A 55,486-nucleotide genomic window follows, 5' to 3' on the forward strand; every position below is an offset into this window, starting at 1 on the left:
CCAGGAACGTCACGGCGAGGGTCGCGGTCCAGCTCCGGGCGGACCCGGGCGCCGCCGCCCAGGCCGCACCGGCGGCGGCCGCGGCCGCGGGCAGCACGACGAGGGGCACGGCGGGCGTGGAGCGGCGGGCTTTCTGCGTCCGGGGCTGGGTGGGGGGTGCAGACACTGACATTCCGCGGTCCCTCTGGTACTTGAGAGCGGGGGAAAGGGCCGATCGGCATGCGTCGGCCGCGGGTCGGAGCCGTTCCACCGGAGGGATGTCGATCACTCCGGCGGGCTTGCGGCTCATGCTAGTCACCGCCTCGTGAGCGCACGCCGGACTGGCCGGAGACCCCACCGAGGAGCGAACTTCTCCGGCATCGGGCCAATCGAACTCACCGATGTGATACGGGCGTTCTGGACGAGGCTGGTGGGCCTGCCGGGGTACGGGCGCCGCCGGTTTCGGCGTACGGCTGTCGACGGTCCCGTACCGCTTGCCTCAACGGGAGCCGCGCACCCTCCGTACGAGGTCGCCGGCCGCCTGCGGCCACTCGGGGTGGTCGAAGGCGAACCCGGCTTCGAGCAGACGGCCGGGGACGACGCGTCGGCTCTTGAGGAGCAGTTCGGTGTCCGAGCGCAGGACGAGCGCGCCGAGTCCGGCCATCCACCGTGTCGCGGGCAGGCCCACCGGCATGCCCCACTCCTCGCGCAGCGCGCGCATGAACGCCCGCTGGGGCAGCGGCGCCGGTGCGGCGAGATTGACCGCGCCGGCGATGTCGTCGCGTGCGGCGAGGAATTCGAGGGCGCGGACGAAGTCGTGGTCGTGGATCCAGGAGATGTACTGCGCGCCGCCCGCGACGGGTCCCCCCAGCCCCAGTCGCGCCAGCCGCAGCAGGATGTCGAGGACCCCGCCCCGGTCCGGGCTCATCACCATGGCGGAGCGCAGGGCCACCTTGCGGGTGTGCGGGGTGTCGGCCCGTTCCTGCTCGTGCTCCCAGGCCTTGGCGATGTCGACGCTGTAGGACCAGTAGTCGGGGATGCCTGCCTCGGCTCCGCCGATTACGCCGGTGGCCTCGTCGTTGGGCGCGTCGAAGCGGTGGGCGTAGACGGTGGCGGTGCTCATCTGGAGCCAGACCCGCGGCGGCTCGGCGGACGCCGCGATCGCCTGGCCCACGGCGCGTGCGGAGTGCACCCGGGAGTCCATCATGGCCCGCAGGTTGGCGGGCGTGTACCGGCAGCTCACGCTGCGTCCTGCCAGGTTGACGACCAGGTCGCTGCCGTCGATCTGCGCGGTCCACTCCCCCGGTGTCCGGCCGTCCCAGTGGACTTCGCCGTGCCGCGCCGGCCGCCGGGTGAGCACCACGACCTCATGTCCGGCGGCGGTCCAGGCCCGCTTCAGGACGGTACCCACCTGTCCGGTTCCACCAGGGATCACGATCTTCACCGGGCGCTCCCTTGCTCGTGGCCTCGTCGCCTCGTGGCCGTGTACGCATGACCCTACCTCAGTTTTGAACGCGTTCAAAACATGGGGACGGCGAGGCCCGGGTCCCCCGGGAGGCGCAGCCCGCGACACCGTCTGGCCGACTGGGGATGCGGCGGGGCGCGACAGCGGATCGGATGAGTGCCATGCGCAGACTCATAGCCGTGGCATCGAGCCACTCACGCCTGCTCACGTCGGGCGTCCTCCTCGCCGCCCAGTCACTCCTCCTGACCGTGGCCGCGGTCCCCGCGTCGGCCGACGACACCCGGACACCGGAGCGCGGCAGCGCCTCCATGGGCAGCGGCGTACTCGCCCACGAAGGAGTCCAGGGGCGGCCCGTCGACACCCGGGTCGCCCAGACCGAGGGTGTGGACGTCTCCAGCCATCAGGGCAACGTCGCGTGGCCGACGCTGTGGAACAGCGGGGTCAAGTGGGCCTACGTCAAGGCCACCGAGGGGACCTCCTACACCAACCCGTACTTCACCCAGCAGTACACCGGTTCGTACAACGCCGGCATGATCCGCGGCACGTACCACTTCGCGACCCCGGACACCGCCGGCGGCGCGGCCCAGGCCGACTACTTCGTCAACCACGGCGGCGGCTGGTCGAAGGACGGCAAGACACTGCCGGGCGTCCTCGACATCGAGTACAACCCGTACGGCGCCACCTGCTACGGCAGGACGGCCAGTCAGATGGTCAGCTGGATCCGCGACTTCCTGAACCGCTACAAGGAGCGCACCGGCCGCCACGCCGTGATCTACACCTCCACCAACTGGTGGATCCAGTGCACCGGCAACTACAGCGGTTTCGGCGCCAACAACCCGCTGTGGGTCGCCCGGTACGCCTCGACCGTGGGACCCCTGCCGGCCGGCTGGGGCTTCCACACGATGTGGCAGTACACCTCGACCGGACCGACCGTCGGGGACCACGACAAGTTCAACGGGGCGCTGGACCGCGTCAAGGCCCTGGCCAACGGCTGACGCCGGCGGCGCGGCGGCCTGCCGCTCCGTCAGCGCTCGGTGAGGGGGCCCAGGATGTCGGCGACCTGCTCGCGCACCACGTCCCGGGCCCCGGACGGCAGTGCGCCGACATCCGTACGCTCCAGCACACCGAGGACCTCCTCGGCGCCGCCGTCGCAGGGGGTGCTCTCACTGAGCACCTCGTAGCCGTCGCGGACGGCGACCCGCAGTCGGTGCCGCCCCTCGCCGTCGGTGTGCACGGCGGTGGCGACGACCAGGGGCGGCGGACCGCCGTCCTCGGCGGGCTCCTTGTAGTAGCCGCTGGTCACCGGGGTGTGCCAGCGCAGACCGAGCAGCAGGTGGCCCTTGGCCGGCACCTCGGACGGATCGGTCTCGTAGACCCCGTCGGGGCCCAGCACCGTGGCGCGGGCGTCCAGCACGAGGGCCGGGGGCAGCAGACAGCGCAGGCTGCTGCCGACGAGGTTGCCGCCGACCGTGGCCGTCCGGCGCACGGCTCCGGTCCCCACCGTGCGTGCCGCTCTTCTCAGTACGCCGGGTACGCGGTCGTCTATGCGCTGCAGTACGACGGCCGCGCCCAGCGCCTCGGGCTCCAGGGCGCCCGCCTCCGGCAGGTTGCGCAGCGACATGGCCAGTTCCGGGAATCCGTCGCGTTGCCACGTGGCCCATACGAGGGTGGCCCCGCCGATGGGCACCGCGCCCTCCGCCATGCACTCCTGCACTTCGGACACGGACGTGGGCAGACGCAACAGCATTATCGATCGACCTGCTTTCCCCGGGAGTCGGCGGTCGGACGACACCGCGTCTCCCGCCGCGTGATCACGGCCATTGGGCATTGTCCGTACCCCCGAGGGGGCGCGTACAGGGCTCACTCAGTCTTCGCGTGCGCCCCCTGCGCGCCGGAGCACCACCGAACACCCGGCCGGCACGGGCGATTCTAGTGCTCCCGGACCGGACGCTTGTAGTAGCGCCAGGGGAATGATCCGGAGCCGATCTGGGTCCAGCCCTGTTCCTCCATCCGGCGGTGCCGGGCGCCGACGGCGAAGGGGACCCTCCGGTGCTCCCAGGGGTGGTCGGACTTCTCCACGACATGGAAGAGCGGGCCGTATTCGACCGCGTGCCAGCCCTCGGCGCCGGCCGCGGCGAGCGCCTGCATCTCGTTGAACGCGGTCAGGGGGGTCAGTACCCGGCGTTCCGCGGTGTCGGAGACGGTCGGGCCGGGCCGCACCTTGTCGGCGAACCGCTGCTGCGCTGCCTGCCGGCTCACACCGAGGACACCGCCCACGGTGTCCCAGCTCTGCCCGGCGGCCCGCGCTCCCCGTACCGCCTCGCGCAGCAGCCTGTTCGCCTCCTCCGCGCCGACGCGGGTGGCCGCCACCAGTCGGAGATAGCCGTCGGGGTCGTGCTCCAGCGACTCGACGAGACCGTCCGGCGCGTCGAGCACGGCCGCCGCGACGGCTTCCCGGATGCGCACGGCCTCCTCCTCGGTGAGCAGTTCGTCGTCGCTCATCGCCGCCCTCCGTTCGAGAGGGTGGTGGTGGCCGGGAGACATGTGAATGTTGGCATGGCGTCAAGGTTTCCTTGACATCATGCGGCTTGTCAAGGGAACCTTGACAAGAACATCGGGGCATCGCAACGCCGGGGCGTCCGGGCGCCGATCACACCAGCGCGGCGAGGAACTCCAGCAACACCGCGTTGAAACGGTCGGGTTGTTCGACGCCCGGGAGATGGCCGGCCTTCTCCACGACCGCCAGGGTGGAGTGCGGGACGAGGCGGTGCAGGGACTCGGCCTCCGCCACGGGCGGGTAGAAGTCGTCCGCGCCGACGACGACCAGCACCGGTGCCGCCACGGCGGCGAGGACCTCCCGGCAGTCGGGGCGTTCGGCCCGTCCGCGCAGCGCCGCCGCGGCACCGCGGGGGTCGGTGGCGCACATCATCCCCAGGACACGGGTGGCCACGTCCGGCATCGCGGTGACGTTGTACGCGGCGAGCATCTTGTCGATGACCTCGTGCGCGTAGCCGTCCATGCCCTCGGCGAGGAGCCGGTCGGCCAGCCGGTTGCGGGACAGCCTGCCCTCGGCGGTCTCGGCGGGCGCGGAGGTGTCGGACAGGACGAGTGCCCGTACCCGCTCCGGGTGGCGCCGCTGGAACTCCATGGTGATCTGCCCGCCCATGGAGACGCCGCCGATCACCGCGCGCCCGATCTCCAGGTGGTCCAGGAGCGCGGCGAGGTCGTCGGCGAAGTCGGCGAGCAGGACCTTGCCCGCGCTCACGCCGCTGCGTCCGTAGCCACGCAGATCGGGGGTGACGACCCGGTGTCCGGCCGCCGTCAGCGCCGCCACCTGGGGCGCCCACAGGGTGCGGTTGAAGGGGTGACCGTGGATCAAAAGGACCGGGAGCCCGGCCGGGGCGCCGGTGTCGTCGTATGCGATCCTGGCGCCGCGCACGGTTGTCGAGTTCATTGCGGGCACGCTACGGGGCCCGCCGGGTACGGGACATGGGGCGCTCGGCGGGCGTCATCCGCCGAGCAGTGCCGCGGTCAGCTCCGCACGCAGTTGCCCGCCGTCCTTGCGGACCAGTGCGGGGACCTGGCTGTTCCAGTCGGCCGCGGCGGCGTCCAGGGCCTCGGCGAGGGCCCGCCGGGCGCGGCGCCCCGCGAGGGCCGTCGCGACGGGGAGGAGGGGGCGCACGAAGGAGCGGCCCCTGACCCGTGCCTTCACCGTCACCCGCCAGCTTCCGTCCGGGGCGGGGCGCGGTACGACCGTCACGGCGACGCGGGCCAGCGCGTGCGTCAGGGTTCCGCTCAGGGGCGGGCCGGAGGGCAGCCGGACGCGGCTCGTCGCCGACGGCCACCATCCGTCCAGGTCGAGGTCGATACGTCCGGTGCCGCCGAGGTACTTCGCCCACTTGTCGCCGCTGGAGCGCATGGTCACCGAGAGCCGCGCCTCTCGTGGCCGGGCGACGCTCGTGAGCCGGAGTACGAAGGCCAGTTCGGCGCGGTGGGCCGGGTCGTCGTCGACGGTGACGACCTCCAGCGCCGTCTCGCGGTGGCGGTCCCAGGCGAGGACGGTGAGGGTCTGGTCGGCGTCGGGCTCCCCGTCCTTCTCGTCCACGGGCCGGTACTTGGCACCCGGCCGCAGATGGGTCCCCTCGACCAGGACCAGGTCGGGCAGCACATGTCCGTCGGGCAGCCGCAGCCGCGCCCCGTCGGCCTCCGTGTCCTGCGCCAGGTCGTGCAGTACGGCGAGGCACGACTCGAACCAACGGCGGGGCACGGGGGCGAGGGTCACGGTGTGCTGGAAGCGGGCCATGGGGTCAAGGATGGCCGACCACGGGCCGTGCGGTCAGGGGTGGGGCCGGGCAGCGAAGGGACGGTGCCGGCTGCCGGGGTCGTCCCCGTCCCGGAGGCGCAACGCCGGGTCGGAGGTGAGCACCTCGCGATCCTGGGCGAGGACGCGGGTCGGGTGAAGGCGCCCAGCGACCTCCGCACGTCCACCGACACCCGCCGGGCCGCAGAGCCTCGTACGCCCCGTGCGAGGTCCCCCGCGACAGCCGTGTGCCGGTGAGCGGGGTCGCGCCGGCCTCCATGCCGCGGGTCGCCGGCAGCGGGGCGAACTCCCCCGTTCCGCGGCCGATGTCCGGCACCCGGCCGGAGCCCGCCGGGCCATGGCGTCCGACGCGGTCCACGCGGCGTGCTCAGCCCGACGCCGGGGCCAGTTGCGCCTCCTTCACCTCGTCGGTGTTCAGCCCGCGCACCTGCGGGGCGAGCAGGGCCGCCGCGGTGGCCAGGACGATCAGCGCGGCGCAGCCGGCCAGTGCCCGAGCGGGGCCCACGACCGTCGCCACCGGGCCGGCGACGAGGAGGCCGAGCGGCGCGAACGCCAGGGAGCCGAACCAGTCGTAGGAGCTGACGCGGGAGAGGGCCTGTTCGGGGATCCGGCGCTGGATCGTCGTGGCCCACAGGACGCCGAAGACGTTGCTCGCGACGCCCGCGCCGAACATGGCCGCCGCGATCAGCCACACCGGCGCCCGCGCACTGAGCAGGGCGATCGGCAGGGCGGCGGGGAACGTGCACAGCACCGCCACCAGAATGGGACGGCGCACCCGGACGCGGACGGCGAGTCCGGCGCCCGCGATGGCGCCGAAGGCCTGCGCACCCACGATCACCGACCAGGTCCGCGCCCCGCCCAGGTGCTCCTCGGCCATCAGCGGGCCGAGGACACCGACGTTGGCGTTGTTCGCGGCGACGACCAGCGTGTACTGGGCGACCACGACCCACAGCCACTGCCGGGAGGCGAACTCCTGCCAGCCCTCCCGCAGATCGGCCCAGCCGGACGCCTTCTTCCGGGGCCGCGCCACCACCCGCAGCCGCAGGGTCAGGGCCGCGCTGAGGCCGAAGGAGGCCGCGTTCAGGGCGAGTGCCCAGCCGGCTCCGACGAGGGCCACGGTGATCCCGGACAGGGCCAGGCCCAGCAGCAGGGCGCTGTTGGTGCTCATCCGCAGCAGGCCGTTGGCCCGTTGCAGCCGCCCGGCCGGTACGACCAGCGGGACGACGCCGTCCATCGCCGGGGCGAACAGGGCCGTTGCGGTCCCCGCCAGCGCCGCGAGCACACACATCACGACCAGCGGCGCGTGACCGGTGAGCACCATGGCGGCCAGGCCCGCGTAGGCCCCGCCGCCCAGTACGTCGGCCACGACCATCAGCCGCGACCGGGACATCCGGTCCGCGACGACGCCGCCGATCAGGATGAACAGCAGTTGCGGCAGCGCCTGGCACGCCAGCACCAGTGACAGCCGGCCCGCGGAGGCCCCAGGCAGCGCGAGTACCGCGAACGCCAGCGCCACCCGGGCGAATCCGTTGCCGAGCACGGAGACGACCCGCGCTCCGAGGAGCAGCAGGAACTGCTGGTCGCGCCACAGGGGCGCCCGGTCGGGGAGGTCCGCGCAATCCGTCACGGACAGGCACCCTAGAGGCCGGTGCCCATCGCATGGAAACGAACCGGCCGCGGCGGGACGGCGCCGGCGGCGGCCCCCGCGCATGTCTGCCGACGCCGATACGGGGCATTCGTGCACGAGCAATGACGTACGAGACCCATGAGGAGCTGAGGTCCGCCATGACGCACGACCTGACCCCGAAGTACACGGTCCCCGGCATCGAGCGCGAGGCCGCCGGACGACTGATCGGCTCGCTGCGGCTGCGCCTGCATGCCCTCAACGACCTGCATCTGACCCTCAAGCACGTGCACTGGAACGTGGTGGGACCGCACTTCATCGCGGTGCACGAGATGATCGACCCCCAGGTCGACCAGGTACGCGAGATGGCCGACGACATCGCGGAGCGCATAGCCGCGCTCGGCGGGGTGGCACAGGGCACGCCCGGCGCCCTGGTGGCCGAGCGCACCTGGGACGACTACTCCATCGGACGGGCCGACGCCATCGCCCACCTCGGCGCGCTCGACGTCGTGTACACCGGCGTGATCGAGGACGTGCGCGCGACGGTGAAGGAGGCCGGGGAGATCGACCCCGCCACCGAGGACCTGCTGATCGGCCAGCTCCGGGGTCTGGAGCAGTTCCAGTGGTTCGTGCGGGCCCATCTGGAAAGCTCGGGCGGCGCCCTGGCGACGGGCAGCGCGACGTCCGAGACACAGGCGGCCGAGCGCGGCGCGGAAATCTCCTGAAGGGCCGCCGGGCCGTGTCGCACGACGAGACCGGCCGCGCGCCGGTGACGGCGCGCGGCCGGTCCGCGGGTTGCTTCCGAGATGCCCTCCGGGCCGCTCGTCAGCGCCGGCCGAGCCTGCGTTCGCCGCGGCTGCCCTGCTCGTAGGGCAGGTGGTAGTGGGCGAAGACCGCGCTCTCGTCCTCCGCCGCGAGTTCGCCGTCCGGGTCGATCCCGGGTGCGTCCTTGACCAGCGACTTGTCGTAGGTCACCTTCACATAGCCGGGTCCGACGGTGGCCTTGTCCACCGGGACGAACACGAGACGTTTGCGGGTCGGCAGGCCCGTGGTGACCGTCGCGAACGCCGGCCGGTCGGTGAGGGTGTCGAAGTAGATGGACTCCAGGGTCCCGATCTTGCGGCCGTCGTGGTCCACGACATCATGGCCGCGCCAGTCACGAATGTTCTCGGCTTCAAACATGCCCAGTCTTCCTTTCCGAGGACGCGCTCTCTTTCGTGTTCCCCGCTTCCGCCCCGTTGCGCGCGTCTGTCGCATGTTCTGTGGGCATGTGAGGCGGCGTCGGAAACCCGCGCCCGACGCGGGGAGGGCCGGGCAGGTGTGGGACGCCTGTCCCGGGGTAGGCGCTGATTCGTCGGCCGACAAGGTGACAACGACGGGGCCGATCGACTGGGAGGGCACATCATGGCGACGACGACCGCACAGGCCATCGCGCGCACGACGACGGAGATGCCGGAGATCGCGGATCCGTCCAAGGTGGCGCCCCGGGACGCGCGGGAGTTGTCGAAGCTGTTCTTCGAGCGGCTGACGGTGCTCGAGGAGGGCACGCCCGAGCACCAGTACGCGCGCAACACCCTCATCGAGATGAACATGTCCCTGGTCCGCTTCGCGGCCGGCCGGTTCCGCAGCCGCGGTCCGGAGGAGATGGAGGACATCGTCCAGGTCGGCATGATCGGTCTGATCAAGGCCATCGACCGGTTCGAGCTGACCCGCGAGGTCGAGTTCACCTCCTTCGCCGTGCCCTACATCGTCGGCGAGATCAAGCGGTTCTTCCGGGACACCTCGTGGGCCGTGCACGTGCCGCGCCGGCTTCAGGAGGCCCGTGTCCAGCTGGCACGCGCCACGGAGGAGCTGCGCAGCCGTCTGGGCCGCAATCCCACGACCCAGGAGCTGTCCGAGCTGATGTGCCTCCCCGAGGACGAGGTCGTCGAGGCCCGTCTGGCGGCCAACGGCTACAACTCGGCCTCCCTGGACGCGGCCATCAGCGGCAGCGAGGACGGCGAGTCGGCGCTGGCTGACTTCATCGGCGCGGACGACGCGGCCCTGGCGCTCGTGGACGACTTCCACGCACTGGCCCCGATGATCGCCGATCTGGACGAACGCGACCGGCAGATCATCCACTGGCGGTTCGTCGAGGAGCTGACCCAGAAGGACATAGGCGAACGCCTCGGTGTCTCGCAGATGCATGTGTCCCGGCTGATCTCGCGGCTGCTGGCCCGCCTGCGTCAGGGCATGCTCAGCACCGCCTGAGCCGCGGCCCGCTCCGGGGAGTCAGGCGGCGCTCGTCCTCTTCCGGCGGCCCCCGGCACCGGTGAGGGCGTCGACGAGCTGTTCCCGGTTCATCGTCGAGCGCCCGGCGATGTCCTGCTCGGTGGCCCGCCGGTAGAGCTGGGCCTTGCTCAGTTCCCGCAGCTCGCCCCGCTCCGGCGTCGACCGGCGGGACGGCGCGGTGGCCTTCTTCCGCGGCGCGGAGGACCGCTTGCCGCCGGTGCCCCCGCCCTTGGACCGCGTCCGCCCGCCACCGGCGTCCGGGTTCTCCGGGTTCTCCGGCGCCTTCGACGGTGACCGCCCGCCGCCGCCCTTCGCCTGCTCCAGGCTGCCCCGCAGGACGTCCATCAGGTCGACGACGTTGGTGGCCCGGGGCGCCTCCTCGGCGGCCGTGACCTCCTGGCCCTCCGCCTTGGCCCGGACCAGCTCGCGGACCTTCTCCTGGTACGTGTCGTGGTAGCGGGCCGGGTCCCAGTCGCCGCTGAGGGCGTCGACGAGGCGCAGGGCCATGTCCAGCTCCTTGCCTCGTCCGGCGTCGCCCGAGGGCAGGTCGGGAAGCTCCTCGACCGGGTCGCGGACCTCCTCGGCCCAGTGCAGGGTCTGGAGCACCAGCACCTTGTCCTCGGCGCGGAGGGCGGTCAGGTACTGCCGGTTGCGCATGACGAAGGTGGCGACGCCCGCCCTGCCGGTCTCGGCGAGGGCGGCGCGCAGCAGCTCGTAGACCTTGAAGTACTCCTTGCCGCGCGGGGCGAGGTAGTAGGTGCGGTCGAAGTAGACTGGCTCGATCCGGTCCAGCTCGACGAAGTCGGTGATGTCGAGGGTGCGGGAGCGGCCCGGCGCGATCTCCTCGAGTTCCTCCGGCTCGACGACGACGTACTCGCCGTCGCCCACGTCGAAGCCCTTGACGATGTCGCGGGCGTCGACCTCCTCGCCGGTGCGCTGGTTCACCCGCCGGTTGCGGATCCGGTCCGAGGTGCCGCGCTGCAACTGGTGGAAGCGGACCGTGTGGTCCTCCGTCGCCGTGAACAGGCTGACGGGCACCGAGACAAGGCCGAACGTGATCACACCCGTCCAGATCGCCCGTGCCATGGCCGTCCGCTCCGTCCTGCCCGCACCGTACCGGCCTCCCACGCTGGCACCGCGCCCGCGGCCCCGCGCGCCGGGCGGAGCACTCGGGTCAACGGCCGGGGCGCGGTGGGCCGGCCGTCGCCGGTTCGGTCCGAACAGCCGGTAGCACGCGCGGATCGGGCGCCGCCGGTATTCCCTGGAAGGCGGGGACGGCAACCGCGGCCGTCGCCGCGGCCGTCTCACGTACCGGAAGACACCGGGAGACACCGAGCCAAGTCGAGCGAAGGGGCCACCGGCCATGAGCTGTCACGTGCAGGCGATCACCCGCGAGGAGCATCTGCGCTTCGTCGCGGCCCGGCCGTCCGTGAGTCATCTGCAGACTCCCTCGTGGGGTGACGTGAAGCCGGACTGGCGGGCGGAGAGCCTGGGCTGGTTCGACGAGGGCGGCCGGCTGGTGGGGGCCGGGCTGGTACTGCTGCGGCCGTTGCCGGGGCTGAGACGGTCTCTGGCCTATCTGCCGGAGGGCCCGGTCATCGACTGGAGCGCGGCGGGCCTGGAGGGCCGGCTGGAGCCGATGCTCGCGCACCTGAAGCGGCGGGGCGCGTTCTCGGTGAAGATGGGGCCGCCGGTGGTGGCGCGGCGCTGGAGTGCCGACGCGGTCAAGGCGGCGATCGCGGACCCGGCGGCGCGGCGGCTGGGGGACGTGGAGGCCACCGTGCGGGAGGCCGGGGCCGACGAGGTCGCCGAGCGGCTGCGCGGGATGGGCTGGCGGCGCAGCGAGGCGGGCGGCGAGGACGGCTTCGCCGCGGGCCAGCCGCGCCATGTGTGCCAGGTGCCGCTCGCCGGGCGGGCGCTGGAGGACGTGCGCGGCGGCTTCAACCAGCAGTGGCGCCGCAATGTGAAGAAGGCCGAGAAGTGCGGGGTCAAGGTGGTCCGCGGCGGCCACGAGGACCTGACCGCCTTCTACGAGCTGTATGTCGAGACCGCCGAACGGGACGGGTTCGTCCCGCGCCCCCCGGCCTACTTCCGGCGCATGTGGACCGCGCTGACGGCCGAGGACCCGGACCGCATGCGCCTCTACCTCGCCCATCACGACGGGGAGGTGCTGGCCGCGGCGACGATGCTGACCGTCGGCGAGCACGTCTGGTACTCCTACGGCGCGTCCTCCGGCCGCCGTCGCGAGGTGCGGCCCAACAACGCCCTCCAGTGGCGGATGATGTGCGACGCCCACGAGGGCGGCGCGGCCGTCTACGACTTCCGCGGCATCACCGACACCCTGGACGAGGACAACCACCTGCTGGGACTGCTCCGGTTCAAGGTGGGCGCCGGCGGCCAGGCCGTGGAGTACCTCGGTGAGTGGGACTATCCGCTCAACAGGGTGCTGCACAAGGCGCTGGACCTGTACATGGCGCGGCGCTGATCCGTGCCGGGCCGGTCAGCCGGCGGGCTTCTCCCAGACCGAGACATGGCTCCGGCTCTCGTGGGTGAACGGCTCCCGCGCCCACCCCTGCCACCTCTCGCGCAGCCGCATCCCGGCGAGCCGGGCCATCAGGTCGAGTTCCGCCGGCCACACGTAGCGGAACGGGATGGACGAGTGCTCGGCGTGTCCGTCCACGACGGTGACGTAGTTCGAACTCATCGCCTGGGTGACGGTGTCGTAGATGTCGAACGCCCACCCGGTCGGGCCGATGTTGAAGGGGACGGCGGTCTGTCCCGGGGGCAGCCGGCGCAGTTCCGGCACGCCCACCTCGATGACGAAGCGGCCGCCGGGTTCCAGGTGGGCGGCGGCGTTGCGGAAGCAGTCGGCCTGGGCGTCCTGGGTCGTGAGGTTGTTGATGGTGTTGAAGACGAGGTAGGCGAGCGTGAAGGTGCCCGGTACCCGGGTCGTGGCGAAGTCGCCGATGCTCACCCCGACGGTGTCGCCGCCCGGCTTGGCGCTCAGCCGGGAGGTCATGGCCCGGGACATGTCGATGCCGTGCACCGGAACGCCGCGGGCCGCCAGCGGCAGTGCGATCCGGCCGGTGCCGATGCCGAACTCGAGTGCCCGGCCCCGGCCGGCCAGTTCGGCCAGGAAATCGACCGCGGGATCCACCGCGGCGGGCGTGAACATGTCGGCCGACGACTCGTCGTATCGCGCGGCAACGTCTTCTCCGAAGTAGCCGTCCTCGTGAGGCATTCGGGGACCGTACCTCCCGGGAGGCCGTCGGCGCGCGTCATTTCGGGCGGGCCGGAGGGTTGCGGCCCGCCTCTTGGTGGGCAGGGGGCGGGTGTGCGACGGGAGGTGGGCGATGTCACGGCTGCTGGTGGTGCAGAACCATCCGGGCGGTGGGCCGGGCCGGTTCGGTGACTGGCTGGTCTCGGAGGGGCTGTCACCGGACGTGGTGCACGCGTACGCCGGTGCGCCGCTGCCCGAGCGTCTGGAGCACGGGGGTGTCGTGGTGCTGGGCGGTGGCTGTTTGCCCGACGACGACGTGCGCGCGCCCTGGCTCGCGGCCACCCGCGCACTGGTCGCCGAGGCGTTGGAGCGGGGCACCCCCGTGTTCGGGATCTGCCTCGGCGGGCAGCTCCTCGCCCGGGTCGCGGGCGGCACGGTCCGGGGCGAGCACGGCGAACCGGAGTTCGGGAGCACGCCGCTCGGTGTGCGGTCCGAGGCCGCGGGCGATCCGCTCTTCCGGGGGCTGCCCGAGCGGGTGACGGCGGTCGAGCACCATGTGGACGCCATCACCGCGCTGCCGCCCGGCGCGGTCTGGCTGATGGAGAGCGAGCGCTGCCCGTACCAGGCGTTCCGGGTCGGGGAACGGGCCTGGGGCGTGCAGTTCCACCCCGAGGCGGGGGCGGACCGGGTCCGGTCGTGGGACGCGGAGCGGATCCGGGCCCGGGGCCTTGACCCGGTGGAACTCACCCGCCGGGCGGAACGCGACGGGCCCGCGGCCGAGGCGGTCTGGCGCGAGGTCGCCCGGCGCTTCGCCGCGGTCGTCCGCGGCTGAGCATCAGCCCTCGAAGGCGCCGTCGTCCTTGAAGGCACCGTCGCCGGTGAAGGCCAGCCGGGCGAAGCGTTCGCCGATACGGCGGTGGGTCGCCGCGTCCGGGTGGAGGCCGTCGGGCAGCGGCAGCTCGGCGGCGTCGGACTCCCCGTAGAGGTCGCGGCCGTCGAGGTAGTACAGGTTGGGGTCCTCGGCCGACCGTTGCGCCACGACGCGGGCCAGCTCGTCCCGGATGATGTTCAGGGTCAGCTTCCCGCTCGCGCGTTCCGCCGGGTCGCCCATGGCCACGAAGCCCAGCCGTCCTTCGTCCAGTCCCGAGAAGTCGGGGGCGCTGGGTCCTGGGGTGTCCTCGTGGATGGGGCACAGGAGGGGCGAGACGACCAGCAGCGGTGCGGTGGGACGGCCCTCGCGCAGGGTGTCGAGGAAGCCGTGCACGGCGGGCGCGAAGGCACGCAGGCGCATGACGTCCGCGTTGACCACGTTGATGCCGAGCTTGAGGCTGATCAGGTCGGCGGGGGTGTCGCGCATGGCCCGCGCGGTGAACGGGTCGAGCAGGGCGCTGCCGCCCAGGCCGAGGTTGACGAGTTCGACACCGCCGAGGGACGCGGCCAGCGCGGGCCAGGTGGTGGTCGGGCTCGCGGCGTCGGAGCCGTGGCTGATCGAGCTGCCGTGGTGCAGCCAGACCCTGCGGCCCGGGTCGGGGGCGGGTTCCACGGGGGCGTCGGTGCGCAGGGCGACGAGTTCGGTGGTCTCGTTGTGCGGCAGCCAGATCTCGATGTCCTTGACACGACCGGGCAGTCCGGCGAAGCGGAGGGTGCCGGGCCGGCCGGGTTCGGCACTCGCCGTGCCGGTCGTCATGTCGATGGTCACGGTGTTGCCGCCCGCCACGCTGCCCCGGCCCGCCGGGCGGCCGTCGACGAGCAGGTCGTACACCCCGTCCGGGCGCGGCGGGGCGCCTGCGTAGACCCGCTTGGTGGGCAGGGTGTCCAGTTCGAGGGCGGTGGCGCGGGTGCGCAGGGCCAGGCGTACGCCGGAGGGCTGGGACTCGGCCATGGCGAGCTGTCCGTCGGTGTTCTGGGCGCGGGCCCGAGCGGGCAGGCGGTGCGGCAGCAGGCCGTGCTCGGTGCGCTCCACGTCGAGGGCGCCGCGCAGGAGGTCCCCGGTGAGGGGCGTGGTGATCCAGTCGTCCGTGGTGTGCATGTCGCCTCCGGCGGTGGTGGTGTGTCTCGCCGCGAGTGAAGCCGCCGCCCGCCTCCGGGCCGACACAACCGTTCGTCCGTCTTCCTTCGTTTTCCTTCGTCGATTATGCACTTACCTAATCTGATTAGGCAAACGGGGCGGGCGTCGGCACGCGGCCGGGAGGCATGAGCGCGGGCGGTGAGGGGACCCCGCTCAGGGGTGGCAGGGCAGCGGGCGGCTGCGGCGAAGGAGTGACGGCCCGGGACGGAGGCGGAGGGGCATGCGGCGCGAGGGCGGGCGTCGTCGGGAGACCGGCGGCCAGGACGTGGGGCCGGTCGAGTCTGTCCTCGACGAGCTGTACGCGACACCGCCGCCCGACTTCGTCTCCCGCCGTGAGGAACGCGCCGCGGCCGCCAGAACGGCCGGCCGCAGGGAGGACGCCCGCCGTATCCACGCCGCCCGCCGGCCCACGCTCGCGGCCTGGGCGGCGAACCTGCTGACCCGCTCCCGGCCGGAGGAGACCCGGCGGTTCCTGGAGTTGGGTCAGGCGTTGCGCGAGGCGCACCGCACCCTGGACGCCGCCGCGCTCAGGGAACTCTCCACGCAGCGCCGCCGCGTCGTCTCCGCCCTGTCCGGGCAGGCCGTGCGGCTCGCCGATGCGGCCGGGCACCCGCTGTCGCAGGCCGCGCGGCGGGAGGTCGAGTCGACCCTGCGCGCGGTGCTCGCGGACCCGGACGCCGCCGACCGGTGGGCGGGCGGACACCTGGAGGGCTCCCTCACCCCGCCGTCGGTGTTCCCCTCGGACGCCGCCCCCGCCGGACCCGAGTCGCGTGACCGCCCGGCACGGTCGAAGTCTCCTCCCTCGGCGTCCGGCACCCCGACGAAGGACGAACTCGCCGAGCGGCGCCGCAAGCGGGACGAGGAACGCGCGCGGGCCGAGGAGGACAACCGCCGAACCGAGCGCCGGCTCCGGGAGTGCCGCGCCGAACAGGCGGACGCCGAGGCCTCGTTGGGACGGAGCGGCGAGGAACACGACCGGGCACGCGGGGCGGTGTCCGAGGCCGAGGAGCGGCTGCGCGAGGCACGCGAGGACCTCGACCGGGCCGAACGGGACCTGCGCGAGGCCGAGGAGCGGACCCGCGCGGCCAAGGACGGGGCGGCCGAGGCCGAGCGGGAGGCGCGGGCCGCCGCGCGCCGGGTGGAGCGACTGGCCCGACGGGTCAGGTAGTTGCGACCCGTCCGGGTGAGTACGCGTACTCATGAGGTGTCCTCCCCGGCCCGGGAGGCTTGGCGCACCAGCCACTCGGAGGAGCCAACCGTGCCCACCACTCAGCCGGTTCACCGGCCGTCACCCATGAGCGTCAACCGCGCGACACGTTCCGTCCGGGGCCTGGCCCTGGCCTGTGTGACCGCCGCGGCCGTCCTGACCGGCTGCTCCATCGAGGAGGCGCACTGCGGCGACGGCGAGTACCCCGCCATGACCATCGGCGACGCCGCGAGCATCTGCGTGCCCAACGACGAGGAACCGCCCGAGGGTTACACCCGCTACCCCGAGGGCAAGGTGCCCCAGCTCATCGGTGACAGGTGGGACACCTACTGGCAGACACACACCGTCGACAAGGACGGCAGGATCGTGGAAGTGCCCGACGGCGAGTGACTGCCGGTCATCCGTGCTCCGAACAGGCGCGCGAGGATACGGCGGCGCGTACCACGTCGGCGGCCATACGTGGTATACCGGCCCGGCAGCAAACAGGGGAACAACAGGCGCCGCCCGTCCGTACTATCTGTGTGTCAGTACAACCGGCGGCACTCTCGTATTCACCGCTGCCGGGCGCCGATCGGTCATGGTTCCCATGTCCCGCGCCTGATGTCCCGCCGTTCCTCCCGAGCCTTCACGGCCGCGAATCGAGGAGAGTCACACCATGTCCGAGAGCACGACGCAGGCCGCCACCGAACTGGCCTCGCAGTACAGCGTCCAGGTCACCGACGACCTGGAGCGCAACGTCAAGGAGCAGGAACGTGTCAGCGCCGAGATCACGGCGCTCCAACAGCAGTTGGCCGCGCTCCAGCACGACCACGCGCTGCTGGTGAACATGCAGCAGGCACTGGGCATCAACGCCCCGTCGGCGACCGACACGGCCACCGTGCCCGCCCCGCGTGCCGGTGCCGCCACGGAGCCGGCCCCGGCCAAGGGGACGCGGAGCAGGAAGACCGCCGGTGCCGCCAAGCGCGCCGCCGCCCCGAAGCCCGGTGCCAAGCCGGCCTCGAAGCCGGCCGCCAAGCCGGTCACCAAGTCCCCCGCCAAGGCCGCCAAGAAGCCCGCGGCGAAGAAGGCGTCGCCGCAGGCCAAGTCCGCGCCCGCCGGCTCCTCCGCGAAGCCGGCGGGCGCGCAGCCCACGCTGGTCGAGCTGGTGCGCGCCCACCTGGCGGGGCAGAGTGAGCCGCGCTCCGCCGCCGAGGTCACCACGGCGCTGGGCGAGGCCCACTCGGGGCGCAGCATCAAGACCACGGTCGTGCGCACCACACTTGAAGGGCTCGTCGCCAGGAACCAGGCCCAGCGCTCCAAGCAGGGCACCTCGGTCTACTACACCGCCACCGACGCTCCCGAGCCGAAGGCGAAGCAGGACACCGCCGCGGAAACGCCGTCCGCGCAGAGCGGCGGCTGAGGACGGCGGCGCCGGACGTGTTACCGGCGCGCGGCCGGGGCGAAGCCGGGCGAGGATCGGTGGATGGGTGTTGTACTGCCGGTGCTCTTCGCACTCCTCGCCGCCTTCAGCAACGCGCTGGCCACCGTGCTGCAACGGCGTGCCGCGCTGAGTGTGCCGCAGTCCCGGGGGTTCCGCCCGGGGCTCATCGTCGACCTGTTGCACAGGCCGGTCTGGCTGGGCGGCATGCTGGCCGTCGTCGTGGCCGGTGTGGGGCAGGCGGTGGCGTTGGCGACGGGGCCGCTGTCACTCGTTCAGCCCCTGTTCGTGCTGGAGCTTCCACTGGCCCTGCTGCTGGCCTCGCTGATGACCGGCAATCGCCTGGCCCGCTCCACGTGGCTCGCGGTGGGCGCGGTGGTCGTCGGGCTCGGTGTCACGCTGGCGGCGGCCGCTCCGGGCGGCGGCAAGGCCGACATCCCCCTGGATCGCTGGGTGCTCGCGCTGGCGGCCTGCGCGGGGGCGGCCGTACTGCTGGCCGCGGCCGGTCTGAAGCGCCCCGACGGCAAGGCGCGTGCCGGTTGCCTCGGCGCGTCCACCGCGGTGTGCTACGCGCTGACGGCCGCCTTGATGAAGGATTCCATGCGGGTCCTGAGCGCCGACGGCGTGGTCGGCTTCCTGACCGCCTGGCAGACGTACGGGTTCGCCGCGGCCGGTGTGTGCGCGGTGCTCCTGCTGGAGCACGCCATGCAGGGCGGTCCCCTCGTCGCCTCCCAGCCCGCCCTCACCCTCGGGGACGCGGCGGTGAGCCTCATGCTCGGCGTGGCCCTCTACCGCGAGGACGTGCGCGACGGCTGGTGGGTCGTGCCGCAGTTGCTCGGCGTGGCGCTGATCGTGACGGGTGTCCTCGAACTGGCCCGGCGCGGCATCGACGCGCGCACCGGGCGGTGAGCGGCCCGGTCCCCCTCGACGGTGTGCATGTCGGGCGGGCGACGACGGTTGCCGCTCGTGCCCGGGGGGGCGCTGCTCCGTACGAGTGGTGCGTTCGCGGACACGGTCGTACGGTCGGTACGGGGAAGTGGACCGAGAACGGAGAGCGCAGAGCGGAGCGAAGCGACCACGAGACGGCCGGGAGCAGACATGCGCACAAACCCGATGAGGGCAGCGGTCACACTCTGTGCCGCCGCCGCGCTCGCAGTACCCATGAGCACGGCCTCCGCCGCACCGTCGGCGGCCCACCCGACACAGCAGACGCGGGACCCCGTGCTGGTCGACTGCTCCGCGCAGCCGGACGTACGGCCCGAGGCGTTCGTGCTCGCCTGCGGGGACGCCAACAGCCGCCTGGTCTCGATGCACTGGGAGCGCTGGGACGCGGACGCCGCCGTGGGCCGGGGCACCAACGCCGTCAACGACTGCGACCCCGACTGCGCCTCGGGCGCCTTCCGCTCGTACCCCGTGACCGTGCGGCTCGACATGCCGCAGGACCGGGTCGGCAGCCCGGGTGAGCGGTACTACACCCGCGTGACCCTGACCTACACCGACGGCAGGCCGGACGGATCCGCTCGGGTGGTGACCCAGCCCCTGGTCGGCTGACGGCCTCGGCGGTCAGTCCGGGAGCACGAGCCGGCAGGTTTCGCCCGGCCGCAGTCGCACCTCGCGGTCGGGCAGCCGGATGTCGATCGGCAGCCGGCCGGACGACGGGACGGCGATCTCCAGCCGGCCGTGCTCCAGCCTGAGCCGTACGCCCCAGTGGCCCTGGTAGCGGATGGAGAACCCGTACGAGGACAGTTCCGGCAGCGGCACCGGGTCCAGCCACAGGGCGCCCGCCCGGGTCTCCAGGCCGGTCAGGCCACGCTGGACGAGGTCGAGTGTGCCCGCCATGGCGCCGAGGTGGATGCCCTCGCCGGTGGTGCCGCCCTGGAGGTCGGCGACATCGCCCCTGAGCGCCTCCTGGCAGAACGTCCAGGCCTCGGCGCGGCGCGCTCGGGCCAGGATCCAGCCGTGGACGAGTCCGCTGAGGGTGGAGCCGTGGCTGGTGCGGGCCAGGTAGTAGTCGACGGTGCGCTGCCAGGTGTCGTCGTCGAGGTGGTAGCCCAGCCGCTCGAAGAGCAGACCGAGTTCGTCCGGGGAGAAGAGGTAGGCCAGCATCAGGACGTCGGCCTGCTTGGACGCCTGGTAGTTGTTGACGCTGTCGCCCTCGGCCTCCAGGACGCGGTCCAGCCGGCGGATGTCGCCGTACCGCTCGCGGTAGCCCTTCCAGTCGAGTTCGGCGAGGTCGCCGAAGCCCTCGAACTGGCTGACGACGCCCTGGTGGAAGGGGACGTGGAGGGTGCGGGAGACGCTTTCCCAGTGTTCGAGTTCGCTCTCGTCCAGGCGGGTGCGCTCGACGAGTTCGCGCAGGCGGGGTTCGGGCAGCTCGCCGAGGACCTCCAGGGTGCGGGTCAGCACCCAGGAGGCGGTGACGTTGGTGTACGCGTTGTCGTCGAGGCCCGGCTGCTCGGCGCCCGGGTAGGCGTCGTGGTACTCGTCCGGGCCGACGACACCCCGGATGCGGTGCCGGCCCAGCTGCTCGTCCCAGCTGGTGGAGTCGGCCCAGAAGCGCGCGATCTGAAGCAGCATCTCGGCGCCCTTGGTGTGCAGGAACTCCGCGTCGCCGCTGGCCTGCCAGTACTGCCACACGTTGTAGGCGATCGCCGAGCCCACATGGTGCTGCAGTTGCGAGTTGTCCGGGAGCCAGCGGCCCGAGCGCGGGTTGAGGTGCAGTTGCTGGGTCTCCTCGCGTCCGTCGCTGCCGCTCTGCCAGGGGTACAGCGCGCCGCGCCTGCCGATCGCGCGGGCCGCGGCGCGGGCCCGTTCCAGGCGGCGGTGCCGGTAGTGGAGCAGGGCCCGGGACACCTCGGGGAAGTGCAGGTTGAGGTAGGGCAGGACGAACAGCTCGTCCCAGAAGACGTGACCGCGGTAGGCCTCCCCGTGCAGTCCGCGAGCGGGCACGCCCACGTCGAGGTCCTCGGTGTGCGGGGAGAGGGTCTGGAGCACGTGGAAGAGGTGCAGGCGCAGGATGCTGCCCGCCTCCCCGGGCACTTCGAGTTCGGCGCGCCGCCACAGCTGGCCCCAGGCCGTGCGGTGCGTCACCAGCAGTTCGTCGAAACCGGGGGCGTCGGACACCCGGTCGACGGCCGCTTGCAGCGGGTCGCTGATCGCCGGGTCGCGCGAGGTGTGCAGGGCCACGATCTTGTCGACGGTGGCGGTGCGGCCCGGTTCCGGGCGCAGGGTCGTGCGCTGGGTGACGCGCAGGTCCTCCCGTGCCGCGACGACCGGTGCCCCGGCCGTCGTACGGGCCGCCATGCCGATGCGGATGTCCGAGGTGCGGGTGCGGCAGCGCAGCCACACCGTGCCGTCGTCGGCGCCGCCGGTGTGCACGTGGGTCAGATGGCGGCCCTCCAGGTCCCGGTAGCGCGGCACTCCGGAGTTGGTGACGCCGCCGTCGAGGGCCGCCTCCACCTCGATGTCGGCCGGGCCTGAGTCGACGGTGAACTCCGTGCGCAGGGCGGCGATGTGGGGGTCGGCCATGTGCACGAGGCGCAACTGGCGCACGGCCAGCACGCGTCCCCCGCCGAGCCCGAAGTGGGTGCGGCGCTCCAGCAGGCCCGCCTCCAGGTGGACGGTCTGCCGGTGGTCGAGCACCTCGGCGGTGTCCGGCGTGAGCCACTCCCCTCCGACGGGCCTGAAGCGCAGGGGCAGCCAGTTGGGGAGGTTGACCATGTCCTCGTTCTCCACCTCGCGTCCGGCGACGGTGGACGTGAGCCGGTTGTAGCAGCCGGCCACGTAGGTGCCCGGATAGTGCACGTCGTCCGCGGCGCACTCGGGCAGTGCGCCGCGGGTGGCGAAGTATCCGTTGCCGAGGGTGCACAGTGACTCGCGCAACCGCTCTTCCGCGGGGTCGTACTGGTCGTAGTCCCAGGTCGAGGGGGTTGCGGTCACGGCGTTGGTTCCTTTCACGCGGGATGCCGGGCGCCGGCGGGCCTTGCGCAGGCGCCCGGCCGGTGCTCAACCGTCCCAGGACCAGTCGGCGACCTCCGGCATGTCCACTCCGTGTTCGCGGATCCAGTCGTGGTGGCGCAGCCGGGCGTCCGCCATCCGCTGCCGTACGGCCGTCGCGCGCACGGCGAGGCCGGGTACGCGGTCGATGACGTCCATGACGAGGCGGTAGCGGTCCATGTCGTTGCCGACCACCATGTCGAACGGTGTCGTGGTGGTCCCGATCTCCTTGTAGCCGCGCACGTGCAGATGTGCGTGTCCGGTGCGCCGGTAGGCGAGCCGGTGGATCAGCCAGGGGTACCCGTGGTAGGCGAAGATGACCGGCTTGTCGGCGGTGAACAGGCCGTCGTACTCGAAGTCGCTCATGCCGTGCGGGTGTTCCCCGCTGGGCATGAGCCGGGCGATGTCGACGACGTTGACCACGCGCACGGTGAGTCCGGGCAGATGGCGGCGGACGAGCTGGGCGGCGGCGAGGATCTCCAGGGTGGGCACGTCCCCCGCGCAGGCGAGCACCACGTCGGGTTCGCGGGTGCCGTCCTCGGTGCCGGCCCACTCCCAGATCCCCGCGCCGCGCGCGCAGTGCGCCCGAGCCTCCGCCATGGACAGCCAGTCGAAGCAGGGCTGCTTGCCGGCGACGATCACGTTGACGTAGTCGCGGCTGCGCAGGGCGTGGTCGGCGGCGGAGAGCAGGGTGTTGGTGTCCGGCGGCAGGTAGACCCGTACGGCCTCGGGGCTCTTGTTGAGGATGTGGTCGACGAAGCCGGGGTCCTGGTGGGAGAAGCCGTTGTGGTCCTGGCGCCACACATGGGAGGTGAGCAGGTAGTTGAGGGAGGCGATGGGTGCGCGCCAGGGCAGTCGGCGGGTCACGCGCAGCCATTTGACGTGCTGGTTGACCATCGAGTCGACGATGTGGACGAAGGCCTCGTAGCAGGAGAAGAGTCCGTGCCGGCCGGTGAGGAGGTAGCCCTCCAGCCAGCCCTGGCAGGTGTGTTCGGAGAGGATCTCCATGACCCGGCCGTGCGGGTCGAGGTTCTCGTCGACGGGGAGGGTCCGTTCCTGCCAGGCCTTGCCGCTGGCGGCGTAGACGGCCTGGAGGCGGTTGGAGGCGGTCTCGTCGGGGCCGACCAGCCGGAAGTCGCGCCGCTCGGCGGTGGCGTCCATGACCTCCCGGAGCAGGTCTCCGAGGACCCGGGTGGGTTCGTGCATGCCCGCGCCGGGTTTGTCGACGGGGACGGCGTACTTCTCCAGCGGGGGCAGGGGCAGCTCGCGCAGCAGCAGCCCGCCGTTGGCGAAGGGGGTGGAACCCAGCCTGCGGGGGCCCTCGGGGACCGCGGCGAGCACGGCGGGGCGCGGGGCTCCGGTGTCGTCGAAGAGTTCCTCGGGCCGGTAGGAGCGCAGCCACTGCTCCAGTTGCGCGAGGTGGTCCGGGTTGGTCCGTACGGCGGACAGCGGGACCTGGTGGGCACGCCAGGTGTTCTCCACGGGCAGGCCGTCCACCACGGCCGGGCCGGTCCAGCCCTTGGGGGTGCGCAGCACGATCATCGGCCAGCGGGGCCGGTCGGTGGCTCCCTCCTCGCGGGCCGCGCGCTGGATGGTGGCGATGCGGTCCAGGGCGGTGTCCATGGCGTGGGCCATCGCGCGGTGGACGGCGGCCGGTTCGTCGCCGGTGACGTGGACCGGGTCGTGGCCGTAGCCGCGCAGCAGGTCGTCGAGTTCGGTCTCGGGGAGACGGGCCAGGACGGTCGGGTTGGCGATCTTGTAGCCGTTGAGGTGCAGGATCGGCAGGACCGCGCCGTCGTTCACCGGGTCGAGGAACTTGTTGGAGTGCCAGGACGCCGCCAGCGGGCCCGTCTCCGCCTCGCCGTCACCGATCACGCACGCGACGAGGAGGCCGGGGTGGTCGAAGGCGGCGCCGTAGGCGTGCGAGAGCGCGTAGCCCAGCTCGCCGCCCTCGTGGATGGAGCCGGGTGTCTCGGGTGCGACGTGGCTCGGGACACCGCCGGGGAACGAGAACTGCCTGAACAGCCGGGCCATGCCGGCCTCGTCCCGGGTGATGTCCGGGTAGGTCTCGGTGTACGAGCCCTCCAGCCACGAGTTGGCCAGTACGGCGGGTCCGCCGTGGCCGGGACCCCAGACGCACAGGGCGTCGAGGTCGCGGGCCCTGATCACCCGGTTGAGGTGGGTGTGGACCAGGTTGAGACCCGGTGAGGTGCCCCAGTGGCCGAGCAGGCGCGGCTTGACGTGCTCGGGGCGCAGGGGTTCGGCCAGCAGGGGGTTGGCCATCAGGTAGATCTGGCCGACGGCGAGGTAGTTCGCGGCGCGCCAGTGGGCGTCCAGGGTGGCCAGCTCCGCGTCGGTGAGCCCGGGGGGCGCCTGCTGCGTGTCGACGGACATGGGGGTCCTTTCCGGGTCGGGACAGCGGTCGGGCGGCGTGGGCGCGGGTGGTCCCCGTGCACATCCCAACCCTGCGCCGACCGGCCGGGTACCCGAGAGGGCCGTTCGGGTCACGTTGCGCTCCGAACGGGTCCGTGGCAACCGGACGACCGCCCACGCGCCGGAAGCCGCCTGGTGTGCCGGGCCGGCCGGTACGCGATGGGCGGTGCGTGGGGCGCGGGCAGTGCGGTCGGCACCGGCGCCGACCCCGGTGCCGACCGCACTGAGCCACCGGGTACCCCAACTTCGGTCATGCACGCAGGAGTTGTTCGCAGCCCTGCGGCCGGCGCGCGGAGGGCCCGTCCCTCCCGGGCAGAGGCCGTCAATTTTGCATGACGTGCATCTTTGCATAGCATGCAACTTATGTCGGGGAAGAGTGCCGCGGGGGGCGGTCTGCGGGAGCGCAAGAAGCGGGCCACGCGTGCCGCCCTCGCCGAGGCCGCGATCAGGCTCGCCGCCGGGCACGGGGCGGAGAAGGCCACCGTCGAGGCGATCAGCGCCGCGGCCGGGGTGTCGGTGCGGACCTTCTTCAACTACTTCGACACCCGGGACGACGCGTTCGTCGTCATCGACGCGGACGCGGGCGCGCGCATGCGGCGCGCCGTCCTCGACGCACCCGCGGGACTCACCCCGCTGGAAGCCGTGCGCGAGGCCATGGCGGCGGAACTCGCCGAGGCGGAGCAGCAGCACGAACTGTGGCGGCTGCACGCCGAGGTGCTGCACGCCTCGCCGCACCTGCTGGCACGCGGTGTCGGGGCGCACATGGCGGCCGAGGCGGACCTGGCCGACGCCATCGCCGAACGCCTGCGCGGCACCGGGTCCCGGGGCGCGGCCGGCGCCGAGCGGCGCGCGGCTGCCGGCCTCTATCCGCGGCTGCTGGCCTCGGTGGCCGGCGTCGCGGTGCGGACCAGCATGGACCACTGGTCCGCCCATCAGGAGGAAGCCGCCTTCCTCGACGTGTTCCACGAGGTGTTCACCCTCCTCGCCGCCGGTCTTCCGGCACCCCCCGCGTAGCCTCCGCGCCGGGCTCGCGCGACCAGACCACACCACCACCGAAAGAGATGTCGTGACCGCATCCCAGGCGCCCGCCGACGCGCCTCCCACCTCCATGACCCACCGGCAGATACTCCAGGCCATGTCCGGCCTGATGGCCGGTATGTTCGTCGCGATCCTGGCCGGCACCGTCGTGGCCAACGCGCTGCCCACGATCATCGCCGACCTGGGCGCCAGCCAGTCGTCCTACACCTGGGTCGTCACCTCCGAGCTGCTGGCGATGACCGCGACGGTGCCCCTGTGGGGCAAGCTGTCCGACCTCTTCAACAAGAAGCTGCTGCTCCAGCTCTCGCTGAGCATGTTCGTGGTCGGCTCGCTGCTGGCCGGCTTCTCGCACGGCGTGGGACTGCTGATCTTCAGCCGGGTCGTGCAGGGCGTCGGCGCCGGCGGTCTGACCGCCCTCGCGCAGGTCGTGATGGCCTCCATCATCCCGCCCCGCCAACTGGGCAAGTACGCCGGGATCTTCGGTGCCGTCTTCGCCGTGGGCACCGTGGCCGGTCCGCTGGTCGGCGGTGTCCTGGTCGACACCTCGTGGCTGGGCTGGCGCTGGTGCTTCTTCATCGGTGTGCCGTTCGCCCTGCTCGCCATCGCGCTGCTCCAGCGCACGCTGCGCCTGCCCACCGTCAAGCGCGAGGTGCGCATCGACTGGCTCGGCGCCTTCCTGATCGTCGCCGGAGTCTGCACACTGCTCATCTGGGTGTCGCTGGCCGGCGGCGAGTTCCCCTGGTCGTCCTGGCAGACCGGTGCCCTCGTGGGCGGCGGTGTCCTGCTGCTGGTGGCCGCCGTCCTGGTGGAGGCCCGTACCCCCGAGCCGGTCATCCCGCTCGACATCTTCCGCAACCGCACGGTCACGCTGACCACCGTCGCCAGTCTCCTGGTCGGTGTCGCCATGTTCGGCGGGACCGTCTTCCTCTCGCAGTACTTCCAGATCTCCCTCGGCAAGTCGCCGACCGTCGCGGGTCTGATGAGCCTGCCGATGATCCTCGGCCTGCTGGTGTCCTCCACCGTCGCCGGACAGGTGATCAGCCGGACCGGCAAGTGGAAGCGGTACCTGGTGGCGGGCGCGATCGTGATGGCCGTCGGCCTCGGGCTGCTGTCCACGATCGACGCGCAGACCTCCTTCGCCCTGCTCGGCCTCTGCATGGCGGTCCTCGGCGTCGGCGTCGGCATGCTGATGCAGAACCTGGTGCTGGCCGCCCAGAACGACGTGCCCGCCGCCGACCTGGGCGCCGCGACCTCCGTGCTGTCCTTCTTCCGCAGCATGGGCGGCACCATCGGGGTCAGCGTCCTCGGCGCGATCCTCGCCAACCGGGTCGCAAGCGAGATGACCAAGGGGCTCAGCGACGCGGGCATCGCCGTGCCGGGCGGTGCGGGCTCGGGCGAGAGCAGTGTCCCGGACATGTCCACGCTGCCCGCCGCGATGCGGTCCGTCGTCGAGCACGCCTACGGTGTCGCCACCGCCGACCTGTTCCTCGTCGCCACGCCGTTCGCGCTGCTCGCGCTGGTCGCGGTCGTCTTCATCAAGGAGAAGCCGCTGAAGACCACCAGCGGCATGGAGCGCCTCGCCGAGGAGGCCGCCCAGGCCGCGGCGGCGCCGGCCGACAAGGATCCGGCCGCGCCGGTGGGCTGAGCCGCCGGCGGCACCCCGCGGCAGGTCCGCCGTGGGGTGCCGCCGCGCGCGGGGCGGCACCCCGCGGCGGACCCGACGTCAGCCGCGGGCCACCGCGATCGAACCGGCCAGCCGCTCCCCCGCCTCGTAGACCATGTAGGGCACCCCGCCGTCGGTGCCGAAGGACGGCGAGGCCGCGCGGCCGTTCTCCGGCGCGGCGCTGCCGGAGTTGTACAGGACGCCGAGGTGCGTGCGCCGGGAGAAGTCGTTGCCGACCTCGGTGATCATGAGATCGCCGCCGCTCTCCTTGTCCTTGTTGTAGACGACGTACGTGCTGTCGTTCCGGTAGAGCAGGTGCGGGCCGCCCACGTTGACCGCGCCGACGTCGCTGTGCCGCACCAGGGGCTGCTGGTCGAACGTCCAGGTACGGCCGTCGGCGGACCAGCCCCAGCCGATGTCGCGGTGGTCGGTGGTGTTGTTGAGCATGAAGACCATCACATAGCGGGCGCCGCGCGAGGGCAGGTCGTGCCGGAAGACCCGTGCGTACGACGTCTCGGTGGTGCCGGCCGGCAGCATCGAGGTGGTCAGCACCACCTTGTCGTAGGTGAAGTTGATGCCGTCGGTGGAGCGGGCGAGCCTGGTCGTGGTGTTCTCCCCGTGGAAGTACAGCCACAGCTCCCGCTCGTCCTCGTTCCACATCACGTGCGGTGAGGAGACATGGCTGACCGAGTAGTGCGGCGACCAGTTGTTCGCCACGATCGGGTTGCCCGGGTACTCGGTGAACGGGCCCTCCAGCGAGTCGCCGTGGGCGAGGCAGATGCCGCCGGGGGCGTCGTGCGGGGCGTAGTACAGGTAGTAGCGGCCGAGCGGGGAGGACAGCTTGTCGTAGACGCCCCGGACGGTGGGGAAGATGATCTCGCCGGTGGGGTTGTAGGCGAGCTGGGACGGGGTCAGCAGGGTGCGGACGTAGGTGTAGTCGGGGAATCCGCCGGGCGCGGCGGACGCGGCGGGCACCACGGTGGCGCCCAGTGCGAGGGCGGCGCCGGTGAGGGCCGTGCCCTTCAGGAACAGACGACGGTCGAGGTGCGGCTCGGGCATGTCGACTCCTGTGAAGAGGGGGAGAGGGACGCGGGACGGGGGGATCAGAGGTACAGGGAGGCGGTGACGCACATGCCTCCGCACGCGACCAGCCACACGTAGGGCAGGGTGCGGACCATGACCTGCTGCGGGCTGACGCCCGCGTACTGGGCGGCCCACACGGTCTGCGTGCTGGTCGGGTCGGCGACGCCGAAGACCTGGTTGTACGAGGTGGCCATGCCGAGGACGGCGACGGCCGGGTAGATGCCGGTGGCGATGAGGACGCCCGCGATGCCGGCGCCGAGACCGAAGACGTTGAGCGGGCCGCGGTACAGGCACAGCGGCACCAGCAGGGTGAAGACGATGACGAACAGCACCGGGTTGTGCGGGCTGACGGCCTTCATCAGCGGTTCGAGGGCGTCCACGGCGCCGGGGAGTTTGACGGCCGCGAGCAGGATGCCGATCGCGACGAACAGGGCGAGCGGCGGGGCGGCCACCTCGAACCCGCCGTACAGGGTGCGCAGCAGTCGCTTGCTCATCCCGCCGGGCCGGGTGGTGGTGACCAGGGCGTAGAGCACGCCCGCCAGCATCGAGGGGATGATGGCGACTTCCAGGCCGAGCGCCAGGACCAGCGGGATCGCGGGGGCCAGCAGCGCGTACCAGGGCGCGTCGCCGAGCTGTTCGCGGCGCGAGGCGGGCCGCTCGGCCACCGACCTGAGCGACCAGGCGTGCTCGGTGCCGCGCCGCCGGTTCTCGATCACCACATAGGCGACGGCGGCGACCAGCGCGAACGGGAACAGCTTCACCATGAAGCCGCGCACCGTCTCGACGGGCAGGTCCAGCGCGGTGGAGAAGAACTGCCAGACGGGCAGTTCGAAGGGCACCCCGACCGCGATGCCCATCAGCACGGTGCCCGCGGCCGTCACCTTCGGCACGCCGACGGCGACCATGGCGGGGATGCCGATGATGCCGGCCAGCATCGCGGCGGGCGCCGATCCGGTGACCGTGCCGACGAGCGCGGAGACGGCCAGGACCCCGAGGGCGACGACGGTGGGCCGGTCGCCGCCGAACTCCACGATCTTGCGGACGAGGGTGCCGGCGATGCCGGTCTCGTCGAGCAACTTGCCCAGCCAGGAGCCGAGGATGATGGCGATCATGGTGGCGGCGAGCGCCGGGGCGCCCTCTTGCAGCACGGTGTCCAGGACACTGTTCTCGCCGGTCAGGGGCGCGCCGGCGAGGAAGGCGATGACCACGGCCAGCAGGACCAGCGCGAAGGCGGTGGGGAGCTTGCGGGTGAGCATCGCGGCGACGCCGGCCGCCATGACGAGGAGGATGACGACACCCATGGGTCAGTTCTCTCTTCTTGCGTCACGTGCACGGGGTGGGGTGTGCGCTGGGGTGGCGCCGTCGGACCGGGCCTCGGTCTCGGCGGCCAGGGCGGCGGTCAGCAGCAGGGGGCTGCGGCCGAGTCCGCAGACGGTACGGGCGTAGGCGTGCGCGGCCACCTCGTCGGCGCCGGCGACATGGCCGGACACGCGCAGCCGGCCCAGGCGCAGGGCGGTGTGTCCGAGGGCGTGTTTCAGGGCGGTCCGCGCGGGCCCGTGGTGGAGGTGGGCGTGCACCGCCTCGTGGGCGAGGGCCGCGGCCCGCACCGAGCCGGGCGGATACCAGGCGCGCCAGCCGCGGGCCTCGACGACCCGCTCGGCGAGCGCGATCGTGTCGGTGTACAGCTCGACCGTGGGCGGCCTGGAGGTGTAGCGGGCCAGCAGTCCCCGCTCGAGACCGCCGTCGCTCTCCACGATGCGCGCGGTGCACTCGACGGGTGCGAGCGCGGAGCCGAACGCGTCGGCAGTGCGCGCCCAGTGGCGCAGCAGCTCCGGGTCGCGGTGCTCGTGGGTGGGGGTGGCGGCCAGCAGCCGCACGGCCCAGCCGATGTCGTCGGTGGCGGCGGGGTCGGTGGCCGCCGGGGTGTCCTGGACGGTCATTCCCGCACCTCCAGGACGGCGACGACGGGTTCGTCGGCGGCGCGGGAGCGCAGTTCGCTGCGGGCGAGGGCGAGCAGCGGCTGCGGGTCCAGGACTCCGGAGAGGTCGGCGATGCGGGTGCCGAGCAGCAGCCGCACCGCGGGGGCGCGCACGCCTCCGTCGCCGTAGGAGGTGTTCTCGGTGACCAGCTTGGCCAGGGCCTCGGGGGCTCCGGCGACGGTGGTGGCCTCGACCCGGGCGTCGGGGGCGTGGTGGCGTACGACGCCGTCGGCGTCCACGATCCGCACCGGATGGCGCACGGGCCGGAAGCGACGGTGGATCTCGGCGCCGTACACGGTGTGGGCGGGGGTGGCCGCGAGGACACGCACCTTCGACGGGTCGGTCTTGAGGCTGGTGGCGGCCAGCTTCAGGCGTTCCGCCTCGTCGGCGCGGTGGGCCCGGTCCTGGGTGCGCAGTTCGGTCGCGCCGGTGGCGATGGCGCGTACGACGTTGGTCTGCGGGTCGACGGTGACCTCGACCTCGACGCCGTCGGCGGCGGCGCCCTGTTCGACCACGGCGCGCTCGGCCTCGGCCCGTACCGCGAGGATCTGCTCCTGGGTGGCGCCGGGCACGATCCGCTCGACCTGTTCACGGACCAGGGCGAGGGCGACGCCGATGGGGCTGATGACCTCGTTGTTGCGGGCGATGCGGCCGGTCATGCCGGTGCGGTCGGCCAGGTGCGGGGTGACGGAGGCCGCGCCGCCGCCTCCGCCGACCAGGACGGCGGTGTCGGTGTCGAGGCGGTACTCGCGTACGAGGTCGTCCACCACCTTCTTCACCTGGTCGGTGCCCGCGTCCAGGAGCCGGGCGGCGGCGGTGGGCACGTCGGTGCCGAGTGCGGCGGCGAGCGGGGCCAGCGCGGTGCGGGCGGTGTCGGGGGCGGCGTGGGCGAAGTCGCCCTCGGGGACCCGGCCGAGCGCGTTGGCCGCGCAGGTCATGGTGAGCGCGAACCGGCCGCCGGCCGCGTCGAGCACCGCGTAGTCGGCGGGGTCGCCGGGCAGCGGGCTGACCGTGGTCAGCTTCGCGTCGCGCAGGTCGGCCGGGTCGGCGAAACAGGCGTAGGGCAGGCCCGCGATGTGGGCGCTGCGCGGTCCGGTGCCGGTGACCCGTCCGCCCGAGACCCGCACCATGGAGCCGCCGCCGACGCCGACGGTGCGCACGTCGAGGGCGTTGAGGTAGGAGGTGCGGCCGAGGATGGTGGCGTGGCGCACGGCGACCTTGCCGCGCTTGACGACGCTGATGTCGGTCGAGGTGCCGCCGGTCTCCAGGAACACGCCCTCGCTGACGCGTTCTTGCATCAGCGCGCCCGCGACCCCGGCCGCCGGTCCCGACAGCACCGTCAGCAGGGGCCTGCGGCGCATCTCGTCGAGGGCCATCACTCCCCCGTCGCAGCGCATCACCATCAGCGGCGCGGTGACGCCCGCCTTGGTGATGGCGGCGTCGACGAGGTCGGCGGTGGCCAGCATGCGCGGCAGGATCGCCGCGTTGACGACGGCGGTCCTGGTGCGCTTGCGCAGCCCGTACAGCGAGGTGATCTCGTGGGCCGCGGTGGTCGGCAGGCCGGTGGCACGGGCCGCCGCGGCGACCGCCGTCTCGCCCTCGGGCCGGTCGACGCCGAACGGCTCGCTGGCCACGAGGGCTTCGGCACCCGCGGCGGTGAGCTGCTCGACGGCGGCGCGTACGGCGGTGGCGTCGTCGGGGTCGGACACATGGGCGTAGTGCAGCGGCAGCCGTTTGCCCGGGGTGAGTTCGAGCTTGGCGAGCGAGGCGAGCCGGCGGGTGAAGTACGTCGCGCCGCCGGTGCCGATGCCGAGCAGTCCGACGGTGGCGACGTTGCCCTCCAGCAGGGCGTTGGTAGCCTGGGTCGTGCCGTGTGCCAGGAAGGCCACGTCGGCGGGTGCGTGTCCGGTCTGTCGCAGCAGCCGGTCGAGCGCCTCGACGATGCCGTGCGCGACACCGTCCTCGTGATGGTGGCTCGTGGGGACCTTCACCTGGCCCACGAGCCGCAGCGTCGTGGCGTCGACCGCCACGGCGTCGGTGAAGGTTCCGCCCACGTCGATGCCGACGCGGATGCGGTGGGTGGTCATGTCCGGGCACCTCCTTGTGCTGGGTCGGTCCGCGCGGGCGGTCACCGGGCGGGGCAGGTGGTGCTGCCCCGCCCGAACTCCCGTCGCGCGCGGGGTCGTTCAGTAGCCCCTGACGTTGGGCCAGTGACGCTGTACGCCGTCGCGGTCGAGCACCTTGGCGAACTCGTCGTACCGCTTGTCCTCGGCCTGCACCTCGTGCGGCTCGACGTTCTCGGCAAGGCAGTGGGCGGCGAGCGCGCCGGCGACCTCGCCGACGTTCCACTCGACCGGGTGCAGGCGGTAGCAGCCGTTGGTGATGTGCGTGGTGCCGAGGTTCTTGCCGGCCGGCAGCAGATTGCGCACCCGGCGCGGCACGAGGGCGCCGAGCGGGATCTCGAAGGGGACCGAGCCGATGTCGACGTAGGTGTCTCCGCCGGTGGACGGGTGCAGGTCGATGCGGTAGTTGCCGACGCCCACGGAGTCGCGGTGGCGGGTGCGGCCGTAGGGTCCGAGCAGGTCGATGGCCACGTCGTGCTCGGTGACGGTGGTGACCGCCTTGATACGGCGGGACTCGCGGACGTACGCCGCCTTGGCGAGGCCGTCGGCGGTGCCGGTCACGTCGGGGCGCGGGCGCAGGCCGGGGAAGCCGGTGCCGCCGTCGGTGCGCGGCGCCTCGGTCTGCAGCCAGTACAGCAGCGACAGCGACAACTGGCGTGCCTCGCGCAGGGCTTCGCTCTCCTGGCCGATGTAGGGCTTGAGCCAGTAGTCGTTCAGCGGCCAGTTGACGATGGTCACGTCCGAGTCGAAGGCGCCCTCGGTGTGCAGCTTGCGGGCGAGGATGCGGCGAAAGCCCCACAGTTCCTTGTCGCCGGCGTCGGCGCTCTGGTCGGCGTTGACCGCCAGCGGATCGAGGCCGGGGTTGGGTTCGAAGGTGCGCGGCACCGGTTCGAGGGTGCGCGGGTCGGGGGCCTCGAAGCCGAGCAGCGGGCCGGGCCAGAAGTCGGGGCGGTAGGAGCGCCAGAATGCGTAGTCGGCGGGGCGCTCGACGGTGTGGTCCTCGCCCTCGTGGTGGGAGAGGGCGAGGCAGACGGTGATGCCCTGCTGGTTGCGCGGCTGGGCGTGGTCGGGAGCGTGCGGTTCGTCGAACTCGGCCAGGGACTCGGCGCCGGTGGCGTGCTCGACGCCCGCGAGGTGGAGGAGTTCGCCGGTCTCGGTGGCGTCCAGGACGTAGCGGGCGGCGAGGGTGCGGCGGGTGCCGTCGCGCAGGTCCTCGACGGTGACGGCGCGGACGGTGTCGTTGTCCGACTCGGCGGCGACGGGCCGGTGCTCGGTGAGGACGGTGAGCCGTCCGGCGGCCCGGTGCGGGGCGAGCATGCCCTCCAGGACGGCGAGGGCGACGCGCGGCTCGTGGCAGAGCTTGCTGACCCGGCCGGCGCCCGGGTTGAGGTGGGTGAGCGCCCGTGCCTCGGCGCGCAGCGGGTACCACTGCCGGTAGTAGCGGCGGATGCCCTCGCGCAGTTGCCGGTAGGTCGCGGTGGTGCCGAACTGCTCGACCCACGGGTGTTCGTCGGGGGGCACGGCCTGGCTGGTGAGCTGGCCGCCGATCCAGTCCGTCTCCTCGGTCAGGACGACGCTGCGGCCGGCCCGGCAGGCGGCGAGGGCGGCGGCGACGCCGCCGAGGCCGCCGCCGACGACGAGGATGTCGGGTTCCGGTATCACACTGCTCCTCTTGTTCTTCGCTTGTGCTGCGGTGGGTTCGGGTCGTGATGCGGTGGGGTCACGGGGTGTTCGGCGGGCCGGCGGTCGCGCCGGGTCTGAAGGCGCAGGCGACGAGGGTGCCCTCGGCGGGTGCGCCCGAGATGCGGGCGGCGAGCAGCCGTACGGCCTCGGCGCCCAGCGCGGGGCGGGGGATGTCGAAGCCCATCGGGGCGGGTTCGTCCGCGAGGTCGGCGGGCGGGCTGCCGAGCAGGGCGAGCGAGACCTGGCCGGGGCAGCTCAGGCCCGCCTCGTCCACGGCGGCCCGCAGTGCCCGCCAGGCGGCTGCGGTGTCGGTCTCCTCGGCGACGAACGCGGTCACTCCCTCGGCGAGCCAGGCCCGGACGCGCTCCGCGGTGAGGTCGCGCCGCGGGTCGCGGGAGCGGAACACGGTGTCGGGGCCGGCGGGCAGGCCGCCGGCCGCGAGTCCGTCGAGAAAGCCGCGTTCACGGTCGGTGGAGGCGGGGGCGTCGTCGTCCTCGCGGACCAGGAGGACGCGCCGGTGGCCGAGTCCGGCGAGGGCGGTCACGACCTCGTGGCTCGCGTTGACGTAGTCCGCGCCGACCCAGGCGAGGCCCTCCGGTTCGCCCGGCCGGCCGAGGTGGACGACCGGGAAGTCGTCGGCCACCAGGCGTTTCAGCTCGTCCTCGGGGGCGTGCCGGCCGAGGAAGAGGCAGCCGTCCGCCAGCCGCACCCGGTTGAGCGCGCCGGCCCCGGCCGCGCCCGCTCCCCCGCTGCTGGAGCCGGTGAACAGCACCAGGTCGTAGCCCTGGGCGGCGGCCTCCTGCTCCACGCCGACGAGGAACGGGTAGTACGAGTGCCGGACGTCCGTCGGGAAGGTCGCGGTGAAGCTGAAGACGCCGAGCAGGTTGTTGCGGGCGGCGGCGAGCCGGCGGGCGGCCGGGTCGGGGACGTAGCCGAGGCTGTGGGCGGCGTCCAGGACCTTTCTGCGGGTCTCCTGCGAGATCGGCCGCCCGGTCGCCGTGTCGCGGCCGGAGAGCACCAGGGACACCGTCGCCTGCGAGACACCCGCGAGCCCGGCCACCTCTGCCTGCCTCGGCCGGGCCCGTCGGCCGGCCGGCGCGGGGGCCCTCCCCCGCCTCGCCCGCCCTGCGGCTTCCTCCGCCACCACTGCCCCCTCTCCGTCGCGTTAATGCGCATTACCTAATGCGCATTAACGAGTAATGTGAGGGACCGGACGCGTGAGGTCAAGACCTTCGACACGGGAAAATCCGATTCGGGTCCCGCGAGGGCGGTCGGGCGGTCGGGCGGTGCCGCCGTCCGGCATGACGGGTGGGCGCCGGGACCGGGGCGGCGGCTTCGTGGTCGTGAGCCGCGGCCGGCCGAGAGGGGGCCGCGCAGGTGTGAGACCCGGTGGTCGGGCCGGGTGGTGTCTGTTGCGGTCGGCGGTGCCGGGCGGCAGGCTTCGGGGTGTGGCCACTTTGCTGATCGTGCATCACACGCCGTCGCCGAACTGCCGGGCGATGCTGGAAGCCGTCGGGTCCGGGGCGGACGCACCGGAGATCGAGGGGGTGCGGGTGGTCCGGCGGGCGGCCCTGGCGGCCACCTCGGTCGACGTACTGGAGGCCGACGGCTACCTGCTGGGCACCCCGGCCAACCTGGGCTACATGTCCGGGGCCCTCAAGCACTTCTTCGACCAGGTCTACTACCCGTGCCTGGACGAGACCCGGGGCCGGCCCTTCGGCTACTACGTGCACGGCGGCAGCGACACCACCGGCGCGGTGCGCGGCATCGAGTCGATCACGACGGGCCTCGGCTGGCAGCGCGCCGCGCCCGCGGTGAGCGTCACCGGTGAGCCCGGCAAGGCCGACCTGGAGACCTGCTGGGAACTGGGAGCCACGCTCGCCGCCGGGCTGATGGAGGACTGACGCCGGGTCACCCCCTGAGCGTGCCGAGGAAGCGGACGTGCGGGCGGGCGGCCGGGCCGGTGGGGGTGATCTCGGCACGGACGTGGTAGACCTCGGCGACCAGGTCGGCGGTCAGTACCTCGGGCGGGGTTCCGGTGGCGACGACCCTTCCCTCGGAGAGTACGACGAGGTGGTCGCAGTACATCGCCGCGAGGTTGAGGTCGTGCAGGGCCACGACGCTGGTGACGGGCAGGGCGGCGACGAGGGCGAGCACGTCCAGTTGGTGCTGGATGTCGAGGTGGTTGGTCGGTTCGTCCAGCAGGAGTTCACGCGGCCGCTGGGCGAGGGCGCGGGCGATCTGGACGCGCTGGCGTTCGCCCCCGGAGAGCGTGTGCCAGAGCCGGTCCGCCTGCGCGGTCAGGCCGGTGCGTTCCAGGGCGTCCGCGACCGCCTCCTCGTCGGCCGCCGACGCCGGGCTCCAGGCGCGGCGGTGCGGGATCCGGCCGAGCCGGACGACGTCCACGACGCTCAGTTCGACCTGTGTGTCCGCCTGTTGCTCGACGACGGCCAGGCGCCGGGCGATGTCCCGGCGGCCCGTCTCGGCCAGGGGGCGGCCGTCGAGGGTGACGACGCCGGCGTCCGGGGCGAGGAGGCCGGCGAGCAGGCGCAGCAGGGTGGACTTGCCCGAGCCGTTGGGGCCGAGCAGCCCCGTCATGGCGCCGGGCCGGGGGCTCAGTCCCACCCCGTCCAGGATGAGCCGCCCGCCGGCGGCGCGGGAGACCCGCTCGGCGCTCAGGGTCACCGTGCCCTCCGGGTGCGGTACAGCACGAGGACGAAGGCCGGCACGCCGATCAGCGCGGTCAGCACGCCCACCGGGACCTCCTGGGGCTGGAGGACGGTACGGGCCACGGTGTCGACCCACACCAGGAACACCGCCCCGGCGAGGGCGCAGACCGGCAGCAGTCGGGCGTGCCCGGGGCCGGTCAGCGCCCGTACGGCGTGCGGCAGCACCAGTCCGACGAAGCCGATGGCGCCGGCCGAGGCGACCAGCGCGGCGGTGAGCAGGGCGGTGGCGCACAGCAGTACCAGCCGGGTACGGGCCACATGGACGCCGAGCGAGGCCGCCGCGTCCTGGCCGAAGGCGAAGGCGTCCAGCGTCCCGGCGTGGCCGAGGCACACGGCCAGGACCAGCACCAGGGCCGCGGTGCCGGTCCACACGTCCGTCCAGCCCGCCCCGCCGAGCGAGCCGAGCAGCCAGAACAGCACGCCGCGGGTGGTCTCGGCGTCGGCCGCGGTCATCACCACGAACGAGGTGAGCGCGGAGAACAACTGCATCGCCGCCACGCCCGCGAGCACCACCCGGTCCGGGGTGCCGCCGAGGCTGTGGCTGAGCAGCATCACCAGCGCGAAGGAGCACACCGCACCGGCGAACGCCCCGCCCGAGACGGACAGCGCGCCGCCACCCACGCCGAGTACGACGACCAGGACGGCGCCGGTGGAGGCGCCGGAGGAGACGCCCAGTACGAAGGGGTCGGCGAGCGGATTGCGCAGCAGGGACTGGAGTACGGCCCCGCACACGGCGAGTCCGGCGCCGCACACCGCCGCGAGGAGGGTGCGGGGCAGCCGCAGGTTCCATACGATGCCGTCGCGGATCGGCGAGACCTCCGCGGCGCCGGTGCGCCCGCCGAGGTGGGCGGCGACCACGGACCACACCTCGCCGACGCCGATGTCCGCGGGGCCGATGGTGACGGCGACGGCCACGGAGGCGCACAGGGCGACGATTCCGGCCGCCACCCACACCGGGAGGCGGCGGCCGCTCACGCGTATGCCGACGGGCGCCGTGCTCGTGGACGTCACTTGGTGAGTCCGTGGGCGCGCAGCGCCGCCGCCACCTTCTCCACGCCCTCGACGGTGCGGATGGTGGGGTTCATGGCCTGCCCGCTGAGCAGTACGTACCTCTTCTCGCGGACGGCGGTCATGTTCCTGGTGACCGGGTCGGACTCCAGGAACTCGATCTTCTTCGCGGCCGTCTCGGCCGTCTGGGACCTGCGGGTGAGGTCGCCGATGACCAGGACGTCGGGGTCGCGGTCGGCGACGGTCTCCCAGCCGATCTGCGGCCATTCGTCGTGGCTGTCGTCCATGGCGTTCTTGGCGCCGACCGCGTGCGTGATGATGCCGGGGGCGCCGCAGCAGCCCGCCATGTAGGGCGAGGTGGAGTTGGCGAACCAGTACATGAGGGTGGTGCCGGAGGCGTCGATGTCCGCTGTCGCCCGGTCGACCCTGGCCTTGAGGTCGGCGATGAGTTTCTCGCCGCGCTGCTCGACGCCGAACACCCGGGCCAGGTCGCGTACTTCGCGGTACACGGTCGCCATGGTCAGGGGCTCGGTGCGGGTGCCGTCGCCGTCACCGCTGTTGTCCTTGCCGACGCAGTCGGACGGGGACAGGTAGGAGGGCACGCCGAGTTCGTCGAACTGCTCCCGGGTGGCCACGCCGCCGGTGCCGAGGGTGGAGGTGAAGGAGGCGGCCACGAAGTCGGGTTCGGCGTCCAGGACCTTCTCGAAGGAGGGTGTGTCGTCGGCGAGCCGGGGGACGGTGGCGTTCGCCTTCTCCAGTCCCTTCATGACCGGGTCGGTCCAGGTGGCGGTGCCCGCCATGCGGTCGGCCAGGCCGAGCGAGAGCAGGATCTCCGTGGTGCCCTGGTTGAGGGAGACCGCCCGCCGGGGGGCCGCGGTGATCTCGACCCGGTGGCCGCAGTCACCGAGGGTGCGCGGGTAGCCGGCCGACTCGGCCGGCGCGGCGGAGTCGGTGGTGGCCGGCCCGGAACCGCAGCCGGACGCCAGCAGGGCGCCGGTCAGCAGCAGGACGGGGCCGCGGAGGGTACGGCGGGAGCGGGGGACGCGGCGGAGGCCGGCGGGGCGTGCTGCGGGCAAGGAAGGTCCTCTGGCGTCGAGGGCTCGTGCGCGAAGCCCGTTCGTACGGTGTGGCCCGCGTCGTGCACGGTGCGGGTGCCAGCAGGTCTTCGGACTCGGAATCGACCGGGCGGGACGCCTTCCCGGACGGCTCCTGCCGCCCAGTGGCCCGTGTCCCGCCCGTCCTCCTCACCGCTGCGCGTCAGTTCCGGATTCGCACCGGATTCCCTGACCCACCAGGTGGGTTCGACTGGCTTCCGCAAGCTACCACAGGGGGCCGCACCGCCGGCCCCGTGGGCCTGCGGATCCGGAGGGGGGCGAAGGGCGCTCAGAGCGGCGTCGCGGCTCTCAGGATGAGGAACATGGTGACGGCGGCGTTCGCGGACGACATCGCCGACACGGCGGTTCCGGCGGCCGCCGCCCACGCGGCCAGGCCCACCGAGGTGAACACCGGCGGCCAGGTGCGCACCGTGGGCGCGGGACCCAGCAGGGCCGCCACCCGGCGCGGCACCGGGCCGGGCGCCGCGAAGCCGGCCAGGGTGGCGATCGGGGTGCCCCGGGAGACGAGGGCCGCCTTGCCGATGGCGGTCGCCACCGCCCGTCGGTCGCCGACCACCCGGGCCGCGGCCTCGTCCGCCCACCGCTCCGCCGTGTAGGACACGGCGGTCCGCAGGGGCCGCAGGAACGGGTTGGCCAGCGCCGCGAGCCGGACCGTGAGCAGGAAGCGGTGGTGCCGGGCGGCCAGGTGGGCGCGCTCGTGGGCGAACAGCGCGCGCCGTTCGGCCGGTTCGAGGCAGTCGAGCAGGGCCGTGCTCACCACCACGCGGTCCCGCTCTCCCCCGGGCAGCGCGTACGCATAGGGCACGTCGTCCGGCAGTACGGCCACCCCGGTGCCCGGCAGTCCGGCCAGGGCGCGGTGGGCGCCGCGCCGTACCCTGCCGTGCCGCCACAGGGTCCGCGCCAGGGCCACGACCACCGCGCACAGCGCGGGAATCGCCGCCTTGCCGACGATCTCGTCGTACGGCACCGCCGCCCGCACCTCGGGGTCCGACCAGCCGTCGGGCAGCGGGTTGCCCGGCAGTTGGGCGGTGCCGACCACCATCACCAGGGCCAGGCACAGTGTGCTGCACAGGGCCATCACGGCGGCCACGACGGTGAGCAGCCGGGTCGCGGTCCGCGGGTGCAGGTGCTGCTCGGCCAGCCGGGCGATCGGCCACGCCGTCAACGGCAGGACCAGCGGCAGGAAGACGAAGACCCCCATGCGGTGTCAGCCGTGACCCGCGTCGCACGTGTGCCCCAGCAGCGCGCGCAACAGCCGCTCGTCGTCCGGGTCCAGGCCGGTGACGAAGCTGGCGAGCACGGCTTCCCGGTCGCTCTCGGCGTCCAGGACCTTGCGCATCTTGCGAGCGGCGAGGCCGGCCTGGTCGGAGGCGGGCGACCAGGCGAAGGACCGGCCCGCGCGCTCACGGCTGACCACGCCCTTCTCCAGCAGCCGGGTCAGGATCGTGATCACCGTGGTGTAGGCGAGGTCGCCGCCCAGGTGTTCCTGCACCCGGCCGGCCGTCGCGGGGCCGTCCGCCTCGCGCAGCGCCGACAGCACCAGCGCCTCCAGTTCGCCCTGCCCCCGCCGCGGACGCCGGTGATCCGTCACGGCCCGCCTCCCTGTGCCACTGAGCCCCTTCCGGGGCGACATCGTATAGAAGCCATTCTTCTACAGTGTTGTAGATTGGCGGGAAGGCAAGACGGACGTGATCAGCAGATGTGATCAGCGGACACGACGAAGGAGAACCCCGTGGGAATTTCCCTGGCCAAGGGCGGCAACGTCTCGCTCAGCAAGGAGGCGCCCGGCCTGACCGCCGTACTGATCGGTCTGGGCTGGGACGTGCGGACCACGACCGGCACCGACTACGACCTCGACGCCTCCGCGCTGCTCCTGGACGCCTCCGGCAAAGTGCCCTCGGACCGGCACTTCGTCTTCTACAACAACCTCACGAGCCCGGACGGCTCGGTCGAGCACACCGGTGACAACCTCACCGGTGAGGGCGAGGGCGACGACGAGGCGGTCAAGGTGAACCTCGCCTCCGTTCCCGCCGAGATCGACAAGATCGTCTTCCCGGTCTCCATCCATGACGCGGAGAACCGCGGCCAGAGCTTCGGCCAGGTCCGCAACGCCTTCATCCGGGTCGTCAACCAGGCCAACGACCAGGAGATCGCCCGCTACGACCTGTCCGAGGACGCCTCGACCGAGACCGCGATGGTCTTCGGCGAGCTGTACCGGCACGGAGCCGAGTGGAAGTTCCGGGCGGTCGGGCAGGGGTACGCCTCGGGCCTCGCGGGCATCGCCGCGGACTTCGGCGTCAACGTCTGACCCGCATCCGTCATGTCCCGCCGGACACGGTGTGCCCGGCGGGGCGGTGGGGGACGGGGCGGCGCGGGCGACGGGACGGGCGCGGCTCAGCCGAAGTCAACGTCGCTGCAGAGGAAGTACGTCTGGTCCATGTGCGAGGCCTGCCAGATGGTGTAGACGACGTGTCGGCCGCTCAGGCCCGACGTGCTCACCGGGATCTCGTAGTTCTGACTGGGCCCGTAGCTGCCCGTGCGCGCGACCTGCTGAAGGTCGCCCCAGGTCAGGGGTTGCGCGGCGGGGTCGAAGCCCTGCCGGGTGACGTAGACCAGGAAGTAGTCGGCGCCGTGACTGGCCTGGTCGTACAGCTTGACGGTGAAGTCGTCGGTGATGTCCGTGGTGCGCCACGCGCCCACGGCGTCCAGGGAGTTGTGGCGCCCGCTCTCGGTCCGGCCGCCGCTGCACAGTTGGCCGTCGGGGACGACGGCCCGGAAGTCGCCGGCGGAGCCGTCGCGGTACAGGCCGTTCCAGTTCCACATGGCGTTGGGGTTGTCCTGCCACGCCTGCCGGCACATGGGGTCCTCGTCCGCCATGGCGGGGTTCTGGAAGTCGTCGCCCCGGCGCTCCCAGCAGCCGTAGTTGCGGGAGGCGGGGTCGACGACCGAGCCGTGGGCGACGGCGGTGCCGCTCCAGGGGACCAGGGCGAGCAGGACCGCGGTCAAGGTGCCGAGGCCGAGGGTCGTCGCACGGCGGACCCTTGAGGGCGCAGATTTGAGGCGCCCATGACACGTCATGGTGTCCTTCTCTCGTGGGGGTCTCTCTCGTGGGCAGTGGGGGCGCCAAAGGCTGGGAGCACCCATGGGAGCGCTCCCAAGCCGTCTCGGAGACCAGGCTGCGCCCGGGTGGGCGGATTGGCAATACGCGAATCGCGCCGACGAAACGCGACGGGCGGGCGGGGTCGTCCCCGCCCGCCCGCCTGTGACGAGACCTCACACCGGCGTCATCGCGGCCTCATGCCGGTGTCACAGCGCACGCCGCCTGGAGCGGACCAGCAGCACACAGCCGCCGGCGAAGAGGACGCCGCCGACCACCGCGGGCCACATGCCGAGGCTGGATCCCGTCTCGGCGAGCCCGCCCTGCGCCTGCGGCTCGGACGCCGAACCGGCGGCGCCGTCGCCCGTGCCCTGTGTCGCCCGGGGCGCGGACACGGCGCTGCTCAGGTCGTCCGGGGCGTCGGCGGGGGTCGTGGCGGCCCTGGGCGCGGCGCTCGCGGAGGCGTCGGCCTCCTGTCCCGCGGCCGGGGGCGCGGACTTCTCGCCGGCGTCCTTGCCGCCGGCGTCGCCGTTGCCCTTGCCCTCGTCCTTGCCGTTGTCCTGCGCGGGGGCCTTTCCGTCGTTCTTGCCGCCGTCGTTGCCGTCCTTCTGGTCCACGCCCCTGCCGTCGTCCGGCGTCCCGGCGGCCGGCTGCTCCGGCGCGTTGTCGCCCTCGCCGGGATCGGCACCCGGGGGCGTGTCCGGGCCGCACGCGCGCCCGGAGTTGATGCAGTCGGCCACCTCCCGCATCAGGTCCTCTTCGAAGACGTTGATGAAGTCGCTGTGGTCCGTGACCGGCTTGTGCAACTGCTCGGGGAAGGAGTCCACGGCGAACAGCGGCACGGTCCTGCCGCCGTCCTGGAGGCTGGGCGCGTCGACGTCGTACACGATGCGCTGGACCAGCCGCGGAATGGGCCGGAAGCCGTCGGGGCAGGCACCGTCGGCGGCGGCGAAGGCCACGTGGGTGCGGTGGTTGGCGCTGTCGATGTTGCGGCCGTCCCAGCAGCTCTGGAAGGTGAAGGTGCGCACCACGTCACTGCCGGACGGGCACAGCGGGTACTTGTCCTTCAACTGCCGGTCCTCGAAGCCGGTGCAGCTCCAGGAGGCGTTCGCGTTGGCGTCGCCGTTGACGAACGCCTTCGCGTCGCCGGTGATGATGCGCAGCAGTCGCGGCATCTCCACCACCTTGGCACGCTCGTTGCCCTCGAAGGTCAGCGTCACCTCGGAGGCCGTGACGATCTTGCCGGCGTTGCCCTCGATGCCGCCGCCGGGTGACTCGGCGTCCTGCTCGACGGTGCCGTTCTGCAGCCGGAGCACGGGCCAGTAGTACGAGGACTTGTCGCCCTGGTCCGCGCAGCTCGTGCCGGCGGCGGCCAGGTCCTCGTCGCTGGCGAAGGCGTCGTTGCCCTGGTTGCCGACGTAGTCGTGGAAGTGGTGGGCGCCGTTGCCGACGCCGGGGGCGGCGATCAGGTTGTCCGAGTTGTACAGGCCCTCGGCGTTGACACCGCAGCTGGTGGCGAAGGTGCCGTTGGATGCCTTCTTCTGCCGGGGTGCCTTGACGACGTTGGGCTGGACGGAGTTGATGTCGACGTAGTCCGCCGCCACGGGGCCGTTGCCCGCCTGTCCGCCGTTGCCGGGCTGCTGCCCGTCACCGTTCTGGTCGTCTCCGGACGCGTCGCCCTCGCCGTCGCCCTGCTGGTCCTGCTGGTCCGGGTTGTCGCCCCCCGCGTCGGTCTTCGCGGCCTCGGTGCGGCGCAGCGTGCACTCCGCCAGGGTGTCCAGGCCCTCGGGGCGGTCCCCGGCCAGGTCGATGGCGGCACCGATGCGCTCGATCGTCCCGGCCCGCTCCTTCTTCAGCGGGTCGAGGATGGCGCCCTCGTCGAGTTCGCCGTCGTCGGCGGTGCGGGCCGCTTCCTGGAGTTGGCCGTAGGCGGTGGCGATCTGCTCGTCGAGCTGGGCGAGTTCGGTGTCGACCTCGGGCCTCGCCTCCTGCGGGACCGCCGTCAGCCGCTCGGCCAGGTCCGGGCAGTCGACGGTCGCCGCCACTCCGGAACTGCCCAGGGGAACAGCCGTGTTCGCGGATTCGGTCGCGGACGCGAAGACGTTCACGGCCACCAGGCCGCTGCCTCCCAGTATCAACGCGACCGCTCCGAAGGTCGCGCGCCGCGCCCCGGTCGGGCGTCTGCGCCTGTTGTGTCCCAAGGCGTGCTCCTACGTCGTGACGGACTACGGGCATGAAATGCCCCCGCCTCCATACGGAGCCGGGGGCCGGAGCGTTCAACCGCCTTGAGATTCTCAGGAATCCCTCACCTCACGGGCGCAGGACCAGGCGGACGGGGTCGCCCTCCTTCCGCTCCAGCCGCGCGACCGCCTCGGCGGCCTCCGCCAGTGGCAGCACTCCGCTGACGGAAGCGGAGAAGTCCAGCCGTCCGCCCTCGATCAGCCGAAGGAGCTGGGGCAGGGCCACCGGCATGTCGGAGCCGTAGTGGCCGAGGATCCGCTGCTGGAGGTAGCTGAAGCGGGTCCCGTCCGTGACGGTGAGCGGCTTGTCGGTCAGGCCCGCCAGGACCAGCCGTCCCTTCGGGCCGAGAACGGAGATCGCCTGCTCCCGCACGGCCGGCACCCCCGCGAAGTCGAACGCGGCGGCGAGCCCCGCTCCGCCGGTCACCGCGCGGACGGTTCGGCGCAGCTCCGGGTCGGCGGAGTCCAGGGCGAGGTCGGCGCCGGCGGCCAGGGCGCGTTCGCGGGCGACGGGGTTGGGGTCGACGGCCACGACCGGGCAGGCGCCCACGGCCCGCAGCAGTTGCACGGCGTGCACACCGAGGCCGCCGACGCCCCATACGCCGACCGCCTCGGCGGCGCGTACGGCGCCGGTCTCGGTGATCGCGCCCCACGGGGTGGACACGGCGTCGGGGATGATCGCGCCCTGCTCGAAGGGGATGGCGTCGGGCAGCGGGGTCAGGGCGTCCGCGGCGGACAGGGCGTACTCGGCCCAGCCTCCGTCGTAGTCGACGCCGCGGGTGTAGATGACGCCGTCGCGTGTCTCGCCCGCGTGGAGCACGACCCGCCGGCCCGGCGTCCAGGCGGTGACCGACTCGCCGACCTCGGCGATGGTGCCGGAGACCTCGTGGCCGAGCGTGACGGTGTCGCCCCGCAGGTGCAGCGGGGTGAGGGTGCCGTCGATGAGGTGCACGTCGGACAGGCACACGCCGGCCGCCGCCACCTTGACCAGTACCTCACCCGGGCCCGGCTGCGGGCGGGGCACCTCTTCCAGCCGCAGGGTGCGGCTCGGGACGTGCAGGCGGGCGGCGAGCATCCGCGCCATGACAGGACCTCCTCGGTACGGCGGTGACCCCGGACGACCCCGGCGGTCCATCGCAGGTCGACTTGCGTTAACCGTACACCCAACGCAGGACGACTTGCTTTAGGCTGGGCCCATGACCTCTCCGGAACCCGTCGCCCCGCCGCTGCGCCGTCGCGGGGAGCGGATGCGGCGGGCCGTGCTCGACGCCGCGGTGGGCCTGCTGTCCAGCCAAGGGCTGGCGGGCGCGACCGTCGGGGCCGTCGCCCGCGCGGCCGGGGTCCACGAGACATCCGTCTACCGCCGCTGGGGCACGCGCGAGAACCTGATCCTGGACGCGCTGACCACGGAGCTGGACTCCGCGCTGCCGGTCCCGGACACCGGGCGGGTCCGCGACGACCTGCTGGCCTTCTTCTGCGCGCTGGCCCGGCTGCTGGGCACCGCGCAGGGCGGTGCGCTGCTGCGGCTGAGCGTGGAGCACGACGACACCCTGGAGGACCGCCGCGGGCCCTACTGGAGCGAGCGCCTCGACCGCGCCGTGGTGATGGTCCGGCGTGGCGTCGAGCGCGGCGAGCTGGCCGCGGACACCGACCCCGGGCTGCTGATCGAGGCCGTCAGCGGCCCGCTGTTCGTCCGGGTGCTCCTCAGCGGGGCGCCGCTGGACGACGTACTCGTACGGGGTCTGGTGGATCTGGCCCTGGAGGGGGCCCGCCGCCGCCCGGAGTGAGCGCCCGGTGTCCCGTCGTACCGTGGGAGCGGGCGCGGGCGTCCGGCATGTCGCCCGAAGGGGCACTTGTCGGGGGATCGCCACCGGTGGAACGATGCCCGTGGCACCGGCTCACCGTACCGAAGGGACCGTAGTGACCGACGACCAGCAACGGCCGCAGGCCGCCGCCGTTTTCGACGCACTGGGCGCCGAGTACGAGAGGGCGTTCGCCGGGTCGAAGACGCACCGGCGCTCGCTGGAGTGGCTCCTCGGGCGGCTCGCGCCGGGCAGCCGGGTGCTGGACGTGGGCAGCGGCACCGGCCGGCCCACCGCCGAGACCCTCGCGGACGCCGGGCACGAGGTGCTGGGCATCGACATCTCCCCGGTGATGGTGGAGCTGGCGGCGCGGCAGGTGCCGGCCGCCTCCTTCCAGTGCGCCGACATCCGCGACGTACCGCTCGCGGACGCCTCCTTCGACGCCGTCTGCGTGTACTTCTCGCTGCTCCAACTGGACCGGCGGGAGCAGACGGACCTCGTCCGGCGCCTGGTGCGGCTGCTGAAGCCGGAGGGGTACCTGGTCCTGGCCACCGTGCCGCTGGACGTGGAGGGCGTCGACGCCACCTTCATGGGCCGGCCGGTACGCGTGTCCAGCTTCACCGCACAGGGCCTGATCGACCTGGTCGAGGAGGCCGGCCTGGAGGTGCTGGCGCAGGACGGGGCGCTGTTCACCCCCGCCCACCCCGACGCCCGGCCGGAGCCGCACCTCTTCCTGCACTGCCGCCGCCCGGCCGGCACCGCGGCGGGCCTCTGACCCTCGCCTGACCGGGCGGCGCCCGCCGGCCCGCGGCTCACCCGCACCGGCCGGGCGACCGATCCCGAGGAGCCCCCGGTCCCGGCGCCGCACGGGCCGCGCGGCCGGCGTCCCGAACCGGAGAGCGTCCGCGCCCCGCGGGGCACCGCGTATCTGCCGTGGGCCGGGCCGCCCCGGCCGGCGCCTTGCCGCGCCTCTGCCCGGCCACGCTCACCGGTGGGACGGGCGCCCCCTCCCGCTCCGGTGCGGCCACAGCTCGCGCTCGGGCCGCCGAGGGTCCCGGCCGGCGCTCCCGGTCGGGGCCCTCCCCCGTGCGCGCGCCCCCGGTGGCGGGCCGCAGGCGGGGCGGTGACGCTGGTACGGCACCGGTGAGAAGGAGCCACCTCCATGCGCAAGTCGTCGTGGGCCGTGATCGCGGCCCTGGCCGGGTCGGTGCTGTGGGCCGCTCCGGCACGGGCCGCCGCGGACCGCGCCCCGCGGCTTCCGGGCGATGTCACGGCGAGCGAGTGCGTCCGGGGCGGCGGCGTGATCGTCGTCTCGGCGGACGGGGAGGGGACGGACGCCTTCACGGCCCGTTGCCAGGGCGGCGCCCGCGACGGGGAGACCGTCGTCTGAGACGGCCGTCTCCGCCACCTCGCGCCCTTGCCTTCGGTCCCGAACGCCGGGTACGCGGTCCCGGCCCGCCACGGCAGTCGGTGCTCGAATTCGCCCGGCCGCGTGCAGCGGCCCGCCCAGAACGGAGAAATGGCTGATGAGCGAGGCCAACCCCCTCAAACGGGTAGCCCACAAGGTCACCGAGAGCCTGCGGGGCGACGGTGTGCCGGCGGAGGGAGTCCCCGGCAAGCCCGGTTCCGGGTCGCCCTCCGTCGCCGAACCCGTCGAGCCACGGGACCCGTTGCCCCCGAAGCCGGACCAGGGCGGCCCGGACACCGTGTCGCCGACCGGTCAGCCCACGGGTGCCGACCAGGCCAGGGTGGCGCAGTCCGGGAGCTATCTGACGAACGCCCAGGGCACCCGGCTCCCCGACACCGACCACTCGCTGAAGGCCGGACCGCGCGGGCCCGTGCTGCTCCAGGACCACCATCTGCGCGAGAAGGTGATGCACTTCGACCACGAGCGGATCCCGGAGCGCGTGGTGCACGCCAGGGGCGCGGGCGCGCACGGCGTCTTCCAGAGCTACGGCACCGCGGCCGCCGTGACCAAGGCCGGGTTCCTGGCCGCGGACGTGGAGACGCCGGTGTTCACGCGGTTCTCCACGGTGGTCGGCTCGCGGGGGTCGTCGGACACCGTGCGCGACACCCGCGGGTTCGCGACGAAGTTCTACACCAGTGAGGGCGTCTTCGACCTGGTCGGCAACAACATCCCGGTCTTCTTCATCCAGGACGCCATCAAGTTCCCGGACGTCGTGCACTCCGTGAAACCGCAGCCGGACCGGGAGATCCCGCAGGCGCAGAGCGCACACGACACCTTCTGGGACTTCGCCTCGCTGCACACCGAGGCGACCCACCACACCCTGTTCTTCATGGGCGACCGCGGCATCCCGCGCTCCTACCGGATGATGGAGGGCTTCGGCGTCCACACCTTCCGGCTGGTCAACGCCGAGGGCGTCACGACCCTGGTGAAGTTCCACTGGAAGCCCCGGCTGGGCGTGCACTCCCTGGTCTGGGACGAGGCGCAGCTCATCAACGGCATCGACCCGGACTTCCACCGCCGGGACCTCGCCGACGCCATCGAGGCGGGCGCGTACCCGCAGTGGGAGCTGGGCATCCAGGCCTTCCCCGACAACCCGGAGCAGACCTTCGAGGGCATCGACCTGCTGGACCCGACCAATCTCGTGCCCGAGGAACTCGCGCCGGTGCAGCCGGTCGGGCTGATGACCCTCGACCGCAACCCGTCCAACTACTTCGCCGAGACCGAGCAGATCGCCTTCCACGTCGGCCACCTCGTGCCCGGTATCGACATCACGGACGACCCGCTGCTCGCGGGGCGGCTGTTCTCCTACCTGGACACCCAGATCACGCGGCTGGGCGGTCCCAACTTCCCGCAGTCGCCCATCAACCGCCCCCACGCGCCGGTCAACGACATGCTGCGCGACGGCATGCACCAGACGGCCGTGCACCGGGGTGTGGCGCCGTATCGCCCCAACTCCCTGGACGGCGGCTGTCCGTTCACCGCGGGCGCGGACGCGGGGGCCTTCGTCGAGGCACCGGTGCGGATCCCGGAGTCGACGAAGGTCCGCGAGGCCCCGGAGACGTTCGCGGACCACTTCAGCCAGCCGCGCCGGTTCTGGCTGAGCATGAGCCCGGTGGAGCGCGAGCACATCATCGGCGCCTACACCTTCGAGCTGGGCAAGTGCTACGAACAGGCCATCAGGGAGCGGACGCTCCAGGTCCTGGCCAACATCGACCCCGAGCTGTGCGCGGGTGTCGCCGAGGGCCTCGGCCTGCCCGCCCCGCAGCCGACGGTGCCTCTGGCCGATGTCGAGCCCAGCCCGGCGCTGTCCCAGGTGGGGGGTGTCTGGCCGCTCGACGGCCGGGTCGTCGGCATCGTGACCGGCGGGGCCGATCTGGCGGGGGTGGCCGCCGTGCGGGAGGCGGTGCTGAACGCCGGGATGGTGCCCCTGGTCGTGGCGCCGACCGGCGGCGTCCTCGGCTCGGGCGACGAGGCGCTGACGGTGCAGCGCAGCTATGTCACGGCGCGTTCCGTGGAGTTCGACGCCGTGCTGCTGGCCGGCACGCCCGGCATGGGCGGCGACGCGTACACGCCGCGCGACTACAAGGCCGCGCCGGCGCCCGCGCAGGGGACGACCGACCCGCGGGTGACCCTGCTGGTGTCGGAGGCGTTCCGGCACGGCAAGGCGATCGGTGTATGGGCGGGCGGCGAGACGGCGCTCGACGCGTCGGGCGTGCCCGCCGACGCCCCCGGTGTGGTCGTCGCCGACTCCGGTACGGCCGCCCTGGAGCAGGTCGCGGAGCTGATGGGCTCCCACCGGGTGTGGGAACGCTTCACCACGCCCCGGTCCTGAGCCGCGCGCCCGCCGCGGGGGCCGGACTCCATGGCCGGTGTCCGGCTCCAGCGGCGGGTTCAGGCCAGGACGCGCAGCGCGCCGGGCAGTACCCGGGCGGTGACGGGGACGACGGCCTCGACCTCGCCGTCCGCGCCGTACGGTATGGCCCGGTCGGCCTCGATGCGGATCTCCCGGCCGCGCAGGACGCGGACCTGGGGCCGGTGGACGTGGGCGCCCGTCGCGAGTTCGTTCATGAGGGCGAAGAACAGCCGTCGCGGCGCCTCGTGGATCATCACCACGTCCAGCAGTCCGTCGGCGACGCGGGCGGAGGGGGCGACGAGGCGGTTGGAGCCGTAGTAGCCGGAGTTGGCCGCCACCACCGTGTAGCCGGTGAAGGCGTGCTCCGCCCCGTCGACCGTGACCCGGTAGCGCGTCGCACGCCAGCCCGCGACGGCCCGCAGCGCGCCCGCGTAGTAGGAGGCCGATCCGCGCAGCAGGCGGGCGTTGTTGGCGTGCCGGTTGGCGAGCGCGTCGACTCCGGCGTAGACGCCGCCGAGGACGACGGTGCGGTCGTGGACGGCGGAGGTGACCTCGACGGTGTCGACGGCGCGGGGTTCGCCGTGCAGCAGGAGCCGGGCCAGCTCGGCCGGTTCGGCGGGCAGCTCCAGCGCACGGGCGAAGTCGTTGCCGCGGCCGGCCGGGACGAGGCCGAGCAGGGCATCGGTGCCGCTGAGGGCGCCGCCGATCCCGCCGGCCATCCCGTCGCCGCCGACGGCGAGCACCACCCGGCCGCGCTCCCCCGCCCGCCGGGCGATCTCCCTGGCGTGCGCGAGGCTGCGGCTGTACTCGGTCTCCAGCCCGGCCCCCGCCTCCCGCAGCGGCCGGGCCACCCCGAGCAGAGCGGCGGCCGAGGTGGCGCCGCCCGCGGTGGGGTTGACGACGGCGGTGAACTGTCGCATCGGTGTTCCTCCGGGCTGACGGGTGGTGCCGGACTGTTGTCTCACGGGGCCGGGGGCGCGGGCCGGCGGGGGGTCAGTCCGCGGGCAGGAGGACGGCCGGGCCGAGCAGTCCCGCGGGGTCCAGGCTCCGCTTGACCGCGCGCAGGGCGCCGATGCCGAGGGGGCCCACCTCCCGGACGTACCAGTCGCGGTCGGTGCCGACGCCGTGGTGGTGGGTGATGGTGCCGCCCGCGGCGAGGATCGCCTCGTTGGCGGCGTGCTTGGCCCGGGTCCAGTGCGCCACGGCGTCGTCGCCCCGGGCCGAGACGACGGTGAAGTACAGGGAGGCGCCGTTCTCGCAGACGTGCGAGATGTGGCACATGACCAGCGGCGGGGTGCCGGCCTCGGTGAGGGTGCCGGTGAGCGCCTCGCGGACGGCGGCGTACCGCGCGGGGACCCGGGACCAGTAGGTGGCCGTCTCCAGGGTCTCGGCGAGCGCGCCGGCGTCGAGCAGGGAGTCGCGCAGGTACGGCGCCGAGTAGCGGCCGTGGGCCCAGCGCTTCCCCGGTTCCTCGCCCGCGAAGGCTCCGCCGCACTCGCGCAGCACGGCGGCGGCGCCCTGCGGCTGGCGGCGCGCACCTCGCGGGGCACGCTGCCCGCGCCGCGCCGGCTGTCCGCCGTGGAGACCCGCCGCCTCGCCCCGGCGCTGCGCTGCGACGGGCTGCGCGGGGGCCTGCTGTCCCGGGACGGCCGGCTCACCGACGACGCCCGGCTGGTGACCGCGCTCGCCCGGACCGCCGCCGCCCGCGGCGCCCGGATCCTGACCCGGGTCAGGGCGCTGGAGCTGACCGGGTCGGGCGCCCGCGTACGCGACGAACTCACCGGTGAGGAGGGGGAGATCCGCGCCCGAGCGGTGATCAACGCCTCCGGTGTGCGGGCCGGCGGCCTCGTGGGCGACATCCGGGTCCGCCCGTCCCGCGGCACCCATCCGGTCCTGCGCTCCGCCCACCTCGGCCCGCTGCCCGCGGGGCTGCACGTGCCGATCCCGGGGAGTCCGGCCGCTTCGTCCTGGTCCTGCCGCAGGGCGACGGCCGCGTCTACGTCGGGCTGACCGACGAGCCCGTCGACGGGGAGGTCCCGGACGTGCCGGAGGTGCCCGAGACGGACATCGGCTTCCTGCTCGACGTGCTCGGTTCGGTACTGGAGGTGCCCGTCCGCCGCGCGGACGTGGTGGGCGCCTTCGCCGGCCTGCGCCGGCTGCTGGACACCACCCCGGCAAACCGGCCGGGCGGTGGGCCCCGCACGGCGGACCTCTCGCGCCGGCACGCCGTGCTCACCTCGTCCGAGGGCGTGGTCACCGTGGTCGGCGGCAAGCTCACCACGTACCGGCGGATGGCCGAGGACGCGGTGGACGCCGCCGTCGCCGCCCGCCGTCCGACCGCAGGCCCCTCCCCCACCGCCGCGCTGCCCCTGGTCGGCGCCGCCGCGCCCCATGTGCTGGCCGCGGTGCGGGCGCCGCGCCGCCTGGTGCTGCGCTACGGCACCGAGGCACCACAGGTCCAGGCCCTCGCCGCCCGCGACCCCCGGCTCGCCGAGCCCATGCTGCCTGGCCACCCCGTCACCGGGGCCGAGCTGCTGTGGGCGCTGCGCCACGAGGGCGCCCTGGACGAGGCCGACCTGCTCGACCGGCGCACCCGCGTCGGCCTGGTCCCCGAGGACCGCACGGCGGCCCTGCCCACCGCCCGCCGGCTCGTCGCCGAGGCCGGGGCCGACCGGCCATGACCCCGGACGGACCGAAATGGCTCTGCCCGGTCGCCCGAGAAGCCGAGGGCGACCGGGCAGGCCGGGGCCCGAGGGGGCCGGTCAGATGTTCCGGCCCCCGGACTGCACGGCCTTGCGGACCTTCGCCTCGATCTTGTGCCGGGACTGGCCTCCCTCCTTGACGTACTCCGTCACCGCGGTCCGCGCGTCCCGGTCCAGGTCGCGCCAGGCCCGCAGGGCGGTCTCGTACGTGTCGGACTGCCGATCGGTCCACTGATGCTGCGTGGGAGCCCCGTACGAGTCGCGCAGCTCCTCGACCCGGTGATGTGCCAGGTCGGCCGCGCGACGTTTGTGCACGAGTTCCTCGAATGTGTGAGCTACCACACCTTCGACCGTAGTCAGAGGAACGCCGTCGCGCGCGTCGAGCCGGTCCCGGTCGGTCCCGGTCGGTTTCCGGTCCGCGCAAGTGGCCCACAGGGACCCCGAAGAGCCTTAACATCAAGCCACCGACGACGGCCGGGCATATGCGGGAAGTGGGGATGGCGTGGCGGACATCGAGGGAACGGCAGTACCGGAGCGGCTGCTGATCACCCGTACCACCACGGGCGACGGCGTCAGCGTCGTCGTCCTCGCCGGAGAGGTCGATCTCGACGGGAGCAGTCAGCTCCGCGACGTGCTGCTGTCCTCGGTGCAGAGCGCGCCGGGCACGGTGGTCGACTTCGGCGAGGTGGCCTTCCTGGACTCCAGCGGCATCAACGTGCTCATATCCGCCCACCGGGCCGCCGAGTCCCGAGGCGTGTGGTTCCGGCTCGCCGCGCCGCGCAACGCCGTCGAGCGCGTGCTGCGGCTCGTGGGCGTCGACGAGCTGATCGCCTGCTACCCGAGCGTGGAGCGGGCGCTGGCCGCCTGAAGGCGGGTCAGCTCAGCGGCAGGCGCGCGTACACCGTCTTCCCCGTGGCGTGCGGCTTGGTGATGACCTCGTCGCACAGCCGCGTCACGATCTCCAGGCCGTGCCGGCCGATCCTCGTGGGGTCACGGGGCAGGAAGGTGGGAAAGCCCTCCCCCGTGTCCGACACGGCGATCTCCACGCCGTCGTCCACCAGGGTCAGCTCCAGCCGGCAGGGGCCGGGCGCGTGCCGCAGCGCGTTCGTCACCAGTTCGCTGGCGACCAGGCGGGCGGCGTCCAGGAAGGCGTCGGCCAGGTCCACGCCCCGTTCGCCGAGCCGCGCGACGAAGCCGTGCACGACATCCCGCGAGGCCGGGATCATCGCCGACCCGCCCCTGAACTCCACCACCGTGGTCACGACGGAGGCGTCCGCGGCATCGGGTCCGTGCGCCGGAGTCATACAGAGCCTCACCGTCCGGTCCGGGGCCGAGTAGGGAAAGCGAAGGTCCCGGCCCCTCACGATACGCACCGGGGCGCGTCTCGCGATCCCTTTGCCCCAACTTCCGCCGGACGCGCCGTCTTTCGGACACGTACCGGACGCGCGGGCCGGAAACCGCGCCTTCCCGGCCGGTGCCGGGCGCACGGCGCGGTCATGGCGCGGCGCACCGGTCCACCGCCCCCACAGGCTTCGGTGGTCCGGTGCGCCGGCCGGTTCAGGAGGCCGTGCAGGCTCCGACCGAGGGCGCGGCGTCGCTGCCGTTCTTCGCCACGGTGAAGCCGAAGGCGGTCGAGGCGCCGGCCGCCAGGGAGCCGTTCCAGGTCGGCCGCACCGTCAGCACGGCGCCGTCGCCGTCCCAGGCGGGCGTGCCGTTCCACACGGACGAGACGGACTGGGGCGGGGTCAGGGCGACCGTCGTGGTCCAGGAGCGGATCGGCCCGCTGCCCGCGGTGATGGTGACCTCGCCGTTGTAGCCGCCGTCCCACTCCGCGGTCCTGGTGTAGGTGGCGGTGCAGCTCGCGGTGCCGTTGCCCGGGTCGCCGCCGCCGTCGTTCCCGCCGCCCGAGCCGCCGAGGGCGGACAGGACGGCGTCGTAGGCGGGCTTCTTGCCGTAGGCGCCGTCGAACAGCAGCGGGGTGCCGCCGCTGCGCCACGAGTACTTGTCGGTGACGCCCCAGACGGTCAGTCCCGTGCAGCGGTCCACCGCGAGGCAGGCGGCGACGACCCTGGCGTAGTCGTCGGCCTGGGCCGGGCCGGAGCCCTCGATGTCGAGTTCCGTGATCTGTACGTCGACGCCGAGGTCGGCGAAGCGCTGGAGGTTCTGCCGGTAGTCGGAGGGGACCGGGGAGGCGCTGTTGAAGTGGGACTGGAAGCCGACGCAGTCGATGGGCACGCCGCGGGACGTGAAGTCCCGGACCATGTCGTAGACGGCGTCGCTCTTCGCGTTGACGCCGTCGGTGTTGTAGTCGTTGTAGCAGAGCCTGGCGGCCGGGTCGGCGGCGCGGGCGGCGCGGAACGCCTCCTCGATGAAGCCGTCGCCCAGCCGGTCCTGGAAGGGCGAGCCGCGCCGGGCGCCGCTGCCGCCGTCCTGGAACGCCTCGTTGACGACGTCCCAGCTGTGGATGCGGCCCTTGTAGTGGCCCATCACGGCGTTGATGTGGTCGTTCATCGCGGCGCGCAGCCCGGCCGCGTCCAGGGAGCCGACCCAGGACGGCAGTTGGGAGTGCCAGACCAGGGTGTGGCCGCGTACGTCCATGCCCTGGCCGCGGGCGTGGTTCACGACCTGGTCGGCGGGGCCGAAGGTGAAGGTGCCGCGAGCGGGCTCGGTGGCGTCCCACTTCAGCTCGTTCTCGGGCGTCGCGGAGGTGAACTCGCGGTTCAGCGTGGCGGCGTAGTCGTTCTCGCCGAGGTGGTTCGCCGCGACGGCGGCGCCGAAGTAGCGGCCCTGGCCGGCCGCCGCGGATCCGAGCGTGTCGGCGGCCTGGGCGGAGTGCGCGGCGGCCGTCAGTGCCGTCGCGGCCACGAGAGCCGCGGTCGCCGCTCGCGACAGGCACCTTAAGGTCATGCTCATGTCATCCCGTCCTTGAATCGGTGTGCGGAGCCGTTCGGAAGGGGGGAAATCACCGGAGCGCTTCGAAAGTTTCGGTTTGATTTCCGAATTTCTCGGAGGAGATTACGGACTCCGGTCCGCCCGGTCAACGCCCGCGGCACTCACCCGTGCGGCCCCAGCACATGCACGACCGGGCGAGGGTGGCGCATTCTTGCTGTGTCGCCCGCGCGGCGGCGCACCGACGAGGTGGGGCGGATGACCACAGGCGCCGAGAACCCCGAGAACGGCCCTCCGATGCCCGGAGGTCCGACGGCGCTGCTGATCGACGCCTCCACCCGGGCGATCAGGGCGGCCGGCGGCCGGGTGGGCGGGATCTATCTGCGCTCCGGCACGCCGGGCCTGCTGCGGCTGGCCATCCTGACCGGACTGCCGGGGCCGCTGTTCCGGCCCTGGTGGCGCGTGCACGCCGACAGCCCGTTCCCCGTCGCCGACGCCTACCGGCTGGGCGTG

The 55,486-nt window shown here is 73.2% G+C and carries 49 protein-coding genes, 4 pseudogenes and 1 riboswitch (2 of these 54 only partly in view); of the genes and pseudogenes, 21 read left to right on the forward strand and 32 right to left on the reverse strand.

Annotation, left to right across the window (positions count from 1 at the left end):
* Both AC4IHM_RS01120 and AC4IHM_RS01125 read right to left on the reverse strand, forming a co-directional pair.
* Nucleotides 1-172: pseudogene (locus AC4IHM_RS01120) on the reverse strand (sensor histidine kinase) (it extends 1,560 nt beyond the left edge of the window).
* Between the two features lie 306 nt (nt 173-478).
* Nucleotides 479-1,423, reverse strand: a complete 945-nt coding sequence (locus tag AC4IHM_RS01125; protein ID WP_490865193.1) for a TIGR01777 family oxidoreductase — start codon at nt 1,421-1,423, stop codon at nt 479-481.
* A 182-nt stretch (nt 1,424-1,605) separates the two neighbouring features.
* Between AC4IHM_RS01125 and AC4IHM_RS01130 the strand changes: the two genes are divergently transcribed.
* A complete protein-coding gene (locus tag AC4IHM_RS01130; RefSeq protein ID WP_490865194.1) occupies nt 1,606-2,439 on the forward strand; it encodes a lysozyme in 834 nt (277 codons plus the stop codon).
* A 29-nt stretch (nt 2,440-2,468) separates the two neighbouring features.
* On the opposite strand, the gene AC4IHM_RS01135 is transcribed toward AC4IHM_RS01130, so the two are convergent.
* The 5 genes from AC4IHM_RS01135 to AC4IHM_RS01155 all read right to left on the reverse strand — a co-directional run bounded on the left by AC4IHM_RS01135 (nt 2,469) and on the right by AC4IHM_RS01155 (nt 7,392).
* Complete coding sequence (locus tag AC4IHM_RS01135) at nt 2,469-3,191, reverse strand: FAD binding domain-containing protein (protein ID WP_490865195.1); 723 nt, start codon at nt 3,189-3,191, stop codon at nt 2,469-2,471.
* 182 nt (nt 3,192-3,373) lie between these two features.
* A complete protein-coding gene (locus AC4IHM_RS01140) occupies nt 3,374-3,946 on the reverse strand; it encodes a hypothetical protein (RefSeq protein ID WP_490865196.1) in 573 nt (190 codons plus the stop codon).
* A gap of 148 nt (nt 3,947-4,094) precedes the next feature.
* Entirely contained in the window at nt 4,095-4,898 is an 804-nt protein-coding gene (locus AC4IHM_RS01145; RefSeq protein ID WP_490865197.1) for an alpha/beta fold hydrolase, read from the reverse strand.
* Nucleotides 4,899-4,952: 54 nt separating this feature from the next.
* Entirely contained in the window at nt 4,953-5,747 is a 795-nt protein-coding gene (locus AC4IHM_RS01150) for a hypothetical protein (protein WP_490865198.1), read from the reverse strand.
* A gap of 385 nt (nt 5,748-6,132) precedes the next feature.
* The gene (locus AC4IHM_RS01155) at nt 6,133-7,392 is read right to left on the reverse strand and encodes an MFS transporter (RefSeq protein ID WP_490865199.1); all 1,260 of its coding nucleotides are present in this window, start codon (nt 7,390-7,392) and stop codon (nt 6,133-6,135) included.
* A gap of 158 nt (nt 7,393-7,550) precedes the next feature.
* Between AC4IHM_RS01155 and AC4IHM_RS01160 the strand changes: the two genes are divergently transcribed.
* A complete protein-coding gene (locus AC4IHM_RS01160) occupies nt 7,551-8,114 on the forward strand; it encodes a Dps family protein (protein WP_490865200.1) in 564 nt (187 codons plus the stop codon).
* Between the two features lie 100 nt (nt 8,115-8,214).
* Here AC4IHM_RS01160 and AC4IHM_RS01165 read toward each other — a convergent pair whose 3' ends face one another.
* Nucleotides 8,215-8,571 carry a PRC-barrel domain-containing protein gene (locus tag AC4IHM_RS01165; protein WP_490865201.1) on the reverse strand — a complete coding sequence of 119 codons (357 nt, stop codon included), beginning with the start codon at nt 8,569-8,571 and terminating at the stop codon, nt 8,215-8,217.
* A 222-nt stretch (nt 8,572-8,793) separates the two neighbouring features.
* Between AC4IHM_RS01165 and AC4IHM_RS01170 the strand changes: the two genes are divergently transcribed.
* Nucleotides 8,794-9,639, forward strand: coding sequence for an RNA polymerase sigma factor SigF (locus tag AC4IHM_RS01170; protein ID WP_490865202.1), 846 nt, complete (start codon nt 8,794-8,796; stop codon nt 9,637-9,639).
* 21 nt (nt 9,640-9,660) lie between these two features.
* On the opposite strand, the gene ku is transcribed toward AC4IHM_RS01170, so the two are convergent.
* A complete protein-coding gene (gene ku, locus AC4IHM_RS01175; RefSeq protein ID WP_490865203.1) occupies nt 9,661-10,746 on the reverse strand; it encodes a non-homologous end joining protein Ku in 1,086 nt (361 codons plus the stop codon).
* Nucleotides 10,747-11,023: 277 nt separating this feature from the next.
* On the opposite strand from ku, the gene AC4IHM_RS01180 reads away from it, so the two are divergent.
* On the forward strand, nt 11,024-12,145 hold the full coding sequence (locus AC4IHM_RS01180) for a lipid II:glycine glycyltransferase FemX (RefSeq protein ID WP_490865204.1): 1,122 nt from the start codon (nt 11,024-11,026) through the stop codon (nt 12,143-12,145).
* A gap of 15 nt (nt 12,146-12,160) precedes the next feature.
* On the opposite strand, the gene AC4IHM_RS01185 is transcribed toward AC4IHM_RS01180, so the two are convergent.
* A complete protein-coding gene (locus AC4IHM_RS01185) occupies nt 12,161-12,901 on the reverse strand; it encodes a class I SAM-dependent DNA methyltransferase (RefSeq protein WP_490865205.1) in 741 nt (246 codons plus the stop codon).
* 112 nt (nt 12,902-13,013) lie between these two features.
* On the opposite strand from AC4IHM_RS01185, the gene AC4IHM_RS01190 reads away from it, so the two are divergent.
* Nucleotides 13,014-13,712, forward strand: a complete 699-nt coding sequence (locus tag AC4IHM_RS01190; RefSeq protein ID WP_490865206.1) for a type 1 glutamine amidotransferase — start codon at nt 13,014-13,016, stop codon at nt 13,710-13,712.
* A gap of 3 nt (nt 13,713-13,715) precedes the next feature.
* Here AC4IHM_RS01190 and AC4IHM_RS01195 read toward each other — a convergent pair whose 3' ends face one another.
* On the reverse strand, nt 13,716-14,909 hold the full coding sequence (locus AC4IHM_RS01195; protein WP_490865207.1) for a GDSL-type esterase/lipase family protein: 1,194 nt from the start codon (nt 14,907-14,909) through the stop codon (nt 13,716-13,718).
* 259 nt (nt 14,910-15,168) lie between these two features.
* Between AC4IHM_RS01195 and AC4IHM_RS01200 the strand changes: the two genes are divergently transcribed.
* The 5 genes from AC4IHM_RS01200 to AC4IHM_RS01220 all read left to right on the forward strand — a co-directional run bounded on the left by AC4IHM_RS01200 (nt 15,169) and on the right by AC4IHM_RS01220 (nt 19,123).
* Nucleotides 15,169-16,116, forward strand: coding sequence for a hypothetical protein (locus AC4IHM_RS01200; RefSeq protein ID WP_490865208.1), 948 nt, complete (start codon nt 15,169-15,171; stop codon nt 16,114-16,116).
* 126 nt (nt 16,117-16,242) lie between these two features.
* On the forward strand, nt 16,243-16,545 hold the full coding sequence (locus AC4IHM_RS01205; RefSeq protein WP_490870730.1) for an SCO0607 family lipoprotein: 303 nt from the start codon (nt 16,243-16,245) through the stop codon (nt 16,543-16,545).
* A gap of 265 nt (nt 16,546-16,810) precedes the next feature.
* Entirely contained in the window at nt 16,811-17,554 is a 744-nt protein-coding gene (locus AC4IHM_RS01210; protein WP_490865209.1) for a hypothetical protein, read from the forward strand.
* A 63-nt stretch (nt 17,555-17,617) separates the two neighbouring features.
* Nucleotides 17,618-18,481, forward strand: coding sequence for a DMT family transporter (locus AC4IHM_RS01215; RefSeq protein WP_490865210.1), 864 nt, complete (start codon nt 17,618-17,620; stop codon nt 18,479-18,481).
* 189 nt (nt 18,482-18,670) lie between these two features.
* Nucleotides 18,671-19,123, forward strand: coding sequence for a hypothetical protein (locus tag AC4IHM_RS01220; protein WP_490865211.1), 453 nt, complete (start codon nt 18,671-18,673; stop codon nt 19,121-19,123).
* A gap of 12 nt (nt 19,124-19,135) precedes the next feature.
* Here AC4IHM_RS01220 and AC4IHM_RS01225 read toward each other — a convergent pair whose 3' ends face one another.
* Both AC4IHM_RS01225 and AC4IHM_RS01230 read right to left on the reverse strand, forming a co-directional pair.
* Nucleotides 19,136-21,511, reverse strand: coding sequence for a glycoside hydrolase family 65 protein (locus tag AC4IHM_RS01225; RefSeq protein WP_490865212.1), 2,376 nt, complete (start codon nt 21,509-21,511; stop codon nt 19,136-19,138).
* 66 nt (nt 21,512-21,577) lie between these two features.
* Nucleotides 21,578-23,962 carry a phosphoketolase family protein gene (locus tag AC4IHM_RS01230; RefSeq protein ID WP_490865213.1) on the reverse strand — a complete coding sequence of 795 codons (2,385 nt, stop codon included), beginning with the start codon at nt 23,960-23,962 and terminating at the stop codon, nt 21,578-21,580.
* Nucleotides 23,963-24,355: 393 nt separating this feature from the next.
* Here AC4IHM_RS01230 and AC4IHM_RS01235 point away from each other — a divergent pair, with 393 nt between their 5' ends.
* Together AC4IHM_RS01235 and AC4IHM_RS01240 are read left to right on the forward strand one after the other, a co-directional pair.
* Nucleotides 24,356-25,015 carry a TetR/AcrR family transcriptional regulator gene (locus AC4IHM_RS01235; protein ID WP_490865214.1) on the forward strand — a complete coding sequence of 220 codons (660 nt, stop codon included), beginning with the start codon at nt 24,356-24,358 and terminating at the stop codon, nt 25,013-25,015.
* A gap of 94 nt (nt 25,016-25,109) precedes the next feature.
* Complete coding sequence (locus AC4IHM_RS01240) at nt 25,110-26,684, forward strand: MDR family MFS transporter (RefSeq protein WP_490870731.1); 1,575 nt, start codon at nt 25,110-25,112, stop codon at nt 26,682-26,684.
* A gap of 78 nt (nt 26,685-26,762) precedes the next feature.
* On the opposite strand, the gene AC4IHM_RS01245 is transcribed toward AC4IHM_RS01240, so the two are convergent.
* The 6 genes from AC4IHM_RS01245 to AC4IHM_RS01270 all read right to left on the reverse strand — a co-directional run bounded on the left by AC4IHM_RS01245 (nt 26,763) and on the right by AC4IHM_RS01270 (nt 34,717).
* Nucleotides 26,763-27,761, reverse strand: coding sequence for a twin-arginine translocation signal domain-containing protein (locus AC4IHM_RS01245; protein ID WP_490865215.1), 999 nt, complete (start codon nt 27,759-27,761; stop codon nt 26,763-26,765).
* Between the two features lie 44 nt (nt 27,762-27,805).
* Entirely contained in the window at nt 27,806-29,086 is a 1,281-nt protein-coding gene (locus tag AC4IHM_RS01250; RefSeq protein ID WP_490865216.1) for a TRAP transporter large permease subunit, read from the reverse strand.
* Between the two features lie 3 nt (nt 29,087-29,089).
* Nucleotides 29,090-29,725 carry a hypothetical protein gene (locus AC4IHM_RS01255; protein ID WP_490865217.1) on the reverse strand — a complete coding sequence of 212 codons (636 nt, stop codon included), beginning with the start codon at nt 29,723-29,725 and terminating at the stop codon, nt 29,090-29,092.
* On the reverse strand, nt 29,722-31,851 hold the full coding sequence (locus AC4IHM_RS01260) for a hydantoinase/oxoprolinase family protein (protein WP_490865218.1): 2,130 nt from the start codon (nt 31,849-31,851) through the stop codon (nt 29,722-29,724). The genes AC4IHM_RS01255 and AC4IHM_RS01260 overlap by 4 nt, the downstream gene beginning before the upstream one ends.
* Nucleotides 31,852-31,950: 99 nt before the next feature.
* Complete coding sequence (locus AC4IHM_RS01265) at nt 31,951-33,549, reverse strand: FAD-dependent oxidoreductase (RefSeq protein WP_490865219.1); 1,599 nt, start codon at nt 33,547-33,549, stop codon at nt 31,951-31,953.
* 58 nt (nt 33,550-33,607) lie between these two features.
* On the reverse strand, nt 33,608-34,717 hold the full coding sequence (locus AC4IHM_RS01270) for a LacI family DNA-binding transcriptional regulator (protein ID WP_490865220.1): 1,110 nt from the start codon (nt 34,715-34,717) through the stop codon (nt 33,608-33,610).
* 301 nt (nt 34,718-35,018) lie between these two features.
* Between AC4IHM_RS01270 and AC4IHM_RS01275 the strand changes: the two genes are divergently transcribed.
* Nucleotides 35,019-35,474: a flavodoxin family protein gene (locus AC4IHM_RS01275; RefSeq protein ID WP_490865221.1), complete on the forward strand. Its 456-nt coding sequence runs from the start codon at nt 35,019-35,021 to the stop codon at nt 35,472-35,474.
* A gap of 7 nt (nt 35,475-35,481) precedes the next feature.
* Here the strand turns inward: AC4IHM_RS01275 and AC4IHM_RS01280 are convergent, their stop codons facing one another.
* The 5 genes from AC4IHM_RS01280 to AC4IHM_RS01300 all read right to left on the reverse strand — a co-directional run bounded on the left by AC4IHM_RS01280 (nt 35,482) and on the right by AC4IHM_RS01300 (nt 40,055).
* Complete coding sequence (locus AC4IHM_RS01280) at nt 35,482-36,255, reverse strand: ABC transporter ATP-binding protein (RefSeq protein WP_490865222.1); 774 nt, start codon at nt 36,253-36,255, stop codon at nt 35,482-35,484.
* Nucleotides 36,252-37,310, reverse strand: a complete 1,059-nt coding sequence (locus tag AC4IHM_RS01285) for a FecCD family ABC transporter permease (RefSeq protein WP_490865223.1) — start codon at nt 37,308-37,310, stop codon at nt 36,252-36,254. Before AC4IHM_RS01285 ends, AC4IHM_RS01280 begins: the two co-directional genes overlap by 4 nt.
* Nucleotides 37,307-38,383 carry an ABC transporter substrate-binding protein gene (locus AC4IHM_RS01290; protein ID WP_490865224.1) on the reverse strand — a complete coding sequence of 359 codons (1,077 nt, stop codon included), beginning with the start codon at nt 38,381-38,383 and terminating at the stop codon, nt 37,307-37,309. Before AC4IHM_RS01290 ends, AC4IHM_RS01285 begins: the two co-directional genes overlap by 4 nt.
* 63 nt (nt 38,384-38,446) lie before the next feature.
* Nucleotides 38,447-38,632, reverse strand: a riboswitch (cobalamin riboswitch).
* A gap of 58 nt (nt 38,633-38,690) precedes the next feature.
* Entirely contained in the window at nt 38,691-39,623 is a 933-nt protein-coding gene (locus AC4IHM_RS01295; RefSeq protein WP_490865225.1) for a M56 family metallopeptidase, read from the reverse strand.
* A 6-nt stretch (nt 39,624-39,629) separates the two neighbouring features.
* On the reverse strand, nt 39,630-40,055 hold the full coding sequence (locus AC4IHM_RS01300; RefSeq protein ID WP_490865226.1) for a BlaI/MecI/CopY family transcriptional regulator: 426 nt from the start codon (nt 40,053-40,055) through the stop codon (nt 39,630-39,632).
* 99 nt (nt 40,056-40,154) lie between these two features.
* On the opposite strand from AC4IHM_RS01300, the gene AC4IHM_RS01305 reads away from it, so the two are divergent.
* Nucleotides 40,155-40,730, forward strand: a complete 576-nt coding sequence (locus AC4IHM_RS01305; RefSeq protein ID WP_490865227.1) for a TerD family protein — start codon at nt 40,155-40,157, stop codon at nt 40,728-40,730.
* An 86-nt stretch (nt 40,731-40,816) separates the two neighbouring features.
* On the opposite strand, the gene AC4IHM_RS01310 is transcribed toward AC4IHM_RS01305, so the two are convergent.
* The 3 genes from AC4IHM_RS01310 to AC4IHM_RS01320 form a co-directional block, all read right to left on the reverse strand.
* A complete protein-coding gene (locus AC4IHM_RS01310; RefSeq protein ID WP_490865228.1) occupies nt 40,817-41,500 on the reverse strand; it encodes a lytic polysaccharide monooxygenase auxiliary activity family 9 protein in 684 nt (227 codons plus the stop codon).
* Between the two features lie 228 nt (nt 41,501-41,728).
* The gene (locus AC4IHM_RS01315; protein WP_490865229.1) at nt 41,729-43,720 is read right to left on the reverse strand and encodes a DUF1996 domain-containing protein; all 1,992 of its coding nucleotides are present in this window, start codon (nt 43,718-43,720) and stop codon (nt 41,729-41,731) included.
* Nucleotides 43,721-43,829: 109 nt separating this feature from the next.
* Nucleotides 43,830-44,843: a zinc-binding dehydrogenase gene (locus AC4IHM_RS01320; protein ID WP_490865230.1), complete on the reverse strand. Its 1,014-nt coding sequence runs from the start codon at nt 44,841-44,843 to the stop codon at nt 43,830-43,832.
* Nucleotides 44,844-44,955: 112 nt separating this feature from the next.
* On the opposite strand from AC4IHM_RS01320, the gene AC4IHM_RS01325 reads away from it, so the two are divergent.
* The 4 genes from AC4IHM_RS01325 (at nt 44,956) to AC4IHM_RS01340 (ending at nt 49,361) form a co-directional block, all read left to right on the forward strand.
* Nucleotides 44,956-45,546: a TetR/AcrR family transcriptional regulator gene (locus tag AC4IHM_RS01325; protein WP_490865231.1), complete on the forward strand. Its 591-nt coding sequence runs from the start codon at nt 44,956-44,958 to the stop codon at nt 45,544-45,546.
* A 133-nt stretch (nt 45,547-45,679) separates the two neighbouring features.
* On the forward strand, nt 45,680-46,336 hold the full coding sequence (locus AC4IHM_RS01330; protein ID WP_490865232.1) for a class I SAM-dependent methyltransferase: 657 nt from the start codon (nt 45,680-45,682) through the stop codon (nt 46,334-46,336).
* Between the two features lie 387 nt (nt 46,337-46,723).
* On the forward strand, nt 46,724-46,951 hold the full coding sequence (locus AC4IHM_RS01335) for a hypothetical protein (RefSeq protein ID WP_490865233.1): 228 nt from the start codon (nt 46,724-46,726) through the stop codon (nt 46,949-46,951).
* Nucleotides 46,952-47,087: 136 nt separating this feature from the next.
* Nucleotides 47,088-49,361 (forward strand): catalase, encoded by a 2,274-nt coding sequence (locus AC4IHM_RS01340; protein ID WP_490865234.1) that lies wholly within the window; start codon nt 47,088-47,090, stop codon nt 49,359-49,361.
* A 59-nt stretch (nt 49,362-49,420) separates the two neighbouring features.
* Here the strand turns inward: AC4IHM_RS01340 and AC4IHM_RS01345 are convergent, their stop codons facing one another.
* Both AC4IHM_RS01345 and AC4IHM_RS01350 read right to left on the reverse strand, forming a co-directional pair.
* The gene (locus tag AC4IHM_RS01345; protein ID WP_490865235.1) at nt 49,421-50,302 is read right to left on the reverse strand and encodes a YegS/Rv2252/BmrU family lipid kinase; all 882 of its coding nucleotides are present in this window, start codon (nt 50,300-50,302) and stop codon (nt 49,421-49,423) included.
* Nucleotides 50,303-50,375: 73 nt separating this feature from the next.
* A pseudogene (locus tag AC4IHM_RS01350) lies at nt 50,376-50,897 on the reverse strand (FAD-linked oxidase C-terminal domain-containing protein); the annotation flags it as partial.
* Here AC4IHM_RS01350 and AC4IHM_RS01355 point away from each other — a divergent pair.
* A pseudogene (locus AC4IHM_RS01355) lies at nt 50,865-52,063 on the forward strand (glycerol-3-phosphate dehydrogenase/oxidase); the annotation flags it as partial. The pseudogenes AC4IHM_RS01350 and AC4IHM_RS01355 sit on opposite strands and share 33 nt — an antisense overlap.
* Before the next feature lie 81 nt (nt 52,064-52,144).
* On the opposite strand, the gene AC4IHM_RS01360 reads toward AC4IHM_RS01355, so the two are convergent.
* Entirely contained in the window at nt 52,145-52,399 is a 255-nt protein-coding gene (locus tag AC4IHM_RS01360) for a hypothetical protein (RefSeq protein WP_490870732.1), read from the reverse strand.
* A 187-nt stretch (nt 52,400-52,586) separates the two neighbouring features.
* Between AC4IHM_RS01360 and AC4IHM_RS01365 the strand changes: the two genes are divergently transcribed.
* Entirely contained in the window at nt 52,587-52,952 is a 366-nt protein-coding gene (locus AC4IHM_RS01365; protein WP_490865236.1) for an STAS domain-containing protein, read from the forward strand.
* Between the two features lie 7 nt (nt 52,953-52,959).
* On the opposite strand, the gene AC4IHM_RS01370 is transcribed toward AC4IHM_RS01365, so the two are convergent.
* Nucleotides 52,960-53,388, reverse strand: coding sequence for an ATP-binding protein (locus AC4IHM_RS01370; protein WP_490865237.1), 429 nt, complete (start codon nt 53,386-53,388; stop codon nt 52,960-52,962).
* Between the two features lie 253 nt (nt 53,389-53,641).
* Nucleotides 53,642-54,997, reverse strand: coding sequence for a glycoside hydrolase family 10 protein (locus tag AC4IHM_RS01375; RefSeq protein WP_490865238.1), 1,356 nt, complete (start codon nt 54,995-54,997; stop codon nt 53,642-53,644).
* A gap of 234 nt (nt 54,998-55,231) precedes the next feature.
* On the opposite strand from AC4IHM_RS01375, the pseudogene AC4IHM_RS01380 reads away from it, so the two are divergent.
* Nucleotides 55,232-55,486 (forward strand): annotated as a pseudogene (locus tag AC4IHM_RS01380) (SpoIIE family protein phosphatase) (it continues 2,300 nt past the right edge of the window).

This window comes from Streptomyces sp. SL06 (assembly GCF_058244745.1).

What these genes read in the sequence shown, in the direction of transcription:
- AC4IHM_RS01130 (WP_490865194.1), top strand. Translation starts at nt 1,606, where the DNA reads ATGCGCAGACTCATAGCCGTGGCATCGAGCCACTCACGCCTGCTCACG.
- AC4IHM_RS01135 (WP_490865195.1), bottom strand. Translation starts at nt 3,191, where the DNA reads ATGCTGTTGCGTCTGCCCACGTCCGTGTCCGAAGTGCAGGAGTGCATG.
- AC4IHM_RS01140 (WP_490865196.1), bottom strand. Translation starts at nt 3,946, where the DNA reads ATGAGCGACGACGAACTGCTCACCGAGGAGGAGGCCGTGCGCATCCGG.
- AC4IHM_RS01145 (WP_490865197.1), bottom strand. Translation starts at nt 4,898, where the DNA reads ATGAACTCGACAACCGTGCGCGGCGCCAGGATCGCATACGACGACACC.
- AC4IHM_RS01150 (WP_490865198.1), bottom strand. Translation starts at nt 5,747, where the DNA reads ATGGCCCGCTTCCAGCACACCGTGACCCTCGCCCCCGTGCCCCGCCGT.
- AC4IHM_RS01160 (WP_490865200.1), top strand. Translation starts at nt 7,551, where the DNA reads ATGACGCACGACCTGACCCCGAAGTACACGGTCCCCGGCATCGAGCGC.
- AC4IHM_RS01165 (WP_490865201.1), bottom strand. Translation starts at nt 8,571, where the DNA reads ATGTTTGAAGCCGAGAACATTCGTGACTGGCGCGGCCATGATGTCGTG.
- AC4IHM_RS01170 (WP_490865202.1), top strand. Translation starts at nt 8,794, where the DNA reads ATGGCGACGACGACCGCACAGGCCATCGCGCGCACGACGACGGAGATG.
- ku (WP_490865203.1), bottom strand. Translation starts at nt 10,746, where the DNA reads ATGGCACGGGCGATCTGGACGGGTGTGATCACGTTCGGCCTTGTCTCG.
- AC4IHM_RS01180 (WP_490865204.1), top strand. Translation starts at nt 11,024, where the DNA reads ATGAGCTGTCACGTGCAGGCGATCACCCGCGAGGAGCATCTGCGCTTC.
- AC4IHM_RS01185 (WP_490865205.1), bottom strand. Translation starts at nt 12,901, where the DNA reads ATGCCTCACGAGGACGGCTACTTCGGAGAAGACGTTGCCGCGCGATAC.
- AC4IHM_RS01190 (WP_490865206.1), top strand. Translation starts at nt 13,014, where the DNA reads ATGTCACGGCTGCTGGTGGTGCAGAACCATCCGGGCGGTGGGCCGGGC.
- AC4IHM_RS01195 (WP_490865207.1), bottom strand. Translation starts at nt 14,909, where the DNA reads ATGCACACCACGGACGACTGGATCACCACGCCCCTCACCGGGGACCTC.
- AC4IHM_RS01200 (WP_490865208.1), top strand. Translation starts at nt 15,169, where the DNA reads ATGCGGCGCGAGGGCGGGCGTCGTCGGGAGACCGGCGGCCAGGACGTG.
- AC4IHM_RS01205 (WP_490870730.1), top strand. Translation starts at nt 16,243, where the DNA reads ATGAGCGTCAACCGCGCGACACGTTCCGTCCGGGGCCTGGCCCTGGCC.
- AC4IHM_RS01210 (WP_490865209.1), top strand. Translation starts at nt 16,811, where the DNA reads ATGTCCGAGAGCACGACGCAGGCCGCCACCGAACTGGCCTCGCAGTAC.
- AC4IHM_RS01215 (WP_490865210.1), top strand. Translation starts at nt 17,618, where the DNA reads ATGGGTGTTGTACTGCCGGTGCTCTTCGCACTCCTCGCCGCCTTCAGC.
- AC4IHM_RS01220 (WP_490865211.1), top strand. Translation starts at nt 18,671, where the DNA reads ATGCGCACAAACCCGATGAGGGCAGCGGTCACACTCTGTGCCGCCGCC.
- AC4IHM_RS01230 (WP_490865213.1), bottom strand. Translation starts at nt 23,962, where the DNA reads ATGTCCGTCGACACGCAGCAGGCGCCCCCCGGGCTCACCGACGCGGAG.
- AC4IHM_RS01235 (WP_490865214.1), top strand. Translation starts at nt 24,356, where the DNA reads ATGCAACTTATGTCGGGGAAGAGTGCCGCGGGGGGCGGTCTGCGGGAG.
- AC4IHM_RS01240 (WP_490870731.1), top strand. Translation starts at nt 25,110, where the DNA reads ATGACCCACCGGCAGATACTCCAGGCCATGTCCGGCCTGATGGCCGGT.
- AC4IHM_RS01245 (WP_490865215.1), bottom strand. Translation starts at nt 27,761, where the DNA reads ATGCCCGAGCCGCACCTCGACCGTCGTCTGTTCCTGAAGGGCACGGCC.
- AC4IHM_RS01250 (WP_490865216.1), bottom strand. Translation starts at nt 29,086, where the DNA reads ATGGGTGTCGTCATCCTCCTCGTCATGGCGGCCGGCGTCGCCGCGATG.
- AC4IHM_RS01255 (WP_490865217.1), bottom strand. Translation starts at nt 29,725, where the DNA reads ATGACCGTCCAGGACACCCCGGCGGCCACCGACCCCGCCGCCACCGAC.
- AC4IHM_RS01260 (WP_490865218.1), bottom strand. Translation starts at nt 31,851, where the DNA reads ATGACCACCCACCGCATCCGCGTCGGCATCGACGTGGGCGGAACCTTC.
- AC4IHM_RS01295 (WP_490865225.1), bottom strand. Translation starts at nt 39,623, where the DNA reads ATGGGGGTCTTCGTCTTCCTGCCGCTGGTCCTGCCGTTGACGGCGTGG.
- AC4IHM_RS01300 (WP_490865226.1), bottom strand. Translation starts at nt 40,055, where the DNA reads ATGTCGCCCCGGAAGGGGCTCAGTGGCACAGGGAGGCGGGCCGTGACG.
- AC4IHM_RS01310 (WP_490865228.1), bottom strand. Translation starts at nt 41,500, where the DNA reads ATGACGTGTCATGGGCGCCTCAAATCTGCGCCCTCAAGGGTCCGCCGT.
- AC4IHM_RS01320 (WP_490865230.1), bottom strand. Translation starts at nt 44,843, where the DNA reads ATGGCGCGGATGCTCGCCGCCCGCCTGCACGTCCCGAGCCGCACCCTG.
- AC4IHM_RS01325 (WP_490865231.1), top strand. Translation starts at nt 44,956, where the DNA reads ATGACCTCTCCGGAACCCGTCGCCCCGCCGCTGCGCCGTCGCGGGGAG.
- AC4IHM_RS01335 (WP_490865233.1), top strand. Translation starts at nt 46,724, where the DNA reads ATGCGCAAGTCGTCGTGGGCCGTGATCGCGGCCCTGGCCGGGTCGGTG.
- AC4IHM_RS01340 (WP_490865234.1), top strand. Translation starts at nt 47,088, where the DNA reads ATGAGCGAGGCCAACCCCCTCAAACGGGTAGCCCACAAGGTCACCGAG.
- AC4IHM_RS01345 (WP_490865235.1), bottom strand. Translation starts at nt 50,302, where the DNA reads ATGCGACAGTTCACCGCCGTCGTCAACCCCACCGCGGGCGGCGCCACC.
- AC4IHM_RS01370 (WP_490865237.1), bottom strand. Translation starts at nt 53,388, where the DNA reads ATGACTCCGGCGCACGGACCCGATGCCGCGGACGCCTCCGTCGTGACC.
- AC4IHM_RS01375 (WP_490865238.1), bottom strand. Translation starts at nt 54,997, where the DNA reads ATGAGCATGACCTTAAGGTGCCTGTCGCGAGCGGCGACCGCGGCTCTC.